Raw genomic sequence first — 56,245 nt, 5'->3', positions numbered from 1 at the left:
CCCCCGCGCGGATCGATGAACTGGACGGCCAGCCGACGATCATCGTGGCGGGCGGTCCGCTGCACTTCCGCGATCGCCTCATCAAGCGGCTGTTCGACCTGATCGTCGCTACGGTCGCGACCATCCTGCTGTCGCCCATCCTGATCGGCGCGGCGCTGGCGGTGCGGTTGACCAGTCCCGGCCCGGCGCTGTTCCGTCAACCGCGTATCGGCAAGGACGCCCGGCCTTTCGCCATCTACAAATTTCGTTCGATGCGGACCGAGGCGAGCGACCACAAGGCTGCAACCCTGACCCGGCGCGACGACGTCCGGGTGACGAAGGTCGGCACCTTCCTGCGCAAGACCAGCATCGACGAATTGCCGCAGCTGTTCAACGTGTTGAAGGGCGACATGAGCATCGTCGGCCCGCGCCCCCACGCCGCCGCCGCCAAGGCAGGCGACAGCCTCTATTGGGAGGTGGATGCGCGCTATTGGGAACGGCATTGCATCAAGCCGGGCATGACCGGGCTGGCGCAGGTGCGTGGCCATCGCGGCTCTACCGATCATCATCAGGATCTCATCGATCGACTTCAGTCGGACCTGGAATATGTCAGCGACTGGTCGGTTTGGCGCGACCTACGGATCATATTCGCGACGTTGGGCGTACTGGTCCATCACAAGGCCTATTGAGCGGTGGCGACGAACCTGATCCTTGGCACCGTCCTACTGCTTTGCCTGATCGCGGTGGCGTGGCCGTTCCTGTTCTACCCGCTGCTCCTGCGCGCGCTGCCGACCGTGCCGGAAGCGCCGGTCGATGGCCCGCCTCCCACCGCCTCCCTGCTGTTCTGCGCCTATAATGAGGCGGGGGCGATGCCGGAGAAACTCGCCAATCTGGCGATGCTCAAACAGCGTCATCCGGCGCTTGAAATCCTCGCCTTCGATGATGGTTCGTCCGACGGCACCGGCGACCTGATTGCTGCGCAAGGCGATCTGGTGACGTTGCTGCGCGGGCCGGGGCGCAGCGGCAAGGCGTATGGCATGAAGCAACTGGCCGCCCGCGCGCGGGGCGAGGTACTGATCTTCACCGACGCCAATGTTCTGCTGGACGGCGAAGCGGTGGAGCGCCTGCTCGCCCGCTATGCCGACAGCGAAGTCGGCGGCGTGCTGGGGTCGCTATATTATATCGGCGCGGAAGACAGCGCGACCGCCTCGGTCGGCTCGCTCTACTGGCGGATCGAGGAGCGGTTGAAGGACGAGGAATCGCGCACCGGCAATGTGCTGGGCGCGGATGGCTCCATCTTCTCGATCCGGCGTAGCCTCTATCCCGATTTCCCCGACAGCGTGCTGGATGACCTGACCGTGTCGATGGCGGTGGTGTTCGCGGGCAAGCGCCTGGTCAAGGCGAAGGATGTGATCGCCCGCGAACGCCTAGTGACCGCACGCAAAGACGAATATCGGCGCAAGGTGCGGATCGCCGCGCGCGCCTGGCATACCCACGCCCATCTGCGCCCGCAGTTGCAGCGGATGGCGGCGGTCGACCGCTTCAAATATGCGTCGCGCAAGATCGTGCGCTGGTTCGGTGGGCTGTTCATCCTGGTCGGCGCGGTTGCGGCCGGCGCGCTGGCGATGCGGATGTCGCCGTCGCTGTATCTGGCGGGGGCGCTGTGTGTCGCGCTGCTGCTGTGGATCGGCGTGCGGGCGAAGAGCGGTCCCTTCGCCGCGCTGGTCGATGTGCTGATCGCCTATGCCGCGACCCTGCAAGGCGTGGCCAAGGCGATGACGGGGCGCACCGTCACCGTCTGGAACCCCGCCCAGTCTCGTTAAGCGGCGCGACGCTAGAGCGGTCGATCCGATTGCATCGGATCGACCGCTCTAGATTATTGGTTTTACGCGATTTCCGAGTCATCAGATGATTCCATCTGATTAGAAATCGCTCTAGCTCAACTCCGTTCATCCTGAGTAGCCATTGAGCGAAGTCGAAATGGCGTATCGAAGGATCGCGCTCAGCGTCTGATGCTTCGATACGGGTCTTCGACTTCGCTCAGACCCTACTCAGCACGAACGGATCTAGATCAGAGCGGCACAGAGCGCCGCGCTATTGCCCCTTCACATAGACCCGCTTGCCGCCGATCCAGGTTTCCAGCACCTGGGTCTGGCGGATGTCTGCGGGGCGCGCCGCCGAAATGTCGCGGTCGATCAGCAGGAAGTCGGCGCGCTGGCCGGGGACCAGGCTGCCGAATTTCTTGTCGGCGAAACCGGCATAGGCGGCCTGGCGCGTGAAACCGTCCAGCGCGGCGTCGAAGCCGATGCGCTGATCGGGTATCCAGCCGCCCGCCGGTTCGCTCTTGCCATCCTCGCGGCTCATGGCCACGGCGATGCCGGCGAAAGGGTTGGGGCTTTCCACCGGCACGTCGGAGCCGAAGGCGAGTGGCACCTTGTTGTCCAGCATGGCTTTCCACGCATAGGCACCGTTCAGCCGGGCTTCGCCCAGCCGCGCCGTCGCCATGCGCCAGTCCGACGCTTCATGGACCGGCTGCATCGACGCGATCGCGCCTAGCTGCCCGAAGCGCGGCAGGTCGCTGGGCGTCACGATCTGCGCATGTTCGACGCGCCAACGCCGGTCGCCCTTATAGGTGTCGTTCAGTTCCTCGATCGCGTTCAGTACTTCATGATTGGCCGCGTCGCCGATGGCATGGACGGCGACCTGGAAATTATCCATCGCCGCGCGGCTCATGAAATTGCGCAACTGCGTGTCGGGGATCATCGGCAGACCGCGCTGGCCCGGCGCATCGGCGTAATCGGCGCGCAGCCATGCCCCGCGCGATCCCAGCGCGCCGTCGAGCAGCAGCTTCACGCCGCCCATGCGGAGATGATCGTCATAGAGCCAGGGCGTCGGTTCCGGCCCGGCGATCAGCACCATATTGTCGATGCCATAGGCGTAGGACATGATCCGCACGCGCAGCGCGCCGCGATCGGCGGAGCGGCGAAACGCCTGCCAGTCGTCGATGCTGGTGCCCATGTCGGCAATGCCGGTGATGCCCACGGCCAGCAGCGCGCGCTGCGCCTTTTCCAGCGCGATGTCGCGGTCCTTGGGCGCGGGCGGCGGGGTGATTTTCTGGATCAGGTCCATCGCCTTGTCGACAAAGACGCCGGCCGGTTTGCCGCCCGCCATCTCGATCCGGCCGCCCATCGGCGCCTTGGTCGCGGGCGTAATGCCCGCCGCGCGGATCGCCGCGCTGTTGGCCCAGCCGGCATGGCCGTCGATCCGTTCCAGCCAGACCGGAATATCGCCGACCGCCGCGTCCAGTTCGGCGGCGGTGGGAAAACGGCCCAGGCCCCATTGTTCCTGGTTCCAGCCAGTGCCGATGATCCATTTGCGGCCCACATTGGCCTGCGCATAAGCACGAATCTTCGCCTGCGCTTCCGCCAGCGACCGCGTGTCCGACAGGTCGAGGGTGATGAGCGACAGGCCATAGCCCATCACATGCCCATGCGCATCGATCAGGCCGGGGATCAGCGTCTTGCCGCCGCCATCCAGCTTGAAACTGGGCGCTTTGGGGCGTTCGGGCCAGGGTTGGCCTTTTTTCGGCTTCTTGGGCTTATATTCCGGTTCCTGATAGCGGCCGGGCAGCAGCTTTTCGACCTTGCCGTCATCGTCGATCAGCAGCGCGCCAAAGCGCACCACCTTTCCGCTGGGGTCGAGCGCGATGCCGTTGACGTTATCGACCACGCCGCTGGCATAAGCGGGGAGGGGAAGAGCGAGAGCGGCGATGGCCGCAAGATATATCGCCTTCATGCGCGGGTAATCCGGCGCACCAGCGCGCTGGTGTCCTGACGGTTGCCGCCCAACGCCTGCACGTCGGCGTAGAATTGATCGACCATCGCCGTCACCGGAAGGGTCGCGCCGTTCGCGCGCGCCTCCTCCAACGCCAGGCCCAGATCCTTGCGCATCCAGTCAACCGCAAAGCCGAAGTCGAAACTGTCTTGCGCCATCGTCTTCCACCGATTGTCCATCTGCCAGCTTTGCGCCGCACCGCCCGAAATCGCCTCGAACACCATGTCCAGGTCGAGTTCGGCCGCCTGGGCGAAGCGCAGCGCTTCCGACAGGCCCTGCAACACGCCGCCGATGCAGATTTGGTTCACCATCTTGGTGGTCTGGCCCGCGCCTGCGCCGCCGACATGCACGATGCGCGCGGCATAGGCCTGCATCACCAGCTTCGCCGCCGCCACCGCCGGCTCGCTGCCGCCGCACATGATGGACAGCTTGCCGTTTTCGGCCCCCGCCTGACCACCCGACACCGGCGCATCGACGCTGTGGATGCCGCGACTCTCGCCCTCGACGAACAACTGCCGCGCGATCCGTGCCGACACGGTGGTATGGTCGATGAACAGGCTGCCTTCCTTCATCGAGCGGAAAGCGCCGTCGCGCCCCAGCGTGATTTGTGACAGATCATCGTCATTGCCGACGCAACTGATGACGATGTCCGCGTCCTCCGCGGCCTTGGCCGGGCTGATGGCGACAGCGCCGCCATAGGCTTCCGCCCAGCTCTTCGCCTTGCCGATGGAGCGATTGTAAACGGTGAGGCTGTGCCCCGCCTTGGCCAGGTGCCCTGCAACAGGGCCGCCCATGACGCCCAGGCCGATAAACGCGATATTAGCCATATGCCTCGTACAATTTATGCGTGCGCCCTGCCATAGGGCCAGTTTTGCGACAGTGCCAGTTTCTTAACCCGCAATTTTCGTTTAGGGGCCAGCCCATGAACACGCTCGCCAAGATCGAAAGCGCCCTGCCGCTGCCCGTCACCGTCGATGACATACTTGCCGCTCGCACCCGGATTGCCGGTTCGATCGTCAAGACGCCGACGCTGATCAGCCAGACGCTGTCGAATATGCTGGGCTGCAACGTCTATCTGAAGTTCGAAAACCTCCAGTTCACCGCCGCCTATAAGGAGCGCGGCGCCCTCAATCGCCTGATCCAGCTGGATGATGCGGCCAAGGCGAAGGGCGTGATCGCGGCGTCCGCGGGCAATCATGCCCAGGGCCTGGCCTATCATGGCAAGCGGCTGGGCGTGCCCGTCACCATCGTCATGCCCACGACCACGCCCACGGTGAAGGTGACCCAGACCAAGGGCCATGGCGCGACCGTGGTGCAATATGGCGAGAAATTCGACGACGCCTACGCCCATGCGCGGTTGCTGGAGGTGGAGCAGGGGCTGACTTTCGTCCACCCCTTTGACGAACCCGACATCATGGCTGGGCAGGGCACGGTCGCACTGGAAATGCTGGAGGATGCGCCACAGATCGACACGCTGATCATCCCGATCGGCGGCGGCGGCCTGTTTTCGGGCATGGCGACCGCGGCGCGGGCAATGAAGCCGGACATCCAGCTTTATGGCGTGCAGGCGGAGCTGTATCCGTCGATGTACGACTTCATCAAGGGCGCGGACTTGGCCTGTGATGGCGATACGCTGGCGGAGGGCATTGCCGTCAAGCAGCCCGGCGAACTGACCCGCCGCTTCGTGGAGCGGCTGGCCGACGATGTGCTGCTGGTGACCGAGCGGCGGCTCGAAGAGGCGCTCAGCCTGTTATTGCAGATCGAAAAGACCGTGGTGGAGGGCGCGGGCGCCGCAGGCCTCGCTGCGCTGCTGACCTATCGCGAGAAATTTGCGGGGCGCAATGTCGGGCTGGTGCTGACCGGCGGCAATATCGACACGCGCCTGCTCGCCAATGTGCTGCTGCGCGACCTGGCCCGGTCTGGTCGTTTGGCGCGCTTGCGGATCATCCTGCAAGACCGTCCCGGCGCGCTGTTCCATGTCGCCCGCATCTTCGATCAGGAAGCGGTCAACATCCTCGAACTGGCGCATCAGCGCATCTTCACCAACCTGCCGGCCAAGGGGCTGAGCCTGGACGTTGAGTGCGAAACGCGCGATCGCGCGCACCTGCAACGCCTGATCGCGGCGCTGGGCGAGGCCGGTTATGAGGTCGCGCCGATCGAGGTGGCGTGACGGCGGGAAGAGGCCGCAATTTTTCGTGGTAAACGCCCTTTTCAGAGCGGCAAGGTGGCGGCATAGTCAAAAACATGACTGACGTCCGCCGCCGCCATGAAAGGAAGCCTGGAGCGTGACTGCCGCCTTCCGTTTCCCTCGTTTCTTCGTCACCAATCCCAGCCCTTGCCCTTATCTGCCGGGCAAGAGCGAGCGGAAGGTGTTCACCGAGCTGAACGGGGACAATGCGACGGAGCTGAACGACGCGCTGGGCCGAATCGGCTTTCGCCGCAGCCAGAATGTCGCTTACCGGCCAAGCTGCGCGGATTGCTCCGCTTGCGTATCGGTGCGCGTCTGCGCCCATGAATTTCAGCCCAATGCGACTCAGCGCAAGCTGATCCGTCGTAACAGCGACCTACAGGTCACCGCCTGCAAGCCCTGGTCCACCGAGGAGCAGTTCGCGCTGCTCCAGCGCTATCTGGTCGATCGTCATCCCGGCGGCGGCATGACCGAGATGGACGAGATGGACTTCTCCGACATGGTTGAGCAGACGCCGGTCGACAGCTATATCATCGAATATCGCGAACCGAGCGTCGATGGCCGCCCCGGCAAGCTGATCGGTGCCTGCCTGACCGACCGACAGGGTGACGGCCTGTCGATGATCTACAGCTTCTTCGACACGCAGCTGGAGCATCGGCCGGGCCTGGGCAATTATATCATTCTGGATCACATCACGCGCGCGGCAAGCGCCGGGCTGCCCTATGTCTATCTCGGCTATTGGGTCGATGGGTCGCAGCGGATGCAATATAAGATCCGCTATCGCCCGCTGGAAAAACTCAGCCGAAGCGGCTGGGTGCGTTTTGACCCGCATGAGCAGGCGCAGGCCATTCGTGGCGCGCAGCAGCGTGACGAGCCGCCGCTGCCTGTCGAACTGGTGGGCATGTTCCGCAAATAAGCGGTAAGATCGGCTGAAATTCGATAAAGTCGATAATGGTTGGGATATCGCCCGGCTTTAGCGAATTTGTTTAATCTTCTGCGCTAAATTGTTGCGATGCGCGGGAAGAGCACCATCGCATCGGGGTCGGCTTGTGGACCGTTTCGCTGATCGCCGGTTTCATGACGCCTGGTTGATACCTGGCGACGACAGGCTCGCGCACGGATCATTCCTGCAGCGCAATGACCTTTTGTTTTCGCCGGTTTTCGATCGGGTTTCGCCGCCGCTGCTGCGCTGGGTGGCCGATCATCGCGGGCGGTTGATGGCGGTCGAGCGGGAGAGCAGCCGCTTTCTTCCCCGATTCGCGGCGGACCCGACCGGCCTTGGCTGGCGCGCGTTGCTGGCGGCAAAAGACCGGCGTACCCTGCTGGACGCGGCCCGCGCCAGCGAACGGCCCCAGCCACTGACCCTGCCATTACGCTGTACGGATGGGCAGGATCGCTGGTGCATGATCCGCATGATGCGGGTGCCGCTGCCCGGACGGCAGGCGCAATGGTATGGCACGGTCGAGGATGTGCATGAACGGCATGATCGCGATTCGCGTGCGCTGGCCGCAGCGCTGGCCGAAAGTCGCGAACATTATCGGTCCTCGGTCGAACTCAGCCCGCAGGTGCCATGGACGGCCGGGCCGGATGGCGACATTCAGGAAGTGGGGCCGCGCTGGTTCGATCTGACGGGGATGGCGCCGCATCGCGCGCTGGGCACCGGCTGGCTGGGTGCGTTGCACCCCGACGACATGGAACGAGTGGTGGCGATCTGGCGCGGTCATTTGGCCAGTGGCGCGCCGGTCGATGTCGATTATCGCATCCGCCTGCGCTGCGGGGACTATCGCTGGATGCGCGCACGCGCATCGGCGCGCCGCGATGCCCGAGGATCGGTGCTACGCTGGTACGGGACGTTGGAAGACGTCCATGCCGAACGCATGGCGCAAAATGCGTTGAGCGACAGCGAGGAACGATTCCGCCTAGCCGTGCAGTCAGCGCGTCTTGGCATATGGGATTTTGATTGCGTCACCGGCATTCGCACCTGGTCTGATGAATTTCGCAGCATGCTGGGGCTGGATGAAGATCACCCCGCAACCACCGACATCGCGCTGAGACTGGTCCACCCGGACGATCGCGAACGGCTGCGGGTGATGCTGGACGCCGTCGCGGCCGGCGCGGTTCCGCCGCATTTCGAATCGACGTTGCGCGTCCACCGCGCCGATAATGGCGCGCTCCGCTGGTTTCGCAGCACGGGTTGGACGACGCGATCGGCCGCCGGGCGGGCGTTGCGCATCGTCGTCACCTTCCGGGATATAACCGAAGAGCATGACGCCGAAGAGCGTATCCGCTGGGCCGCCACCCATGATCCGATGACCCGTCTGCCCAACCGGGCGCTGTGGCAGGCGACGCTGGAGGAAATGGCGGCGCGAGCGCAGGTTGATGGCAAGAATTTTGGTCTGCTGCTGTTCGATATCGATGACCTCAAGCGCACCAACGACTCGATGGGGCATGATGCGGGCGACGCATTATTGTGCGCCTTTGCCGAGCGATTGGCGTCGGTTGCGCCGCCCGATGCCGTGCTGGGCCGGTTGGGCGGCGATGAATTTGGCCTCGCTGCGGCGTCATTGAGCGATAGCGCGGCGTTGGAGCGGTTCAGCGCTGCCTTGATCGACAATATGCGCATGCCCCATGTCCACCAGGGGCGTTCGCTCGATTGCGGCGTCAGCATTGGCGGGGCGGTGCTCGGCGAACATGCCGAGCGGGCCGACGATCTGCTCAAGGCGGCCGACCTGGCGCTTTATGCGTCGAAGGGGGCAGGGCGCGGGCGGCTGACGCTCTTCCAGTCGAGCCTGCGATCCGAGGCGCAGCAGCGCGGCTCGATGATCCGCATGGCGCGACAGGTGGTCGCCGATCGCCTTGCCACACCCTATTATCAGCCGCGTATCGATATGCGCAGCGGGCATGTGCTCGGCTATGAGGCGTTGCTGCGCTGGCATCATCCACGCATGGGCGTGCAACTGCCTGGCACCATCGCCGCGGCCTTCGACCATGCCGAGATTGCGGTGGCCCTGACCGGGCAGATGCTCGACGCCGTGCTGGGCGACGTCCAGCGCTGGCTACAGGCCGGGTTCGATCCGGGGCGGGTCGCGATCAACGCATCGGCGGCCGATTTCGCCAGCGGCGATTTCGCCAATCGGGTGCTGGGCCTGTTGGACCAGTCCGCCATCCCCACCGCCCATTTCGAGATCGAAGTGACCGAAAGCGTGTTTCTGGGCCGTGGTGCAGGACAGGTCGCCCATGCCTTGCGGCAATTCGCGGACGCGGGCGTCAGGGTGGCGCTCGATGATTTCGGCACCGGCTTCGCCTCACTCACCCATTTGAAGCAATATCCGGTCGATGTGCTGAAGATCGATCGTAGCTTCGTCAGCAATATCGAACAGGATGCAGGCGATGCGGCGATTGTCGACGCCATCGTCAAACTGGGCGGCAGTTTCGGCATGGAGGTGGTCGCCGAAGGGGTCGAAACAGCGTCCCAAGTCGATTTTCTGCTCAACCAGGGCTGCGTCGTGGGGCAAGGTTTCCATCTTGGCCGGCCGCAACCGGTCGATATGTTCAGCCCCCCGCAGTTCGGCGGACATAAGTAGGGGCCGGGCCTGCGCGGCCCGGCCCCGGTCCGGCGTCGTGACTCGCCGGACGAACGCTTATTTGCAGCGGCAGCTGCGCACGGCCCTGCGGCGTACCGGCTGGCGCACCCGTTCGGTGACATAGCTGGTCGTCGTGGTCGTCGTCGTGACGGCAGGGTTGATCGTCACGGTGGTTACTACCGGCGCGGGATAATAATATCCGCCCGCAATATAGCCGCCGCCCTGCTGCACTATTGGACCCTGACCCGTCGACCAATGGGGCGCGCCGGCATAGGTCGGCGCATCATAATCTACGCCAGCGCCGCGCACTTCGCCCTCGAACCGACCATCATAGGAGCCGCTCACCTGCCGCCCGTCGTCAGTGGTCCAGGTGCCGGTCCAGCGGCCTTCATAGTCATTCTGGCCATAGTCATTCCGAACAGTGACGCTGTCGTCGGAATAGCCATAGCCATCGTCGTAGCCCACGCCCGGACGACGCGGCGGGGGCGGCGCGTTGCGGCGCGGCCCGTCTTCCGCCTTGTCGATCGCCAGGCCCGCGACGGCGCCAACGCCGGCGCCGATCAGCGTGCCTGCGGTGCGGTTGCCGCGTCCCGCGATGCGGTTACCCGCTACGCCGCCCACGACCGCGCCGATCGCAGCGCCGCCCACGCCATTGTCGCGGCGCGGTTCGTCATAATAGCCGTCATCATCGGGACCATAGCCGCCTTCGTAGCGACCCCAGTCGACACCGCTGCGATGGTCGTAGACACGGCCATAACGGTCGGTCATCACCGCATCGTCATAATAGCGCGACCAGCCATAGCCATAGGCCGGCGCAGGCAGGCCATAGGCACCGTAATTGCCGATATAATAGCTGGGGCTGACCCAATAACGCGGCAGGACATAGCCATAGGCGGGACGCTGATAGCCGCCCCAGCCGCCCGGCGCGCGCCAACCGGCAGACCAGCGGCCGTTATGACGCTGTCCCCAGCGATGGCCGCCCTTATTCCAGTTGCCGTTCCAGCCCCCGCCAGGACGCGGCATGTGCATGCCGGGACGGGGTCCGGTGTGCGGCATCGACCCGCCGGGGCGTGGCGCGTTCGCGCCGCCCGCGATCGCCGGCGTCGCTACGCCGGCCAGCGCAATGCTCGCCCCCAGAAGCCATAGGGTTGGAGTCCGCATGGTTAACACTCCCTGTTTTGCACGGCGCGCCAACCGGATGCGCAGCCTAAAATACTAACACGCGGTTTAGCATGCTGATCCGCCGCTATCCATGATCCAGGCCATCAAATCCTGTCCCGAAACGGGGCGGAAAGGGGCGCTGCTGCGCGGTGCCGTCAAGAAACAGGGTTAACCGATCAGGAAATGCGCGCCGCGATCCGCGCTGCCAGCGCCTCCAGCCCCTTGGCATCATCCGAGTCGAAGCGTGCGGGCAGCGGGCTGTCGAGATCGATCACGCCGATCAGCCGCCCATCATGCAGGACCGGAACCACGATTTCGGACGCGCTGGCCGCGTCGCAGGCGATGTGGCCGGGAAAGGCGTGGACATCCTCCACCAGCTGGGTTTCGCGGGTCGCCGCCGCCGCCCCGCATACGCCGCGGCCGACCGGGATGCGGATACAGGCGGGCTTGCCCTGGAAGGGGCCAAGGACCAGTTCATCCTCCACCATGCGGTAGAAGCCCGCCCAGTTGAGATCAGGCAGGAATTGCCAGAGCAGGGCCGACAGGTTGGCCATGTTGGCGATCGGGTCCGGCTCCGACGCGGTCAGCGCATCGGCGGCGGAAAGCAGGTCGGCATAGAGGGTGGGCTTGTCGGCGGCGCTGGCGGAAAAATCATACATGGTGCCGATATAGGCGTGCCGTTCGGTCGCGACCAGTCTGGATCAGGCCGCTCCGATGGCGCTGGACAAAAAGTGTTTGCACAACTGCGGGCCGGCGCGGCCATGGGCATGGCGCACCTGCACGATCAAGCCGGCGAGCAGCGATATCGGCGCGATCGGATTATAGGCCATGACCAGCAGGGGCGAAGCAAAAGCGAACCATGTCGCGATCCGCTCCCATCGCGCTAATTCCGCCCAACGGCCGTATAACAATATCGCAAAGCCCAGGCTGGCGACCGTTAGATCATAGTTGAAAATATAGGGCATCATGATGGCGGTCGCCGATGCGCTGATGAAGGCCAGTTGTTTGGGATGGGCGTTTCGCGCCTGCCACGCCAGCCCCATGGCAGCAGCCGCAAAGGCGCATTGCACACCGGTCGCCAGCATGATCGGGAACCCGCGAAGGGCGACATAAGCTGATGGCATCATGAAGAAATAGAATTTTTCGCCGCTTGCATTCATGATGCGCGCTTGCAGGGCGGATGTTTCGACCAGCCATTGACGCCACAGGTCGAATCCGAAGGCAAGCCCGCTCAGCACGGCTAGCGCACCGGCGACAGCAAGCGCGATCAGAATGGCTGGGAGAGTTCGCCGGTGGAGCAGGGTCAACGCGATAAACAGGCCAAGATGTGGTTTAACCGTGAGCAGGCCGGCGATGATCCCCGCCTTGCGCGGCGCGGGATCGATATGCCGGAAGAAGAGCAGCCATAAGCCGCCGATGATGAAGCCATAATGTCCCCACCATAGGTTGATGATGGCTGCGGGCGTAGCAATGGCGGCCGCCAGGGGAAGCTGCGCAGGCATGTAGCTACGCGCGGCCCAGAGGAAAAAGCCAGCGCCCGCCAAGGTCCATAGGATCAATGCCGGGAGATAGGGCAACGCGCCGAACGGGATGGCAAGGAACAGGCTTTGCGGCGGATAGGAGTAATTATAGGAATCGAGCGGACCGAATATCGCCGTCTGCCAGGACATATAGGCGGCATAGTCGTAGAGGCGGTCCAGCTGGCCGGTCAGGGCCAGTCGGCCGCCGCTCCAGACGTTGAGGAAATCCCGCCCAATGACGAGCCGCGATTCCGTCAGCCTGACCCCGTCCAGTTGCAGGATGTCGGACCCGATGATCACCACGCCCAGAAGGGTGGCGCTAAGCCATAACGCCCAATTCAGCGGTCTACGAAGGGATGAAGCTGGCGAATGCGTGGGCATGTCATCCTCTAAATCGGGCCTTTGACGGCAATGCGACTGATAAGGGACAAATATGGTTAATTGGTAAAGGCTTGACGATGCGCGCGCTTCGATAGTCTCAAGGAATTCGTCTGGCAGGCTGTGACGGGCCTATCAGTCCAGCTGAACCTTCCCACGGCCCTGCTTGATCGTGCCGCGCGCTTTCTTGGCGTCGGTGCGCCGCGCCTTGGCGGCCTTGCCCGGCTTGGTAGCGATGCGGCGGGCGTCGCGGACTAGCGCCTTGGCGATCATTTCGTTCAGCCGATCGCGCGCGTCCTGCCGGTTCGCCTCCTGCGTGCGAAAGCGGGACGCCTGGATGACGATCTCGTTGCCGGAGGTCAGGCGTGATCCGGCCAGTTCCTTCAGCTTGCGATAGGCGTAGGGGGGCAGGGCCAGCTTGAACAGGTCCACGCGCAACTGAACGCTCGTCGCCACCTTGTTGACATTCTGCCCGCCCGGCCCGCCGCCGGTGATGAAGCGCTCCTCCAGCGCGTCGCCGGGAATCTCAAAGTCCGGCATCGTCCAGCAAATCCTGGCCGAAGCCCGCTGCAGCGAAGGTCGCGGGCAGGGCGGCCGTGGCTTCCGCCGCAGGCTTGTCCCCGCGCGGCATGCTCAGGAAACGGCTGTGCAGCAGCATGGCGGTGTTTTGGGCGCCCTCTCCGTTGCCATAGACCGGATCGCCGACAATGCCGAAGCCAAGGCCGTGAAGCGCATGGACGCGGATCTGGTGGGTGCGCCCGGTCTGGGGGGAGAAGGCGATCAGCGATCGGCCATCCTGTTCCGCCACCTTGCGCCAATGAGTGATGGCGTTCTTCCCCGCCTTGGCCGGGATCATGCGCCAGCCCTCTTCAGCGGTGCTGACCTTCGAAAGCGCCAGTTCGATCGTGCCTTCATCCTCCGTGGGCACCCCTTCGATCACGGCGACATAGCGTTTGACCACCGTCCCCGCCTCAAATGCGGCGGCGAAGCGCTTGTGCGCCTTGGGATTGCGGGCCAGCAGCAGGCAGCCGCTGGTGTCTCGATCCAGCCGGTGAACCGGCAGCGGCCAGCGCTGGAAACCGAATGTCAGCGAGGCGAGATGATTTTCGAGCGCCATGGAGCCGTCACGCGGCGCATCCACCGGCAGGCCCGCGGGCTTGTCGAGGATGAGGGCTTCGCCATCGATGAACAGCACATGGTCGGTAAGCAGGGCCAAGGAAGAGAATCCGATCGGAACAAGAAGGGTAGGGGAATTGACGCGCGCGCGGCTTCCTATAGGCGGTGGAGGCGATGGAATACAGGGGGCATGATCGGCGTCAGGCGCAATTTCGGCTGGACTGGGTCGATGTCGCACGCGGATTGGGCATGTTGGCGGTGGTGGTCGGCCATGTCTGGACCCGCGGGCCGCTTCGCGACGCCCTGTATAGTTTCCATATGCCGCTCTTCTTCCTGCTGTCGGGGATGCTGTCGCGGCCCCATGATGTCGGCGCGTTCACGCGGCGGCAACTGGTCGGCCAGATGCGGCCCTATGTCCTCTTCCTGGCGTTGCTGATCCTGATCGACCAGATCATCGAGCCGCTGAAAGGCGGTCGGCCCATCTTTCACCAATGGCCGCAGGATCTTGCGCCGATCCTGCTGGGCGGCTTCTGGTTGCGCGGGCCTTATACCATCTTCTGGTTCGTGCCCTGCCTGATGATGGCGCGCATCCTGTTCAACGTCGCGCTCCGCCGCTGGCCCGATGTGCTGGACCGGCGCTGGGCCTTTCTCCTGCCTCCCGTTCTGGTTCTGGCCTACGCGCTGGGCTGGTGGACGCAGGCGTCGCCGCTGGGGCTGCTGAGCGTGCCGATGGCGTTCGTCCTGCTGTGGGTGGGGGCGGTCTGGCTGCGGGTGCGGTGGCGGGGCTGGATGGTCGCGCCGCTGGGGGCATTGGCCTTGGTCGGGCTGGCGGGCGTGGCGCCGACGCTTAACATGAAGGTCGCCGACTATGGCTGGCCGCTGCTTTCAATCGCCTCGGCCATCGCCACCGCGCTGCTGCTGTTCCGTCTCTCGGCCCTGGTCGTGCCCTTTGCCGGACCAGTCGCGGCGGTTGGGCGGGCGTCGCTGGTCATTATGTACTGCCATGTCGCCGTCATCCACTATCTCGCCCCCTATATGGGCAAGCTATGGCTGTTGCTGGCAGCGCTGCTGATCCCGTTCGCGATAGACCGGCTGATCCGTCTGTCGCCGACCGTCAGCCGCTGGCTGAATTAGCCGTCCTGAATCAAAGACATGCGATCGTCGGCACCCGCGCGGGCAACGATGGCGTAGGCGGCCTGGGCAATGAGTTGCGCCTGGGTCAGCGATGCCTTGTCCTCCGTCGATGCCTGCGCGGTGGCGACCGGATCGGCGACGGCGGCCGCTTGGGGGGAGGCGTAATAGCCCGCGTCGCTCAGCCGATCGGTCAGGGTCGCGTCGGGGGTGGGGGCGGCTGTCGCGGCGGTCACCTGGCGCGGGCCGGAGGATGGCGCGCTGTAGGTCAGGGGTTCAGATGCGGTCGGGGTCGCAACAACGGGCTGCGGCGTGGGCGTCGATGCGACGGGTTCGACCGGAGCCGGCGTTGGGGTTGGGGTTGGAACAGGTGTCGGAGTGGTGCTCGTCGCAGGCGGAATGACCGTCTGGACGACGGTGTCCAGCGTCTTCTTGATCTGTCCCCACGCCGAGCTTGCGCCCGTCGCATTGATGATGCCGACCATTAAATAATCTCCCGTCCCCTCCGTTCTTATCCGTCATGGGGCCTGCCATGCCGTCAACGAAAAGGGTTGGCACGGCGTTAAGCGTCAATGCTGACGCCGCCGCTTGCCGTGCTGCGCACGACGTAGACGGCGCAACCGTCGATTTCGTCGGAATTTTTCGTCGCGAAGCGCTGGACAGGAGGGCGCATCGCCCGCTAGCGGGCGGCCCCTATGTCAGTCATTGCCACAATCATGAACACGGCCACGGGCCAGCCCATCCAGAAAATGAAGTTTGAGCGTATGCCCAAGCCATGGGTGTCGCTGAATCTTGAAAATGGCGAATTGGTCACGGCGGACCGCGTCGTCGTCGGCAAGCCCGCGCCGGGCAAGTTCATCACGCCCGTTGAGGTCTGGGTGACGCCCAAGACGCCGGGATAGGCGGGCCGCCCGATCTCACGAAAAGGGGCTGGCGCATAGTCCCGATGCGCCAGCCCCTTACGGTGTAATTCAAGCCTTGATGCGACCCAAGGGCTCTTGCTACGCCGCCTCTACAGACGGCGTGAAAGGCGATCAGCCGTGCAGTTTGATCGCGGTTTCCGCGATGCGGCGGCCCTGGTAGCGGGCACCGTCCAGTTCCTCTTCGCTGGGCTGGCGGCTGCCGTCGCCATCGGCCAGCGTGGTCGCGCCATAGGGCGATCCGCCGCGTACCTTGTCCACGCCGCTTTGACCGGCAAATCCATAGTCCAGGCCCACGATGGTCATGCCGAAATGCAGCAGGTTGGTGATGATCGAAAAGAGCGTCACTTCCTGCCCACCATGCTGGCTGGCGGTCGAGGTGAAGGCACCGCCGACCTTGCCGTTCAATGCGCCGCGCGCCCACAGGCCACCGGCCTGGTCAAGGAACGCCGCCATCTGGCTGGACATGCGGCCAAAGCGCGTGCCGGTGCCCACGATGATCGCGTCGTAATCGGCCAGTTCGGCGACGGTCGCGATCGGCGCGTCCTGGTCCAGCTTGAAATGGGCGTTCTTGGCGACTTCGAGCGGCGCGGTTTCGGGCACGCGGCGGATGTCGACCTGCGCCCCGGCGGCGGTGGCGCCTTCGGCCATGGCCTTCGCCATCGTCTCGATATGACCGTAGGAGGAATAATAGAGAACCAATACCTTAGCCATGATGTATCTCCTTGAAAGGGTGGGGAAAAGGGTGGCCGCCTGCATGAGGGGGATGCAGGCGACCCGGCCCGTCCGAGGGGGAGCGGACGGGCCGAAGGGGTCAGATGCTGTCCACAAGGACGATTTCGGCGTCCTCGATCGCGGTGATGGTGATCGGCGCGCCGCCCAGGATTGCCGCGCCGTCGCGGGCTTCGAAGGGCTGGCCGTCAATCTCGATCCGGCCCGTTGCGGGAACCAGATAAAGGTGGCGGCCCTCCGCGGCATCATAGGTCACGCTGTCGCCGGCCCGGACCGTGCCGCCCAGCAAGCGGGCATCGGCGCGGATGCGCAGCGCTTCCTTGTCATCGTCATAGCCGCTGGCCAAAACCACCAGCTTGCCGGAGCGATCGTCCTTCGGGAAAGGCTTCGCCCCCCAACTGGGCTGCCCGCCGCGGGTGCGGGGGATGACCCAGATCTGGAACAGGGTGGTGGTTTCATCCTCCAGATTATATTCGGCGTGGCGGATGCCGGTACCCGCCGACATGACCTGCACGTCGCCAGCTTCGGTGCGACCCTGGTTGCCGAGGCTGTCCTTATGCGTGATCGCGCCGGTGCGGACATAGGTGATGATTTCCATGTCGGCATGCGGATGCGGCGGGAAACCGGAGCGGGGGCCGATTTCGTCATCGTTCCACACCCTGATCGCGCCCCAGTGCATGCGGTCTTCGGCATGATAATCGGCGAAGGAAAAATGATGGCGCGCGTTCAGCCAGCCATGGTCGGCATGGCCGAGCGACGCGAACGGGCGGCGCTCTATGCGGCTCGTTGTGGTGGTGCTCATCTGCATGTGCCTTTCGTTGCGGAGGCGGAGGCTTCCGCTTGCTTTCCGACAATCTAGCTATCAGGATCGTTTCTTAAACCGGCAGCTTTGAAACGGATTGTTTCCCGATGCGACTACCTGATTTCGAGGCATGGGCCATGTTCGCCGCCGTGGTCGAACATCGCAGCTTCACCGATGCGGCCAAGGCGCTCAGCGTATCGAAGGCGACCGTGTCCAAGGCGGTGACGCGGCTGGAGGAGCATCTGGACACCAGCCTGTTCAACCGCACCAGCCGTCGCCTGGCGTTGACCGAGAGCGGCAAGCGGCTGGCCGACCATGCGCATCGGATTCTGGCGGAGGGGCAGGCGGCGGAGGAAGCCGCGCGCGATGAAACCGCGGAACTGTCCGGCGTGGTGCGGCTGGGCGCGCCGATGACCTTCGGCCTGCTCCGCGTCGCGCCGCTGGTGGCGCAATTCACCAAGGAACATCCCTTGGTCGATGTCGACCTGCATCTGTCCGATGCGCAGATCGACATCGTCGACATGGGGCTGGACGCGACCATCCGCATCGCCGACATGCCCGACAGTTCGCTGCGCGCGCGTCGGTTGGCGGACGTGACAATGCATGTCATTGCCTCGCCCGCCTATCTGGACGAACGGGGGCGGCCGCAACATCCCACCGACCTGGGCAGCCACGACTGCCTCTGCTACTCCAACGTCGCGGCGCCCGATGTGTGGCGCTTTTCCGGGCCGGGACAGCAAAATGTGGTGGTGCAGGTGCGCAGCCGCATCACCGTGAACAGCGGGGAGGCGATGCTGCCTGCGCTGCGCATGGGCGTGGGCATCGCGCGGCTGCCGGACTTCATCATCGGCGACGCGCTGGCGAAGGGCGAGGTGGAGGAAATATTGGTCGATTGGCGGCCGGCGCCCTTCGGCCTGCATCTCGTTACGCCGCCGTCGCGCCTGCGCCCGGCACGGGTCGAGGCGCTGCTGGACTATCTGACGAAGCATCACGGCTGTTAACCCGACGCGCAAGGCCCGGCCGAAAATTTCCCGTCATGGATTCATGGCGATGGGCGTTTGGACGCATATATGCGTCGTTTCGCAGGTGAATCCATATTGACTCCGGGCGCACCGTTTCGGCCTCAACCCTTTGTAAAGAGATTCGTTTTGGCGCGACTCGCGGATTCCTGCCGGTTAGCGAAAAATTAACCTTTGTCCTTCAGAAGTTTTTTGGTTAATGATTTGGAGCAGAAGCCGTTCTGGTGGGTGAACGGGACTGCGATCCATCGGCGGGATTGGCCGAAAGGTGACAACAAGGGGCTTCACATGCGCGTGCTGCTGATCGAGGACGAACCGACCACCGCCAAGGCGATCGAGCTTATGCTCACGACCGAAGGCTTCAATGTCTACACGACCGACCTGGGCGAAGAGGGCCTCGATCTGGGCAAGCTGTATGATTACGATATCATCTGCCTGGACCTGAACCTGCCCGATATGCATGGCTATGACGTGCTGAAAAAGTTGCGGGCGGCTAAGGTGCAGACCCCGGTGCTGATCCTGTCGGGCATTGCGGAGATGGACAGCAAGGTCCGTTCCTTCGGCTTCGGCGCCGACGATTATGTGACCAAGCCCTTCCATCGCGAAGAGCTGATCGCCCGCATCCATGCCGTTGTGCGCCGGTCAAAGGGGCATAGCCAGTCGGTCATCCGCACCGGCAAGCTGGCCGTCAACCTGGACGCCAAGACGGTGGAAGTGGACGGCAACCGCGTTCACCTGACGGGCAAGGAATATGCGATGCTGGAGCTGCTCTCGCTCCGCAAGGGCACGACGCTGACCAAGGAAATGTTCCTGAACCACCTGTATGGCGGCATGGACGAACCTGAACTCAAGATCATCGACGTGTTCATCTGCAAGCTGCGCAAGAAGCTGGCGCTGGCGTGCAGCGGCGACAATTATATCGAAACGGTGTGGGGCCGCGGCTATGTGCTGCGCGATCCTGATGAGATTGTCGAGGAGCAGGCCAAGGTCGCCTGATCCGATAAAGGTTAACGGGGGTGGAAAGGCCGGGGTTCGAAAGGACGCCGGCCTTTTCCGTGCCCGGCGCTGCTTGCAGGGCGATGTTCTCTTTTTGATCGCATTTTTATCGTTGCACCGTGGATCATCCTGCCGCTTGCGGTTAAGGCGGGGTCATGGATGACCTGTTTGCCGATCGATCCTTGAGTGAACAGACGCTGGGCCGGGCCGACATAGCGCCGCTGGCGAAAAAGGGCTTGCCGCATCACCTGATCGATTGCGACCTGGACGAGGCCGATCTATCGGGGCTGGACCTGTCGCGCTGGATCTTCGAACGCTGCCAGGTGCGCCGCACCGATTTCACCGGCGCGAAACTGGACGGGACGCGCTGGCAATCCTGTCGCGGCGGCTTCGTGCAATTGACCGGCGCGGACCTGCGCGAGGCGGAATTTCTTGCCTGCGATCTCAACAATGGCGTGCTGCGGCGGGCGAAGCTGTTCGGCGCCAAGTTAGAACGGTGCAAGCTGACCGGCGCGGACCTGTCCGAAGCGAGCGCGCTGGACGTGCAATTTGCCGAGACATTGCTGGTCAACGCGCGTCTGCCGGGCTTTTCCTTTCGCAAGCAGGTGCTGACCGCGGTCGATTTCAGCCAGGCGGATCTCGCCAAATGCGATTTTCGCGGCACGTTGTTCGATGGATGCAGCCTGCGCGACGCGGCGCTGGACGGGTGCCGCTTCGACGGCGCGGATTTGCGCGGCGCGGATATCGGCGGACTGCGACTGATCAATGCCGGGCTGTTTCGCGGCGCGACGATTTCGCGGGAGCAAGCGGGCCAACTGCTGGGCGAATTGGGCTTGAACGTGCGCTGAATCAGCAAAGTTGAACGGGCCAGCGGCCTTAAAGGCTGCCGGCCCGTTCGTCAGGCGGTGGGGCGTCGGGCGGCGGCGTGGAACTTGACCGCCGTCCATATCACGCCCCGTGCGGGGTCAATCGTCCGCCTGATCCGGTGTGGTGGTGGTGCTACGGCTCGCCGATCCCTGGCCGCTCGCCTGACCTGAAAGCTGGCCGCTGGCATCGATCGACGCGGCGTTGTCGATTGCGCCTGTCGCCTGGCCCGCTGCGTTGCCAGCCGCCGATCCCGCGCCGCTGGCCACGCCGGATGCGCGGTCGCGGGTCGCGTTTACCGCTGCGCCGGCCCGATCGCGGCTGTTGGCGACGGTCGTAGCGGCTCGATCACGCGCGGCGGTGGTGGTGTCGGTCGCCCGATCCCGCACGCTGCCGACGGCGTTGCGCGCGTCGCTGGTGCCGAGCGTATCGACCGCCAGGCCGCCGCTGGCCGATCCACCGGCCGAGCCCGATGCGCTGCCGCTGCGGCTCTTGCCTTTGCGGGTCGCCGATCCGGTCGCCGAGCCATCGGCGCGGCTGCGGCTTGATCCGCTGGCGCCGACGCGGCCATTGTCGAGATCGACGCTACGATCCAGGCTGCCTGCGCCATCAAGTGTGCCACCCAGCGAACCGCCGACCCCGCTGCCTGCGCCACCCAGGGCACCGCCCAGCGATCCGCCCAGGCCGCCGCCGCCCAGAAGCTGGGCCGAGGCAGGGGCCGCCGTCAAGGCGGCCAGGCAGGCGGTCGCGATCAGGAACTTGGTTTTCATCACTCGTCTCCTTCATGTGCATATCGATGCGATGAAAGGAGAACGGGAGCGGCGTCCGCTTTAATCCCTGCGGCCCAAGAAAAATAACAAGTTACTGAAAATCATTCATTATTTCTGCAATCCGCGCAGATGACCGGCGTCTTGCCTTTAGCAGGTGGGGTCGCTTCGGCGCGCAGCGCGGCGATCCCGCCGCGCATTAGCAACCGGCCCGCGACCAGCGGCGCGGCGAAGCTGGTGCCGCGCACCGCGCCCTTGCCGCCCTGCGTCGTCGCCGCCTGCATGTCCGCGCCGGGTGCAGCAAAATCGACATGAAGCGCCCGGCCCGCTTCGGGCAGGGGCCGGCCGCGCCCGTCGATCCCGGTGACGGCGATGACGCCTGGGTAGGAGGCGGGATAGGCGGGCGGAGCGGCCGGGCCGTCATTGCCGACTGCCGAGACCAGGGTTACGCCCTTGTCCCGCGCCAGTCGAACCGCGCCGTCGAGCAGCGGATTGGCCGGGCCGACCAGGCTGACGGTCACCACGCGCACGCCACGCGCCGCCATCCATCCCAGCGCGCGGACGATGGCGAAAGCGCCACCCCCTGCCGGATCGTCGCCATAAACGTCGGCGATCAGCAGCGCCGCGCCGGGCGCTCCGCCCTGCACCACCCCGTCGCCGCTGATGAGCGAGGCAACGGCGGTGCCATGGCCGCTGGCGCGCGGCGCGCCCTGCGCGAAGCCGCGCTGTTCGATCGGCCCGCTAAGCGCGGGATGCCGCGCCACGCCGCCGTCGATCAGCCCGGCGATGCGCCCATCGATCCGCCCCCCGCTCGCCAATGCGGTGGCGGCCAGTGGCAGCGCCGCACCGCTGGGGAAATAGAGATTGTCCGCGCTGGCCTGCGCGCGCGGGGCGATCCGGCGCACGTCGCGGATCGCCCTGGCCAGGCTGCGGCCCCTGGGCGGCGTCAGGCGGGCGACGGCTAGGTCGATGCCTTCCACGCTCTCGCCGTCCACGCCATAGCCGGCCGCGCGCAACGCATCGAGCGTGGCGTCGTCCGGGTCGGTGAGGAGAATGACGCCGCGCCGCGCCGGTTCGCGCCGGTCGTCCAGCTCGATCCGGTCGCCATGGCGGCGCAACAGGTCGGTGATCCGGGCGGCGCGCGCCGCGGCCAGCCGGTCGGCTAGGCGCGCGGGCGACAGCCGGTCAAGGTCGGCCGCATCGACCGCGCCGCCGACGCGATCCAGCACATCGGGCACCACCTGACCCACTGCGCCCAGCCCGCCGCCACCGGGCAGCAACTGCGCCTGGGTAGCGGATGGCGCGATCAGGATCATCCCCGCGATCATCCAGGGGCGCGTCAGTTTCATGTCCGTGTCACCGATCCTCTCACCTGCAAAATCAACCATTGCGAAAAAATGTCCATCGGCCTTCTGTCTGCGGGATGAAACGGATGGGCTGGCGCGTTTCATCCTTCGAACCAGTGACGGAGTGCTGATGTCGTTCGAACGCGACCTGCTGGCGATCCTGCCCCGGCTGCGGCGTTTTGCCGCCAGCCTGTCGCGGGACCGCGCCGATGGCGACGACCTGTGCCAGGCGGCGCTGGAGCGTGGCTTGAAGGCGCGCGACCAGTGGCAGCCAGGCACCCGTCTGGACAGCTGGATGTATCGGATCATGCGCAACCTGTGGATCGACGAGGCCCGCGCCCGCCAGCGCGCGGCCCATACCTTCGCCCCCGAAGAGGCGGGCGCGCATGTCGGCCATGCAGGCGACCGTGATGTGGAGGCGCATATGATGCTGTCTGACGTCGATCGGGCGATGCAGGCCTTGCCGCAGGAGCAGCGCGAGGCGATCGCGCTCGTGCTGGTAGAGGGGCTGTCCTACAAGGAAGCCGCGGCGGTGCTAGGCGTGCCGATGGGCACATTGACCTCGCGGCTGGTGCGCGGGCGCGGCGCATTGTTGGAACTGATGGGAGAGGCGGCATGACGGACATAGACGAAGCCATGCTGATCGCGCTGGTCGATGGCGAACTGGACGAGGTAAACCGGCGTCGGGTGGAACGGGCCGTGGCCGCCGATCCGGCCCTGGCCGCGCGGCTGACGCAGCATCGCTCGCTGCGCGCTCGGCTGGCGGGCCATTATGCACCGGTGGCGCAGGAGCCGGTGCCCGACCGCTTGCGCGCGGTACTGGAGGAAAGCGCGACGGTGACGCCGCTGGTGCGAACAGCGCCCCGCTGGCGAAACTGGGCGATGGGCGGCGCGATTGCGGCCAGCCTGGTGCTGGGGCTGGGCCTCGGCCGCCTGTCGGGCACGGAGCCGGGATCGATCGGGACGCGGGACGGCGTGATGGTGGCGCAGGGCGCGCTCGCGACCGCGCTCGATGGCCAGTTGGCGTCAACGCAGGCCGACGGACCGATCCGCATCGGCCTCACCTTCCAGCGCAAGGGCGGCGGATGGTGCCGCAGCTTCGATGGCGCCATCGCGGGCGTCGCCTGCCACGAGGGCGAAGGCTGGCAGGTGCAGCAGGCTTTGCCAGGGGCAGGCCAAAACACCGCCTATCGCCAGGCGTCCTCCGCCGACGCGCGCGTCATGGCGACAGTGGACGCGCTGATCGACGGCGCGCTGGCAGATGCCGACCGAGAGAAGGCGGCGCAGGCAAAGGGGTGGCGATAACATTGCGGCGTGCTCCCGCACAGTCGCGAGCACGCCGCAATGTTACCTACGCATGCGCCACCGCATGACCCGCGCAGCAGGCCGCACGGCTGCTTTCGACATATTCGGCGTCATGCCACCAATAATGTTGATGGACGTCCGCCAGCATCGGCAGCATCTTGCTCGCCGCCGCCTGCGGTTTGGCGTTGACGAAGGGCGCCATCAGCGCTTCGGGCGTATGGACGACGCCGTTCGCGATCACCTGTTTCACGTTGGCGACGGCGGCGACGTCTTTCAGTGGATCGCCTTCGACCAGGATCAGGTCGGCCAGCATCCCGCGCTCGATCCGACCGACTGGCTCGCCCAGAAACTCGCCGCTCCAGCGGGTCGTCATCAACAGCGCCTCATAGGGGGAGATGCCGAACTTCACCATGCCGCGCATGTTGAGGTGCAGGCTGATCGCGGTGAGGTCGATCGGCGCGTCGGTGCCGGAAAAGGGATGCCATCCCGCCGCCAGCGTCATCTTGATCTGCGCAACCTGCCGTTCCAGCGACGCGAGCATCGGCTTGCCGCCGTCGCCCGCCATCGCCTTCACCCGCGCGAGCAGCTTGTCATATTCCCATTGCGGATAGAGCGTCGTGATGCGCGGATCGCGCGTAAAGCCGTCGTCCAGCCCCAACAGGGACGTAGCCGCAAACAGGGTCGGTGTGCGCCCCGCCTTGGCTGCCGCGAACAGGTCGTTGACGTCATGATAGCCGCCGCCCAGCGAGGTGATGGTGCGCGAATAGCCATAGCGGTTGGTCGCGCCGGTATGCTCCATGCAATCCATGCCGCTGTGCAGGGCGGGATAATGATAATGGGACGACAGGTGCATCCCCATCTTGTGAGAGGCGTCGACCACCTCCTTCTGCGTGTCGTGGCGCAGACGGACATAGGTTTTGACCATGTCATAATCGAGCGCCTGGGCGCGCTCCAGTTCCAGCGCCATCTGCCCCTTTTCAGTCACGGGGCGCATGAAATTATAGAAGATGCGCCCGCCGTCGATCGCCTCACCGGTAGCATAGTGGCGCGCGGCGATGCGCTTGCCGCTCTGGATCGCCTCCCGGTCCTCGACCATATGATAGGCGGGGCAACCGGGCGATCGGGTCGCGGTGATCCCCATCGTCAGCCAAAGCCGGCCCATCCGGTCGCCATAGCCATAACCCGCCATCTGCCGGTGGGTATGCATGTCGATCAGGCCCGGCATCAGGGTAAGGTCGGGCGCATCGATAATCTTGGCGTTGGCGTCGGATGCACCCGCGCCGCGCGGCGTGACGGCGCTGATGACATTGCCGTCCAGCACGACATCGACTTGCGTCTTATAATCGGCGGAGAGGGCGTCCCAGACCTTGCCAGCCCGTATGATGGTGCGACCCGCAGGCTTGGCATTGGCCCAACTGAGCCGACAGGGCACGGTCTGCGCCGCGTCGCCGTTGGCGGCTACGATGCGCAGCTTGCCGTTGCTGAGATAGAGCAATTTGCTGCCATCGCCGCTCCAGCTTGGCGCGTCGGTGACTTCGGTGCTGATCTGCTTGGGCGCGGCGGTAAAGCTGCCGTCCGGCGCGACCGGCGCGACCCAGAGCGTGCTGGCGAAGACGAACGCCATACTTTTGCCGTCGGGCGACCAGATCGGGCCATCATGCCCGCGGGTGCCAAGCGACTTGCCCTCGAACACTGGGCGGTAAGTGCCCTTGCCGGTAGCCAGATCGACGGTCAGTATCTGGCTGGCACCTTCGCGATAGCGGCCGGTGACGGGCTTGAAGGCGGCATAGGCGATGGTCTTGCCATCGGGACCGAAGCTGGGACGGCCCGGCTCCCAGAGCGCATCGAACCGCTTGGTGACGGTGCCGGTCGCGACATCGACCGTGTGCAGTGCGCCGTCCTGGTCGAGGAATGCGATCATCTTGCCGTCCTGCGACCAACTGCCCCAGGCGACCGCCTTGTCGGGGATGTTGGTGAGCTGGCGCTCCTTGCCTGTGACGACGTCATGCAGCCACAGGTCGAGCGTGCCGCCGCGGTCGGACGAATAAGCGATGGTCTTGCCATCGGGCGACCAGGCGGGATCGCATTTATGGAAGCCGTCGCCGACGATCCTTTTGGGCGCACCGCCGACTACCATGACATAAAGGTCGTTGAGCGCGGCGAACACGATGCTCCTGCCATCGGGCGAGAGCATGGGCGCAGCGATGCCGACCACCGGCTTTGGCGCGGTGGAGGTGAAGTCGCGGGTCTTCTTGCGATAGCTGGGCGTGGTGACCGGGACTTGCGTCTGGAAGGGGATGACGCTCGCCTTGCCAGCCTTCAGACTGCGCAGCTTGCCATCGGACCCATAAAGGATCGCGCCGTCCTTGGCGAAGGCGGGGCGGAAGGGATAGAGATCCTCGCCCACCACCGCATCCTTGCCGTCCATGACCAGCGTCATCGATCCGGGCTGGACGCGGGTATAGGCGATGGCACCATTGGGCGCGAAGGCGGGGGCCATGATGGCCGACGGGTTGAACCGGTCTGCCGATGGCGTGACGGACGCCACCTCCGTCACCGCCCCGCTGGCGATATCGACCGCGACCAGCTTCGTTCCGCCCGCGACATAGGCGACGCGCTTGCCGTCGGGCGACCAGGCCGGTTCGCTGTCGTTGGTCGTGCCCTTCGACAAAGGCGTGACCTGGCCGCTGGCAACGTCGAGCAGGTAGATCGCGTAGCGGCCGTCCGCCCGGTCGCTGGAAAAGGCGATCGTCTTGCCATCGGGCGACCAGCGCGGTTCGCGATCGTCCAGCAGGCCGTCCGTGTGCTGGCGCAGCTCGCCACCGTCCGCCGCGATCGACCAGATGTGGAAATGGCCGGTGCGATAGGATTGGAAGGCGATGCGGCTTCCGTCGGGCGACCAGTCGGGCTGGGCCAGATCGTCGAAGTCGCCGGTGAGCCGCTTCAACGGCCCGCCCCCGACCGGCAGGGTCCACAATATGCCCAGCAGGTCGAAGGCTATGCGCTTGCCATCGGGCGACAGCGCCAGGGCGACGTTGGTACAGTCTTCGACCGTCACCATCGTCTCCTTGCCGGCGGCGGGGGCGCCGGGGCTTTGCGTCCCCCCCGATTGCGCTATCGACCCTGCGCTGCCCGCCGCGAGCAAACCGATCCCGCCCGTCGCAATCGCCTCGCGCCGGTTCAATCCTGCTGTCTTCGTCATATTAGAACTCCAGGTTGAACCGGCCATAATAGAAGCCGCCGCTGATGCCATAGGGGGCGTAGCCATTGTAAAGGCTGCCGGCGAGCTGGTTCACCGGCTTGAGCTTATTAGGATAGGTGTTGAGCAGATTGTTCGCGCCGATGGACAGCTTGACGCCCTTGGCCAGCTTGTGGCCGAGTTCAAGATCGAGGATCGTCTTGGGCTTCAGCTCCTCGTCGGCAAAGCCCGACGTGCAGGTCGCCGACACTGCCGAGCAGGACATCCAGTCGGCGGTATGCAGCACCGGCAACGCCGCGCGCTGCGTGACCTTGCCAAAGCGGGTAGCGCGCAGATTGGCGTTGAATGCGCCGGTTTCCCAGAGGAAGTTGGCGATGAACTTGTTGCGCGGCGTACCTTCGCTGAGGTCCCCTTGGCGGTCGCGCGCGACGAAGGAGACGCCGCTGCCACCCGTTGGCGGGGGATCGATATGGGTGAAGATGGTCTTGTTGAAATTGGCCGACAGCGAACTGGTCAGATTGCCAAGGCCGCCCAGATTGGCGCGATGGGTGGCGACGATATCCAGGCCGCGGGTCCGCGTGTCCGCTGCGTTGGAGAAGATGAGCGCGCCGAAATTGCCGGCATAGCCATTGGCGTTCAGGATATTGACGACGGCTGCGCCCGACAGGGTGCCGCTGAGCAATATGCGGTCCTTCACCTTGATCTGGTAGGCGTCGACGGTGAGGTTGAAGTTGGGCAGGGGCGTCAGCACCAGACCCGCCGAGAAACTGGTCGATTTTTCGGGCTTGAGCGCCACGGCGCCGAGCGCCTGCGCCGCGGCGCTATCGACCGGCAGCGCGACCACCGGGCGCAACTGACTGACCCCGTCGATGACCACGCCGATCGTGCTGGACGAATTATAATGCTGCTGCTGGAGCGTGGGCGCGCGGAAGCCGGTGCTGGCCGTGCCACGGATGGCGATGCCCCTGACGGGTTCGATGCGCAGCGACGCCTTGCCCGTATCGGTGGTGCCGAAGTCGGAATAATCCTCATGCCGCCCGGCCAGACCGAATTCGACGCCTTCGATGATCTTGCCTTCGATATTGGCGTAGGCGCTCCAATTGTCGCGGCTCCAGCTGCCCGATCCTTCGGGCGTGAAGCCGATGACCCCCTGCGATCCGATGCCGCTGGCAAAGGTGCCGCCACGCCAGCCGCCAGCCGGGAAGATATAGCCGCCATTGATGTAGGACACCGGATCGCCGGGGCTGATGACGAACTTGTTCTTCTTATATTCGCCACCCACCGCGACCGAGAGCGGCCCCGCCAGGCCGATGTCGAATTCCTTGCTGAGGTCCAGGTTGCTGACCCATTCGTCGGAGCGCAGCTTGCCGAGGTAGAAACGGGTCGGGCTTGCCGGTCCAAGCGAGGGATTGAGCGAGGTGGTCTGAGAATATTTGACCTCATCCTGCCCGTAGCTGGTGCTGAGGTCGAAATGGACGCCGCCGCCCACTTCGCCGCGGAGGCCGCCTGCGACCTGAAAATCCTCGTCATAAACGTGGATGCGCGGGATATAGCCTTCAGGATAGATTTCCAGAATATTATTGGCAGCCTGCGGCGTGCGATAGGTCAGCCAACCGGCGGCATGACGCTTGGAATAGGTGCCGAAACTGTAGAGTTCGAGGCTGTCGCCCACCGGCATCATCGCATCATAGCCCAGATTGCCGCCGATCACCTGTGGCTGGCCATATTTGGCGCGGATGCGATTGGGATTGGCGTTGCGCGGGTCGCCGGTCGGATAAAATTGCCCGGTGATCGGGCTGCTCTTCGTGATCGTATTGTCCTGAAGCACGCCATCGGCCGACAGGTGGATGTAACCACCGTCCTGACCCAGGGCGAAGCCCTTGTCGACCTGCCAGCGCCCCTGCCAGCCGCCATTGTCGGCCGTGCTGCCCAGGGTCAGCGCCGCGCCACCCGATGTGTCGTTCTTCAGGATAATATTGACGACGCCCGCGATCGCATCCGATCCATATTGCGCCGACGCGCCATCGCGCAGCACTTCGATTCGCTGGATCGCGTTACCGGCGATCAGGTCCAGGTCCGGCGGCGACTGGCCGTTCTGGACCGATCCGTTGATGAACAGCGTCGCAGTATTGTGGCGACGCTTGCCGTTCACCAGCACCAGCAACTGGTCGCCGCCCAGCCCGCGCAGCGACAGGGTGCGCACCGCCCAGCTGGCGCCCGCGCCATTGTTGGACACGTTGATCGAGGGGACCAGCGTGCCGAGCAGATCGCGCACCGACTGTTTGCCGCTCGTTTCCAGATCCTTCGCGCCCAACACGTCGATCGGTGCCAGGCTTTCGGCGACGGTGCGGTTGGTCGTGCGCGTGCCGGTGACGATGATCGGCGTCGCATCCTCGATCGGTTCGGGGGCGGGGGCCATCGCCATGGCCTGCGCGCCGGTGCCCGGCAGGCTGGCCTGCGCATATTGCAGCGCCAGTGGATTACGGCGCGCGGCGCTGCGATTGGCGGGGGCGGCCAGTGCGATCACGCCTGCGCCCGCTGGGGTGGATGTCAATTCGGTGCCGGCCAGCAACCGGGCCAGCGCATCCTGGGTCGACAGCCAGCCCTGGATGCGGCGGCTACGGATCGCGGCGACCTCGTCATAAGGGAAGAGAATGCGCACGCCCGATTGGGCTGACAATTCGCGTAGCGCGCTGCTGAGCGGCTGGACATGGATGTCGAATTTGTGGCGCTGGATCAGCGTGGCATCCGGCGTAGCGGCCGCCAGGATTTGCGTAGGCGAGACGAGGCAGATGGCGAGGGCTATCCCCGCCACGGCATGGCGAATATGCATTGTCTGTTCCCCTGAATGTAGCGGCATTCCCTGCCGTTCCACCCCCTTCCAACGAAGGATGACGGCTGCACCGCTATCGAATTTTCACAAAATGTGACGTCCGTCCAATATTGTCGCCTGGACAGCACAGGTCATGGCCCGGTCTGGAGTGTCCAGCGGCTTGTCCCTTCCAGCCCCAGCGCGGTCAGGCGGCCGGACAGAAAGGCGCCCGTGTCGATGCCGATCCGGCCGGCCTGTTCGTCCACATCCTCGCTGATGCTGTGGCCATGGACGATCATGCTGGGATGACGGCCGCGATGCGCCAGAAATTCCTGCCTGATCCAGCGCAGGTCAGCCGGCATCTGATCGTCGATCGGCACGCCAGGGCGGATGCCGGCATGGACGAACAGATAGTCGCCGATCGCGATACTGTCGGGCAGGGCATCCAAAAAATCGACATGGGCGCGCGGCACATGGCTTTCCATCCAGTCTGCCAGTTCGGCATCGGTCATGACGCGGAACAGGGCAGGGTCCAGGCCATAGCTGGCCAGGGTCGCCTCGCCCTCCATGCGCCGGAACAGGGGCAGGGCGCGCAGGTCGCCGCGCGCGGCGAGGATAAAGGCTTCCTCATGATTGCCCTTGAGGCAGCGGACATCGCCGCCCGACCCCGTCAGCGCCATCACCGTTTCCACCACAGCGCGGGATTGCGGGCCGCGATCCACCAGGTCGCCCAGCAGGATCAGACTGATCGGCTTGCGCAGACGGTCCTTGTCGTCCTGCGCGATCATCGTCAGCAGCGCGTCGAGCAGGTCGGCGCAGCCATGCACGTCACCGATCGCATAGACGCGCCGGTCGCCGATATCGGGCGGCGGCGTGCCGCGCTTTGCCCTGCGCCAAAAGTTCATGGCGTGGAGTGTCGCATCACAGGCGGGGCAATGTCACGCCCTGCTGGCCCATATATTTGCCCGCGCGGTCGGCATAGCTGACCTCGCACGGTTCGTTGCCCTGGAGGAACAGGAACTGGCAGGCGCCTTCATTGGCATAGATTTTCGCGGGCAGCGGTGTGGTGTTGGAAAATTCCAGCGTCACATGCCCCTCCCAGCCCGGTTCGAGCGGCGTGACGTTCACGATGATGCCGCACCGCGCATAGGTCGATTTGCCCAGGCAAATGACCAGCACGTCGCGCGGCACGCGGAAATATTCGACCGTGCGGGCCAGCGCAAAGCTGTTGGGCGGGATAATGCAGCAGTCGGTCTGGCGATCGACGAAATTCTTGGGGTCGAAATCCTTCGGGTCGACGATCGTGCTGTCGACATTGGTGAAGATCTTGAACTCGTCCGCCACCCGCGCGTCATAGCCATAGGAGGACAGGCCATAGCTGATGCAGCCTTCGCGCCGCTGGCTCTCCACAAACGGCTCGATCATGTTGGTCGCCAATGCCTGTTCGCGAATCCATTTGTCGGAAAGAATGGCCATATCGTGTCAGCTCTTTTTCGTAGGGCCGATGCCAAGGTCCGCCGGACCGAAAGCATGGGGGAGGAGGTCTGCGACCGTGAGGTCGAGGATGCGGTCGCCGCTGGGCGTGGCGCAGTAGATGGCGAGCGTGCGGCCCGCCATCTGTTCGGCCTCGTTCATGATCTGGCGGCACCGGCCGCAGGGGGTGACGAGCGCCTCTTCCCCTCCATCCATCGCGCCGCCGACCACGGCGATTTCCGTTACGTCAGCGAAACGACCCTGCGCGTTGACGGTGGCCAGCGCGACCGTTTCGGCGCAGAGCGAAAGGCCGTAGCTCGCATTTTCGAAGTTGCAGCCGGTGACGATGCTGCCATCGGTCAGCCGCACCGCCGCGCCCACGGCAAAGCGGCTATAGGGCGCATGAGCATGGGCCATCGCATTCCGCGCAGCCTCGATCAACTGTCCAACTCGCTGTTCATCGTGCATCAGGGCGCCACCACATTCCACCGGACCGGACCATCGACGCCGTCGATATGTCGCATGTCGCTGGCTGTCCACATCACCCATGGTTTGGTCGCATAGTCTGGCGGGAAGAAATTACCGTCCAGCCACAAAGTCCGGTTGATGCCGGACCCTATGTCATAGGCCTTGTCGAAATCCTCGGTCACGTTGAGCAGGACCGTCTTGCCGGCATGACCCTCGATCAGGTTCACCAGCGTATTGAGTTCCGACAATAGCAGGTCGCGGTTTGGCCGCGCCGTGCAGGCGGGGGAGAAGGCAAGGCGGATGACCGGCGGCAGCGCGGCATTGTCGCGCGGCACGGTGGTCATATAGCGGGTCGCCTGGTCCATCGCGAGGCGGCAGGGCGTGAACTCCAGCAGCGCGCCATAGCGTAGCCCGGCGATACGCGCGGCGCGCCAGTTGGCGGCAAAGCCGGGGTCGCGCCGGTCGGCCGCATCGGCGGCGCGGATATAGGCGAAGTCCGCGCCCTGCGCCGCCAGCGTGCCCCAATCGACAGGACCATTGTCGGCGCTGATGCTAACCCCTTGAACGGGATATTGGTCGCGACTGGGTGCCCAGGCGCGGGCATAAAGCCATAGCCCCAGCGCCAGCGCCGCGACCACCGCCAGCCCCGCACCGATGCGGACCAGCAGGCCCCCCAAAGTCACAACCCTGATCGTCCTACCCCTTGATATGCAGCACGCAGATCAGCGTGAACAGCCGGCGCGCGGTATCGAAATCGACTTCGATCTTGCCCTCCAGCCGCTCCTTCAGCATCTCCGCTGCGTCATTGTGGATGGCGCGCCGGGCCATGTCCACCGTCTCGATCTGCTGCGGGGATGCGTTGCTGATCGCCTGATAATAGCTGTCGCAAATGGCGAAATATTCGCGGATCGGGCGGCGGAACCGGCCCAGGCCCAGGATGATCGCCTCCAGCGGCGTATCGTCCTTCCGGTTGATCTCTATCACCAGCCGTCCGTCCTCGACCCGCAGCACGACCTTGTAGGGGCCGGCATAGCCATCGGCATGAACCCGCTGCGGCGCGAAGTGATTATCCTCCAGCAGGTCGAAGATCGCGATGCGCCGTTCCTGCTCCACGTCGGCGTTGCGCCACAGGATCGTGCGCTGGTCCAGCTGGATGTCTATGATGCGCGGATCGGCCATGGTGAAGCGGATAGTCAGTGCGGCGGCGCGCGGCGAAAAGCAAGCGCGACTTATCCACAGATGGTTTCCGCCTTGGCCCTTGCGCCGTGCGCGCGCGCAGAGGAAAGAGAGGCCATGGTCGAACTGCTGAAAATCAATCCCGCCGAAAATGCCGGCAACGAATTGCCGCGCAATGTGGAGGCCGAAGCCGCTCTGCTGGGCGCGATCATGATCGACAACCGCATTGCCGAGGATGTGCAGCTCAAGATCAAGGCTGAACATTTTTTCGAACCGCTGCACGGCCGCATCTACGACGCGATCATGCGCCTGCTGGACAAGGACATGATCGCCAATCCGGTGACGCTCAAGCCCATGCTGGACATGGACCCGGCCTTGAAGGAGCTGGGCGGGGCGGGCTATCTGGCGCAACTGACCGGCAATGGCGCGGCGCTGATCGGCGCGCGCGATTTCGCGACCCAGATCTATGACCTGGCGCTGCTGCGGGAACTAGTCGCTGTCGGCCGCGAACTGGTTGAAAATGCGCTGGATACTAGCGAGTCGGTCAACCCGCGCGAGCAGATCGAGGCGGCCGAAGTCGCACTCTACAAAGTGTCGGAGGGCGAGGGTGAGGGCGGTTCGGTCAAGAGCTTCCTCATGGCCTCCACCGCGGCGGTGCAGGTGGCGGAACGCGCGCTCAACAGCGGCGGCCATGTGTCAGGGATCACCACCGGCATCAACAGCCTGAACGCCAAGATCGGTGGTCTGCACAATTCCGATTTGATGATCCTGGCCGGGCGACCGGGCATGGGCAAGACCTCTTTGGCGACCAACATCGCGTACAACGCCGCGTCCCGCTGGCTGCGCGACAATGCCGACGGTATTCCGGCCGAAAAGAATATGGGGGCCAAGACCGCCTTCTTCAGCCTCGAAATGTCGGCGGACCAGCTCGCCACCCGCGTATTGGCCGAACAGTCGGGCATCAGCGGTGAAGCGCTGCGCATGGGCAAGATCAGCCGGGCGGACTTCCAGAACCTGTCGCGCGCCGCACGGGAGTTGCAGGAATTGCCGCTGTTCATTGATGACACGCCGGGCCTGACCATCGCCGCGCTGCGTACCCGCGCGCGGCGTTTGAAGCGTCGCCACGATATCGGCTTCATAGTCGTCGATTATCTCCAACTGCTCCAGGGCACTGGCCGCGGCAACGAAAATCGCGTCAACGAAATTTCGGAAATTTCGCGTGGTTTGAAGACGTTGGCGAAGGAATTGCATGTCCCGGTGCTGGCGCTCTCGCAGCTCAGCCGTGCGGTCGAACAGCGTGAGGACAAGCGCCCGCAACTGTCCGACTTGCGTGAATCCGGCTCGATCGAGCAGGACGCGGACATGGTGTGGTTCGTGTTCCGCGAGGATTACTACGAAGCCGCCAAGGAGCCCAAGCCCGACGACGAGGCGGCTTATGCGACATGGAAAGAAAATATGGAGCGGATCTACGGCCTCGCCGAAGTGATTATCGCCAAGCAGCGCCACGGCTCCACCGGCCGCATCCGCATGAAGTTCGATGCGAAGATCACGCGATTCTCGGACGTTGCGGACGATAGTTATCAGGATTTGGATTACGAATCCCGCTAACTAGGTCCGTTCGCTTCGAGCGAAGTCGAGAAGCGAACGACACCGCGCTTCCCGTTTCTCACCTTCGCTCGAAACAAACGGAATATGCTATCCCCTCGCCCGCGCGGCGACCCGTTTCTCCAGCATCGACAGTGGCATCGCGCCTTCCTCAAGGATGGCGTGGAACTGCTTGAGATCGAACGCCTTACCCTGCGTTGCCTGGGCATCGGCGCGGGCCTTGGTCCAGACGCCATGACCGACCTTGTAGCTGGTCGCCTGGCCCGGCTGGGTGCAATAGCGCTCGACCTCCCGCTGGCAACGCGGGCGGGCGAAGCCAGTCTTCTCCACCATATAATCGGTTGCCTGCTTCACATCCCATTTCTTCGCATGGATACCGGTATCGACCACCAACCGCGCCGCGCGGAACAGGAAAGACTGGAGATAACCGGCGCGATCGAGCGGCGTCGCATAACCGCCCAGTTCGTCCGCCAACTGCTCGGCATAGAGCGCCCAACCCTCGCTATAGGCGCTCATGAACGCGGTCTTGCGCAGCATCGGGATATCGCCCGCCGTCTGCGCGGTCGAGATCTGGAGATGATGGCCCGGCACGCCTTCATGATAGGTCAGTGCCGGCAGGCCATATTTCGGCCAGTCGCCGACGTCTTTCAGGTTGATGAAATAAATGGCAGGGCGCGACCCGTCGAGCGCGGCGCGGTTATAATAGCCGTTGGACGCGCCATCCTGAATCTCAACCGGCACCGCGCGAATTTCCAGCGCGGTGTCAGGAATGGTGGTGAAGGCCTTGGGAAGTTTGGCTTTCATCGCGTCGACATCGCGGTTGAGCTGGGCCAGCAGCGCCAAACGCCCCTCGGCGCTATCGGCATAAAGCTGCGACGGTTCGGCATTCAGCGCGGCCAGCCGCTCGCCGATCATGCCCTTGGCATAGCCCGCACCCTTCAGAATGGCGTCGAGCTGCGCGCTGATATCGGCCACTTGTTCCCGCCCCATGGCGTGGATCTGGTCGGCGGACAGGTCGGTCGTGGTCGCGCTCTTGAGCGCAGCGGCGTAGATTTCGTCACCGCGCGGGGTGCGCCACACGCCGTCGCCGGCCGCGGTCTTGTTCTTCAAAGCCTCGATCGCGGCGATCTGATCGTCCAGTGCGGGATAGATGGATTTTTCCACCACCGCTGCCGCCTGCGCGTGCCAGTCGCCCACAATGCCCTTGGCCGCGGCGCGCTTGACCAGCGACTGCACCATGGAACTGTCAGCGGCCGGTTGCGCGCGCAATTTCTTCATCTGACCCAGCGTCAGGTCCAGCGACCAGCCCGGTGCCAGATAGCCGCGCGCCGCCTCGTCCCGCTGGAGCGCCGTGTCAGTGCGCAGGTTGCGGGCGAAGGCGTCCAGCCGCGCGACATAGGCATCGCCATCGGAGGCTGCGTTGATGGTGTGGGCGGTGTTGAGGAAATCGGGCGTCGAGAAATAACTGCCGCCCTGCTGGAATATCCGATAGGGGCGCACCGCGCTGTTGAAGCCGAATTTGGCCGGGGCGACGGTCTGCTGGTCCAGCGCATAGAGGATGACGTCAAGGTTGAGCCGCTGCGCATCGGACAGGCTGGCGGTCTTATAGCTGTCCAGTTCCTTGATCGCGGCCTGGGTAGCGGCCAGCTTTTTCAGCATCGCCGACTTGCTATTGTCGTCGAGCTGGCTCTTGGCCCCCGCACGCGCGCCCTTGTCGAGGCCCAGGCTCGTGACGAAGCTGGGTGACAGGTCCAGTTGCCGCTCGAAAATGGCGGAGAAGGCGGCGGAGAGGCGCGCGTCGTCGCTACCCTGCGCCAGAGCGCGCGGGGCAGCGGCGGCGAGCGCGACGGCACCAGTGGAAAACAGGAAAGCGCGACGGTCCATGGGTTACTCCCTTATCTCTCGATAAAGGAGACTCTTAAGCCGGCGAGGCGATCCGTCCAGAGGCTTGTAACAATGTTGCGTGGGGTTCGCCGGGCGCAGGCAGCGTATTGGCGGCGGGCGTCAAGAGATGCGCTTCGAGCAGGTCGAGGATATGGCTGTCCTCCTGCGCATCGAATTTGCGCGCGAACAGGTCGGGGCTGAGCGTCAGTCGCAGCGCGTCGCGGGTGACGAAGGTGCGGGGGCGCAGCTTGATGTCGCCATCAGGAATCCAGTCGATCGTGCGCAGGTCGTCATTGACCACCTTGCCGCCGGGAAAGGCGTTCATCATCAGCGTCTGGAAAAAGCCTTCATCGGCGATGAGCGTCCGGCGATAAAATTGCTTGAAGCGCCGCGCGGCAGGATTGTGACAGGCAAAGGCGCAAAATTCGCGCGTGACCGCCTTCCATTGCGTACCGATATAGGGGGTGATCCCGCTCATCGCACGGCGTCGCACGCCGGTCCGCACGATGCGGTTGAAGGCTTCGACGAAATAATGGCTGAGGCGATTCATCGTGTCGGGGCGGACAGCCTGCTGGGGGACGTTGCGGATGAACTCCGTGCCGTCATGGCTGGCCAGGTAGTCGGCGATATAGGCCTGCGATTTTAGCGGAAAATCCTGGCCGCTCAGGTTGATGAAATAGCGCCAGTCCGCATTCATCTCCAACAGCTTGGCCATGCCGCGCAATTCAGCGTCGACCAGACTGTAGCCGCCCCACAGCATCTTGCGCGAAGGCAACATGGCGACATTGATATAGGGGTTGAGGAAGGCGGCGATATCGGCCGTCATATCTGGCCCTGACCGCTGATCGACATGGATCAGATATTGGTTGCCCGGCACATAGATGGCCTGGAACATGCGCTTGAATTGCTCGGGAAAGCGATGGACGAGGATGAGATAGGCGATCATGCAGGGCGTACTCCATCGGACGCGCATCGGGTCGATCGACCGATGCGGTGCAGGTGTTTCCAGCCTTTTGGAAAATCATCGAACCCAGGTTCGACCGACATAAGGGTTCAGGTCGAAGCGAGGCCGCCCCGGTCCTATGCCGTTATAGGCATATGGGGATGGCGCGCGACGATTGTTAGGGGGCAAAATGCGGCGGAGGGAGAGTACGCCATCATGCAAGGCGCACGCTCCCGACCTATGTTTGGACGGGGTCGATCAGAAGACCGGCTGGTTGGCCGGATCTTCGGGATCGATAACCGGGATCGGAGTGACCGGCGAATGGATGCCGCATTCCACCTTGTCCCAGCCGCGCCAGCGGCCCGCGCGCGGGTCTTCGCCCGGCATCACCTTGGACGTGCAGGGTTCGCAGCCGATCGACAGATAGCCCTGCGCTTCCAGCGGATGGCGGGGCAGATTCTCGGCCTCGAAATAGGCCTCCAACTCGGCCTTGTTCCAGTCGCCCAGCGGGTTGAGCTTCAGGCGGCAGTCCTCTACCTCGAACCGGGGCAGGTTCTGGCGCGTGACAGATTGGAACGCCTTGCGGCCCGAAATCCAGGCGTCCAGGCCGTCCTTGGCGCGCTTCATCGGCTCGACCTTGCGGATTTCGCAGCAGCCGTCGGGGTCGTAGGACCAGCGCAGCCCCGTCTCATCCTTCTTTGCGATGACGTCTGCGATCGGCGCGACCGTGCGGCTGTCGGTAAAGCCCATCCGCTTGATGAGCGTGTCGCGATAGTTGAGCGTCTCGGCGAACATTTTGAGCGTATCGACAAAGATCACCGGGACGGTCGGGTCAGCCTTCGCCACCAGATCGAGCAGCACCGCGCTTTCCGTGCCGAAGGAAGAAACGACGGCGACGTTGCCGGCAAGCCCTTCTGCAAACACGGTCTTGAGCATGGTGATCGTGTCGACGCCCTCGAACCGCGCGTTGAGCGCGTCGGCCTGTGCCTGGGTAAAGGCGGGGCGGGCGTCGATCAGGTCGATCTGACGGGCAGGTTCAGCCATTGGTCGTCTCCGGGTGCCGTTTCGCCCAAACCGGGGTACGGCCATCGATCGCCTTTTGATAGACGTCGGCATAGCGATTGAGCGCGCGATCGACGGCGTCGTCGTCCAGCGGCTTGGCGGGATGGAAACTGTCGAAACCGCAGCGGCGCATGGCGACGATCTGGTCGACCAGCACGTCGCCCACCGCGCGCAATTCACCCTGATAGCCCGATTCCCGCAGGATACGTGCCGCGGAATAGCCGCGCCCGTCGCCATAAGCCGGGAAATTCACCTCAACCAGCGACAGCCGATCAAGATGCGGCAGCAATTCACGCGCATCCTCACCCGCCTCGATCCGAACGGCGGTCGAGTTGGTCTGGCCGGTGAAGGCTTCGACCGTGACGGAGGGTTCCTGCGTGGCTTCTCCATCGCGGAAGGACAGGAACTCAACCATAGATAGCCTCCTTGAAGGGCTTCATGCCGAGACGGCGATAGGTGTCGAGGAAGCGTTCTCCGCTCTCCCGCTCTGCCAGATAGAGGTCGGTGACCTTTTCGATCGCGTCGACCACGCCGTCCTCCGAGAAACCGGGGCCGGTGATCTGGCCCAGCGACGTATCCTCCGCGCCCGATCCGCCTAGCGATAACTGGAAATTCTCCACCCCGCGCCGGTCGACGCCCAATATGCCGATATGGCCGGCATGATGATGGCCGCAGGCATTGATGCAGCCCGAAATCTTGACCTTCAGTTCGCCCAGTTCCGCCTGACGCTCCGCTGCGGCGAACCGCTGCGCGATCTTTTGCGCCAGCGGGATCGAGCGGGCGTTGGCGAGCGCGCAATAGTCCAGGCCGGGGCAGGCGATGATATCAGTGATGAGGTCGAGATTGGCCTCGGCCAGCCCGGCCTCTTCCAGCTTTTGCCAGATGGCGTAGAGGTCCGCCTTCTTCACATGGGGCAGGACCAGATTCTGCGCATGGGTGACGCGCAGTTCGTCGAGCGAATATTGCTCGGCCAGTGTCGCGACCAGTTCGATCTGCTCTGCCGACGCGTCACCGGGGATGCCGGTCAGCGGCTTCAGGCTGATATTGACGATCGCATAGCCGGGCACCTTGTGCGCGGCGACCTGACGATCGACCCACAAAGCGAAAGCCGGGTCGGCGCGGTCGATATCTTCGGACAGGCCGGTGTCGTAGGCGGGCGGCGCGAAGAAGGCGCGGATGCGGTCCAGTTCCTCGACCGGCGGGTTGAGGCCAAGCGTCCGCATATGCGCAAACTCTTCCTCGACTTGGCGCTTATATTCTTCGACGCCGATCTCATGAACCAGGATCTTGATCCGCGCCTTATACTTGTTGTCGCGGCGGCCATAGCGGTTGTACACGCGCAGGCAGGCCTCCAGATAAGAAATAATCTCATCTTCGGGCATGAAGTCATTGATAAGCGGCGCAACCATCGGCGTGCGCCCCATGCCACCACCGGCATAGACTTCCGCGCCGATCTTGCCGTCGCGCTCGACCAGCTTTAGGCCGATATCGTGCAGCTTCATCGCGGCGCGATCATCGTCGCCGGCGATCACGCAAATCTTGAACTTGCGCGGCAGATAGGTGAATTCGGGGTGGAAGCTGGACCATTGGCGCAGCAATTCGGCCCAGGGGCGGGGGTCCGCCACCTCGTCGGCGGAAACGCCGGCATATTGGTCGGAACTGATGTTGCGGATGCAATTGCCGCTGGTCTGGATCGCGTGCATTTCGACGGTCGCCAGTTCGGCCAGGATGTCGGGCGCATCGGCCAGCTTGATCCAGTTATATTGCAGGTTCTGGCGCGTGGTGAAATGGCCATAGCCCTTGTCATACTTGGCCGCGATCTCGCCCAGCTTGCGCATCTGCTTGCCGCTCAGTGTGCCATAGGGGATGGCGACGCGCAGCATATAGGCATGGAGTTGCAGATAGAGGCCGTTCATAAGCCGCAATGGCTTGAACTGGTCCTCAGTCAGTGCGCCAGTCAGGCGGCGTTGTACCTGGTCACGAAATTCCTCGACGCGGGCGTCGACGATGGACTGGTCGTAGCTGTCGTAGCGATACATGGTTCAGATCACCCAGTTGCCGGCATCGGCGTCGTTCGGTTTCAGCATCAGGTCGGGACGCACGGTGGGACCCAGCGCGCGGATGCGGTCCTTGATATGGGCCGGGCGCACGCCATCGTCAGAGACGGTCGCGTCGATGACATAGGCGCCGACCACGCGCAGCGCGGCTTCCTCGGTCCGGGCAAGGTCGTCGCCGCGTTCGCCCACATCGGCGCTGTCGCCGACCTGGCGCGACCAGCCGTCGCCTGCCCACCAGATGACGTCGCCGCTCACAAGATCGTTGCCGGTCAATATCTTCACGAACGCATCTCCGAAATAATCTCCCCTTTGGCGGTCCAGTCCGCCAGCACATCTTGCGCCAGCGCATTGGCCGCCACGTCGCCGACCACGATCAGGGCCGGGCTGACCACATTCTCGCGCGCCACCATGTCGCCCAGATCGGCAAGCAAGGTGCGCAGCGTCCGCATATCGGTGCGCGTGCCATTTTCCAGCACCGCGACCGGGATCGCAGGGGACACACCGTCAGCCATCAGTTTGTCGGCGATGGCGTTGGCCGTGGCCACGCCCATGTAAATGACGAGCGTGCGCCCCTGGCCCGCCAGGCCCGACCAATCCTGGTCGGTCAGCCCCTTGCACTGACCTGCGACGAAGCTGACCGCGCTCGACGCATCGCGATGGGTGAGCGGCAATTGCGCCATAGCCGCGCTGCCGATCGCGGCGCTGATGCCCGGCACGACTTCGACCGGCACGCCAGCGGCGCGGCAGGCATCGACTTCCTCGCCGCCGCGGCCGAAGATGAACGGATCGCCACCCTTCAGGCGCACGACGTTGCGGCCTTCGCGCGCCAGGTCCACCAACAGGGCGTTGATCGCCTCCTGCGGCATGGAATGGCGGCTGCGCTGCTTGGCGACGGAAATCAGATCGGCATGGGGGGAAGCGAGCGCCAGTATCGCGTCCGACACCAGTCCGTCATGTACGATAACGTCTGCTTGCGCGATCAGGCGCGCTGCCTTGATGGTCAACAGATCCGGGTCGCCCGGTCCCGCGCCCACCAACTGGACTGTCGAAGTTGCTTTGTCAGCCATGTTGGCCAGATGGCGAAAGCGCCGCCAAAGTTCAATTCAGAATGGGTATGGCGGGGACTAGGAAATGTTTTGGGGAAATATTTGGCCGCTCAATCGCCCATGACGCTGACGTCAATGTCCTTGAGGCCGACGCCGATCGAGGCGCGGGGCGTTTCGATTTCCGCCGACACCACCGGATAGGCGCAATAATCCGCGGCATAATAGGCGCTGGGGCGGTGGTTGCCCGATATGCCGGTGCCGCCGAACGGCGCGGAGGAGGACGCGCCATTGGTCGGCCGGTTCCAGTTGACCACGCCGGCGCGGATATTGGCCCAGAACTGATTATATTGTTCCGGCGACCCGCCGATCAGCGATGCGGAAAGGCCATAGCGGGTGTTGTTGGCCTCCGCGATCGCGTCGCCGAAGTCGGCCACACGGATAACCTGCAATAGCGGGCCGAACAGTTCGACATCGGGCCGCTCCTTCATCGCGGTGACGTCTATGATCGCGGGGCTAAGGAACGGCAAGCCCTTGTGCGGCCGGACCATATGCTTGATCGGTCGGCCGCCATTGCTCATCAGATAGAGGAAGCTTTCGGTCAGTCCGTCGGCGGTCGGATTGTCGATCACCGGCCCCATATAGGGGGTGGGATCGGCATGAGGATGATCGACGATCAGCCGGTCGGCCAGCTTCTTGACCTCCGCGATCAGCCGGTCGGCGATGCTGTCGCGCACGATCAGGCGGCTGGCGGCGGTGCAGCGCTGACCGCTGCTCATGAAAGCCGACTGTACCACCAGTGTCGCGGCGGCGTTGATTTCGGGCGTGTCCCAGACGATGATCGGGTTGTTGCCGCCCATTTCCAGCGCCAATATCTTGGACGGCTGCGCAGCATATTGGCGGTTGATCGCGATGCCGGTCTGGGCCGATCCGGTGAAGAGGATGCCGCCGACATCGGGATGGGCGCCGAGCGCCTTGCCCGCGTCCGGGCCGCCGAGCAACAGCCGGATCGCATCCACGGGCACGCCTGCCTCATGATAGAGCCTGACCATCATCTCGCCCACCGCAGGCGTCTTTTCCGACGGCTTGAACACCACCGCGTTGCCCGCCAGCAGCGCGGGGATGATATGGCCGTTGGGCAAATGCGCGGGGAAATTATAGGGGCCAAGCACCGCCATGACGCCGTGGGGCTTATGCCGCACCGACTGGCGCGCGCCCAAGGCCGCTTCCAGTCGACGCTGTCCGGTGCATTCGGAATAGGCGGCGACGCTGACGTCGACCTTGCCCATTACCGCCTGAACTTCATTGCGCGCGTCCCACAATGGCTTGCCGGTTTCGCGCGCGATCAGGTCCGCCAGCGCGTCTTCCTGCCGCCGCACTACATTGACGAAGCGGCGCAGCGTTTCGATGCGATAGGCGATGGGCTGCGCCGCCCATTTCGGCCAGGCGGCGCGGGCGCGGGCGACCTCCGCATCGACGTCGCCCGTCTCGCCCTGCCAGAGCAGAGCGCCGGTGGCGGGTTCATGGGATGTAAGCGGCGCGACCATTTGGCAAATGCTATGGCGGAAATTGGTTAAGGAAAGAAGAGGGGTGCGCGCTCGACTTGTCGTACTTATGCGATGGGGCCGGGCGGTGTGCCATGCGCTTCCCCCATCCGCCGGATCGCCGCGACTTTGGCGTGCAGCGGTGCCCAGTCGTCATCCTGGTCAATAGCGGTCCATATGGCCTCAACCTCCTCGATATGCATGGAGCAGGGCGCCTCGTCCGACCAATAGGGATGGTCCTTTGCGCCGGCCACGGCGCTAAAGCCCGTGATCGCCTCGCGAAACGGTGCCCAGACGGCATCGCCATAGTGTGCGCCATCCCGCGGTACGCCGCCGCGCCAGTCGTGGAAGAAACGATCGATCGGCGTGCTGGTCGTTATCATGCCGCGCACGGCCGCCTCGATCATCGCGCCCGGCTCTGCGCCCTCGACGCCCAGCCGCCAGCAGAAGCGCCGTTGCATGGCCTCGCCATAGAGCGCCGGGAACCGCTCCAGTTGCTCGATCAGCGCCGGTGCCTCCACCAGCGGACGGAGCGACACCGCCAGTTGCGCGACATCCCAATGGATCGCCTCGGCCTGCCGTCCGAAGGCATAAAGCCCCTGATGGTCGAAATAGGCGGCAGTGAAATTGGTGTCCCACAGCGGGGTGAAGCGCCAAGGTCCATAGTCGAAACTCTCGCCGGTGACGTTGATATTGTCGCTGTTGAGCACGCCATGGACGAAGCCTGCCACCATATAGCTGGCGGCGAGGTCGGCGGTGCGTTCGACCACCCGACCCAGCAGTTGCGCCGGCGGATTATCGCCCGGCGTCTCGCCATAAAGGCGGGTGAGAGCATAGTCGGTCAGCTTCGCCAGCAGCGCCTTGTCGTCGTGAAAGGCTGCGCGCTGGAACGATCCGATGCGGATATGCGAATGGCTCAGCCGCACCATCGCCGCGCCGCGGGTGGGGGATGGTTCGTCGTTGCGCTCCAGTGCTTCGCCCGTCTCGATGATGGAAAAAGTCTTGGACGTGGTGACGCCCAACGCTTCCAGCATCTCGGTCGCCAAAATCTCGCGCACCCCGCCCTTCAGCGTCAGGCGGCCATCGCCCGATCGGCTATGGGGCGTGCGGCCCGTTCCCTTGGTGCCCAGGTCGAGCAGGCGGCCCGCGTCGTCGCGCAGCTGCGCGAACACGAAACCGCGGCCGTCGCCGATATCGGGATTATAATGGCGGAACTGATGGCCATGATAGCGCAGCGCCAGCGGCCGGGGCAGGCTGCCCTCTAACGGTGCAAAACGACCGAAATGCGCGATCCACTCCGCGTCGCTCAAGCCGTCCAGCCCCACCGAGGCGGCGGCCCGGTCGTTGCGGTAGCGCAGGATCGTCTGCGGAAAGTCCGCCGCCGCGACCGGATCGGCGATGTCGGGCATCAGCGTGTCGATTTCGGTGGCGGGGCGATAAATGGCGGCTTGCGGCGTCTGGTTCATAAGGCGATATGGGGGAAGGTCACCAGAAGGATCAAGCTTGAGCGGCTATAGCGATGGATATTGGTGGTCACCCGACGGGCTGCGGCTCCATTATCGGGACTATGCCAGGAACGGGGGCGCGGGCGATGATGGCCGCCCGCCGTTGCTCTGCCTGCCGGGGCTGACCCGCAATGCCCGCGATTTCGAACCGCTGGCCGGACGGCTGGCCGGCGAGTGGCGGCTGATCTGCCCGGACATGCGCGGCCGCGCCGAAAGCGCCTATGCCAAGGACGCGATGACCTATGTCCCGCTGACCTATTTGCAGGATATCAGCCGGTTGCTGGCCGACTTGGCCATCACCCGCTTCGTTGCGGTCGGCACATCGCTGGGCGGCGTTATCACCATGTTGATCGCTGCCACGCACAAGGAATGGCTGGCCGGCGCGCTGCTTAACGATGTCGGGCCGGTGCTGGACGAAGGTGGGCTGGCGCGCATCCGATCCTATGTCGGCGTGGGCCAGTCGCATCCGACGTGGGTTCATGCCGCCCGCGCGCTGGCTGACGCCAATGGCGACGTCTATCCTGGCTATGATCTGGAACAATGGCTGGCCATGGCCAAGCGCCTCTATCGCCTGAACAGCGGCGGGCGCGTCGTGCTCGATTATGACATGAAGATCGCCGAACCGATCCGCGCCATGGGCAGCGAGGCGGGCGTCGACATGTGGCCTGTCATGCAGGCGTTCCAGGGCGTCCCTACCCTGTTGCTGCGCGGCGAGCGATCCGACCTGCTGTCCGCCGCCACGGCGCAGCGCATGGCGGAGGGAATCGGCGACAGCGTCGAACTGACGACGGTGCCGGGCGTCGGCCATGCTCCGGCGCTGGACGAGCCGGAAAGCGTCGCCGCGATCGACCGGTTGCTGGACCGCGTCCTGCATGGTTGAGCGGCCGCATATTCTCCACGTCCATGGCAGCTTCACCCTGGGCGGCAAGGAAGCGCGCGCCGTGCGGCTTATGAACATCTGGGGCGACAAGGCGCGGCACAGCATCGTCAGCGCCGACCCCGCGGCCATGGGCGCGCGGAACGCAATCGATCCGGGTATCGACGTCGACTTTCCCGATGGACCGTCTTTCGCGGGCAAGCCGGGGGTGGCCCGCTACAAGGTCATCACCGCCTTCCTCAAGGGGTTCGACCTGGTCCTGACCTATAATTGGGGATCGATGGACGCGGTCATGGCCCATCGGTTGGCGGGGGCTTCGGCCGGCCTTCCGCCGCTCATCCATCATGAGGACGGGTTCAACGCCGATGAAACCGATGGGTTGAAAATCAAACGCAACCTCTTCCGTCGCCTCGGGCTGCAACGCGCGCATGGCATGGTGGTGCCGTCGGTGCGGCTGGAAACCATTGCGCGGTCGGTATGGAAGCAGCCGTTGGGCAAGGTTCACCTGATTCGCAACGGCATCGACGTCGCCCGCTATGCCGCTCCGCCATCGGCGGATGCCATTCCCGGCCTCGTCCGCACGCCGGGCAAGCTGCTGGTCGGCACGCTGGCGGGGTTGCGGCCGGTCAAGAATATCCCGCGCCTCGTCCGCGCCGTCGCGGCGCACAAGGACCGGCTGCAACTGGTGGTGGTGGGCGAGGGGCCGGAGCGCGACGCGATCCTGGCGCAGGCCGCCGCGCTTGGGCTGGACGATATCCATATGGCCGGGTTCATGGACCGCCCCTGGCGCTTCGTCGGCCTGTTCGACATTTTCGCTTTGTCCTCCGACAGCGAGCAATTCCCGATTTCGCTGGTGGAGGCGATGGCGGCCGGCGTCCCGGCGGCGTCCATGGATGTCGGCGACGTCGCGAATATGGTCGCGCCGGAAAACCGGCCTTTTGTCGTGGCCGATGAGGAGGGGCTAGCGGCCGCGCTGGGGACGCTGGCGGGCGACGATGACCTGCGCGCCCGGCTCGGTGCCGCCAACCGTGCACGCGCCACGCGCGACTATGCCGAAAACGACATGGTAAACGCTTATGCACGCCTTTATGGGGAGGCACTGGCCAGCCCCATGGTTTTGCGCTAGGGCGCGCCAAATTCGTCATAGACAGCCAAAGCTGCTATAGGGTCGCTTTTTACCCGGCCGAGGGGCCGGGCCGTTTGTGCAGGAGATGTCGTTGTTCAAGGGGTTGAAGCCTATCGTCTATGGCGGCCGAGAGGTCTGGCCACTGGTCGAAGGTGGCAAGGGCGTTGCCGTGTCCAACCATGCCAGTTCGGGCGCCTGGGCGGCCGCAGGCGGCATCGGCACGGTATCGGCGGTCAATGCCGACAGCTATGACAGTTTCGGTAACGTCATCCCCCAAATCTACCATGGCCGCACCCGCCGCGATCGCCATGAGGAACTGGTCGCCTACGCTATCGATGGCGCGGTCGAGCAGGTGAAGCGCGCCTATGAGATCGCCGGGGGCAAGGGCGCGATCAACATCAACGTGCTGTGGGAAATGGGCGGCGCGCAGCGTATCCTGCACGGCGTTCTGGAAAAGACCAAGGGCATGGTGGCGGGCGTCACTTGCGGCGCGGGCATGCCTTATAAGTTGTCGGAGATCGCGGCCTCCTACAATGTCAGCTACCTGCCCATCGTATCCTCCGGTCGCGCGTTCCGCGCGCTGTGGAAACGCGCCTATTCCAAGGCGTCCGAATGGCTGGCGGCGGTGGTCTATGAAGACCCCTGGCTGGCGGGCGGCCATAACGGCCTGTCCAATGCCGAAGATCCCAAGGTGCCCCAGGACCCCTATCCCCGCGTCAAGGCGCTGCGCGACACGATGCGCGAAGGCGGCATTTCGGACGATGTGCCGATCGTGATGGCGGGCGGCGTCTGGGCGCTCAAGGACTGGAACGACTGGATCGACAACCCCGAACTGGGGGCGATCATGTTCCAGTTCGGCACCCGCCCGCTGCTGACGCAGGAAAGCCCGATCCCCCAGGGATGGAAGGACCGGCTGACCCAGCTCAATCCCGGCGATGTCCTGCTCCATAAATTTTCCCCGACCGGCTTTTATAGCTCGGCGGTACGCAATCCCTTCCTGCGTCAGCTTGAGGCGCGGTCGGAACGGCAGATACCGTTCAGCACCGAACAGGCGGGCGACCATACCCACCAGCTTGACGTGGGCGTGAAGGGCAAGAATTTCTGGGTCACGCTGGGCGACCTCAATCGTGCTCGCGAATGGGTGGGGCAGGGCTTCACCGCCGCGCTCAAGACGCCGGACAATACGCTGGTATTCGTGGGCGAGGAGGAAAAGGGCGTCATCCGCAAGGATCAGACGGATTGCATGGGGTGCCTCAGCCAATGTTCCTTCTCCAGCTGGATGGACAGCGAGACCAACTCGACCGGCCGCCTTGCCGACCCGCGCAGCTTCTGCATCCAGAAGGCGTTGCAGGAAGCGGTGCATGGCGGCGACCTCGATCAGAATTTGATCTTCGCGGGCCATGGCGCATATAAGTTCAAGCAGGACCCCTTCTACTCCAACGGGTTTGTGCCGACCGTGAAGCAACTGGTCGATCGCATCCTGACGGGCGATTGATGGTGACGGATATTCCGGGCTTGGCTGTGCTGCGTTATGACACGCCGCATTTCGATATCGTGCAGCCGGGGCAGTTCGTGCTCTGCGCTGTATCCGGCGCGCGAATCGATCTGGAAGACCTGAAATATTGGAGCGCCGAGTTTCAGGAAGCCTATCGCGGGCCGGAGGAAGCGACTCGGTCCTTCCTCCAGCATCGTGGCTCGGATTTCCGTTAAATAACGGCCGTTAAAGTAACGTCTGGCCGCCTGTAAGAAGGGGTGGGTTGACTGAAATCGCTTTCAAGAGGCGCTGAACGTCGGTTCAGCGGTTCAATAAGGCGATTGGTCGCAACTTTGCTATTCCGATGTGGTGAAAACTGATGTAATCTTCCCTTCGAAGCGACGTAGAGCGCTGCATGTGGAAGGATGTTTTTCTGATGTCTCGTATCGACGTCTTTGGTGATCGTATTTGCATCGTGTCGAGCCTGCTGATCGTGGGCTGGTTCTTGTACAGCACGATCTTTTGATCCCGGCGGCGGGATTTCCCGCCTGACCGCGGCTTGGCTGGCGGTCACTCGTCCGAATTGATCGCCCTTATCACGTTGTTGGGTGCCAACGCATGGCATCCATGCGTCCTTTGATCCCGCATATTTGGAGATGCTGATGTTCAGCCACATCATGGTGGGCGCTAACGATATGGAGGCGTCCAAGGCATTCTATGACGCCACATTCGGCGCGCTCGGCGCGAAGCCTGGCTTTTTCGACGACATGGGCCGTGCCATTTATATGCATGACGATGCCCTGTTCCTGGTCACCAAGCCGATCGATGGTGCATCGGCCTGTCACGCCAATGGCGGGACCATCGGTTTCACCATGGCCTCGCCCGAACAGGCGGACGCCTGGCATGCGGCAGGCGTAGCGGCAGGCGGCGCAACCTGTGAAGATCCGCCCGGCGTGCGCGAAGGCGGCTTCGGTAAGCTCTATCTCGCCTATCTGCGCGATCCGGCCGGCAATAAGCTATGCGGGCTGCACCGGATCGGTTGATCCGGCATAAGCTGCGATGGCCAAGCAGGACTGGCCACACCCCAAGCAAAGCTATTTCGACTTTCTCAACCAGATCGATAGATAGAGTCGCGAGCGTCATGCTCCGCGGCTTTTGAAGGATGTCAGCTTGCTCCGCGTCACCAACGGCTAAAGCGCACGGTGCCGAAGCGACGACGCCAGGTTTCGTGTTCCCTTGCTTTGAGGAGAAGACGATGACTCGCAAAACCACACGCCCCCGCCAGCCCCATCGCGTCCAGCCTGACAGCCATGTCTATCTGCCCCATTCGTCTTGGTCCCGCGTCGAGCGCAAATCCGTAGCTGGCGGGGCGATTGCGCCCGATGAATTCTGGGCGCGGCTGGGGCTTTGAACCCAGGCCCGCGCCATTTGGCCATCCCGCCAACGGCGCGGGCGAGCGTCTTAGCTGCCCAAACCGTTGACTGGCACCGCCGTCACACCGTCGGCTTCGAAACTGGCGATGGGATAGGCGCAATAGTCGGCGGCATAATAGGCGCTGGGACGATGATTGCCTGACGCGCCGAGGCCGCCAAAGGGCATGTTGCCCGCCGCGCCCGTGGTCGGCCGGTTGCGGTTGACCACGCCGGCGCGGCTTTCCTCGACAACCCGCTGCCATAGCGACTCGTCCTGCGAGATGAGGCCAGCGGACAGGCCGAAGCTGGTCGCGTTGGCGGCGGCGATCGCGGCGTCGAAATCAGGGACACGAATGACCGACAGCACCGGTGCGAAAATCTCCGCATCGGGCGCGTCTACGCCGGTCAGGTCGAGCAGGGCGGGCGTGACGAAGGCGGCGCTGCGGCCCTGCGCCCCGTCGAAGGCGCGTATGACCCGCGCGCCGCGCGCGATCAGGTCGCTGACAGCGCGATGCGATGCCGCGGCGGCCTGATCCGACACCAGTGGTCCCATGAAGGCGTCGCCCGGTTCGTTCCAGGCGGCGATCGGGAGTTGTGCGGCGAGCACGGCGGTCGCTTCCACGATCGCGTCGCCGACCCTGCCTTCCGGCACAATCAGGCGGCGGGCGCAGGAACAACGCTGGCCGGTGGTGATAAAGGCGGAACTGACGATGATCGAGGCTGCGGCTTCCGGGCTGTCCCAGGCGATCAGCGGGTTATTGCCCCCCAGTTCCAGCGCCATGACGACATGGGGCCGGTCGACCAACGCCCGGCGCAGCGCAGCGCCTGCGCCCGCCGATCCGGTGAACAGCAGCCCGTCGATGTCGCCCGCGACCAGCGCTTCGCCGGTGGCGCGGCCGCCCTGGACCACGGTCAACAGCCCATCGGGCAGGCCCGCCGCCGCCCAGGCGTCGGCCATCGCTGCGCCGGTGGCCGGGGTGATCTCCGAGGGCTTGAACACAACCGCATTGCCCGCGATCAGGGCGGGGACGATATGGCCGTTGGGCAGGTGGCCGGGGAAATTATAGGGGCCAAGCACCGCCATCACGCCATGACCGCGATGGCGCAGCACGGCGCGGCCGAAGGGCATGTCGGCGGCGCGCTCGCCGGTGCGTTCGGCATGGGCCTTGATCGACACATCGACCTTGGCGATCATCGACCCGATTTCCGCGTCGCTTTCCCAAAGCAGTTTGCCCGTTTCGCGGGAAATGAGCTGCGCCAGCGCCGCGCGCCTTTCCCCCAACACCTGCGCATAGCGGTGGGCGATAGCGATGCGGTCGGCCACCGGCAGGGCGCGCCAGCCGGGCAGGGCGGCATGGGCGGTGGCGATGGCGCGGTGGCAATCATCGGCGCTCGCGACCGGGCCCTCCCAGACCAGTTCGCGTGACGCCGGATCGAAGGATTGCAGCATCAGGCTCACCGTGCAGGACTTTCTTGCGCGCCCGATTGCGCACTCGTCATGGCGAAGATGCCGGTGGCGTTACCGGTGTCGAAGGCAAGGTCGAGCCTGCCCGTCGCCGGGTCGATATCGCGGCTGATAAATTCGTAGAAGGAGCCGGGCACCTGCCGCAATTCCCCGTCGGCGAAAAGCCGTTCGACACTGTCGGCGCGGAAGGCGGTCTGACGGACGCGGCCCGTCGCGGAGACTTCCAGCTTTGCCTTCATCGGTCGATCCTCCGCTTTGAGCCGTTCGGCGAGGGCGGCGACATCGGCCACCCGATCGGTCGCATGGTTGAAGCCATTGCCCTCGGTCGCGATCCAGGCGGCCTCGTTGGACCGGGACAGAAGTAGCTGATAATCGGCGAAACCCGGCGCTTCATGCTGCCGGTCGAAGGCGGAGAGGATCACGGGCAGCGCGGCGATTGCGTCAACGAGTTGGACAGGTGAATCGCCTTCATAGCGCGCCAGCACGTCCTTCGCCTGATCGTTCAGCGGATCGCGCGACGTGCCGAAGACGCGCGCTGCGGCCTCGGCAAATTCCGCGTCGAACCGATCGACATGCAGTTCGGACAGGAAGAATTGCGGGATGGCTTCGGGGAAGTCGATATGGCGGTAGGCGCGGCCCGTCATCTTCAGCCGGTCGAGCGGATAGATGGCCGCCATTGCGTAACCCAGCGGCAGGAAGATGCGGGTGAAGGCGTCCTCGCCGCCTGGCAGCGCGCCGGTCGTGCCATTGGGGAAGCGGATGGAGCGCAGCGCGCCATGGTCGAACACCACCTTGCCGCCGCGCGCCAATGTGTCGGTGACATAGGCGTCGCCGCTCGGCACCCGGCGCAACAGGTCGGCAAACAGGGCGACGTTCAGCGCCATGGCGAAGGCCGCGCGCGACACGGTGTCGCCGCGCTGCGCCAGTAGGGCAGGATCGATCGCCAGCCTGTCCAGCGTCTGGCGGCCCGCCTCTTCGCCCAGGGTCGCAACGACCAATGTCTCTATGCTGCCTATATTCTCAATCGACATGAAATGCTCCGAGATGACAACGCCCTTATGCCAAGATAGGCAGGATATTCAAAATGGCGACCTGTCATCTGTTGATGCGAGTTTGGAATGAACGGATCACGCAAATATTTGCCGCCGATGCAGGCGCTGACCGCGTTCGAGGCGGCGGTGCGCCATGGCGGTTTTTCGCGGGCGGGCGAAGAAATCGGCCTGACGCAGAGTGCGGTCAGCCGGCAGATCGCGCAACTGGAGGATTGGTTGCAGACGCCCCTGTTCGACCGCATCGGGCGACGGGTGCGGCTGAACGAAGCGGGGCGGGCCTATGCCGATGATCTGTTACCCGCGCTCGACGCCCTTCGCCGCGCGACAGCCCGGGCCTCGGCGCGGCCGTCGCAGACCGCGCTGCGGGTCGCCACCCTGCCCAGCTTCGGGATGCGCTGGCTCGCGCCGCGCCTGCCGCAACTGACGGCGCGCCATCCCGATCTGGTGATCGACTTCGCCGCCCGCTCCCAACCCTTCGACTTCGGGCATGAAGAGTTCGATGCAGCTGTCCATTTCGGTGTCGCGGCGGATTGGCCCGGCGTCGCGATGGACTTTCTGTTCCGCGAAGAAGCGGTGCCGGTCTGCGCGCCGGCCTGGCTCGCCGCGCATCCGCTGCGCGAACCGGCGGACTTGTTGCGCGCACCGCTGCTCAGCCAGACGTCTCGGCGCGATGCCTGGGCGCGTTGGCTGACGGCGGCGGGGGTGGATGCGTCGGGGCTGGCGCCAGGGCCGGCCTATGAGCATTTCCTGATGCTGGCGCAGGCCTGCGCGGCTGGCGGCGGCGTGGCGCTGATCCCCAGTTTCCTGATCCAGCCGGAACTGGAGGCGGGCACGCTGGTCATCCCCTTCGCCCGGCCACTGTCGAGCGAGCAGGCCTATTATCTGGTCTATCCGACCGGCGCGTTGGGGGCGGGGCCGCTGAGCCAGTTTCGCGACTGGATGGTGGAGCAGGCGCGGGGGGCCTGAGGCCTCACATCTTCTTGGGCATGCAGTCCGCGCCGGCGGCTTTGATCGCGCCGCACAGTCGCGCGGCGTCGATGCTGCTGGCAAGCGGTCCGGCCTGGAGCCGGGTTACGGCACCGGCCTTCACCAGATAGGGTTGATAGGCGGACAGGCCGCTGACCTTGCGGCTGAGTTGGCTCCAGAGCGCGCGGGCGCGGCCTTCCTCGCCAAATGCGCCGAGCTGCACGCGCCAGCCGCCCGAAGCGGCGGGAGCGGGGGCCGTGGCGGCCGGCCGCGTAGGCGCAGGTGCTGGCTTGGGCTTGGCGACGGCAACCTGCTGGGGTGCGGGCCTGGGCGGCGCGGGCGCTGGTGTCGGCTGGCTGGGCGTGGAAGGCGGCAATTGCGTCGTGCGAACAGCCGACGGGTTGCTGCGCGGCGGTGGCGGAGCCGCTTGCGCCAGCGTCACGCTCTTGTCGCCCTTTTCCAGGCTGGCGGCCAGGGCCAGGCCCTGCTTGCGCTGGTCTTCAGGGATATATTTGTCCATCTGCTCCAGGCTGGTCGATGCCTGCGGCAGGCCGGATGCGGAGGCGCGTGTCATCAGCGCATAGGCGCGCACCCAATCCTTGGCCAGCGTGTCGCCGTTGAACAGGGCGGTGCCGACGATATATTGCGCGCGCGGTTCGCCGCGCATCGATGCGCGTTGCAGATAGGGCATGGCGTCGGTGCGGTCGCCATGCTGGAACAGCAACAGGCCCAGATTATCTTCAGCGCGCAAATGCCCCTGCACCGCTGCCTTGCGATACCAGTCTATGGCGGTGTTGAGGTCGGGCTGGACGCCGCGGCCCAGCTTATAGGCCTGGGCCAGGTTGAACTGTGCATCGGGATCGCCCGATTGCGCCAGCGGCCGCCACTCGGCGATCGCCTTGGCATAATCGCCCTGCTGCCAGGCGTCGACGCCGGTCTTTACGTCCGCCAGCGCGGGCAGGGCGACGCCCAACATCGCGACCAGCGCCGCCGTTCCCCAGATATGCTTCATGTGCACAGGCTCCAGTGCGAAAATCGTCATGGGCAACCGCATTGGCCAAACAAGGTTAAAGTCTTGTTAGCGCAACGCCAAGATGCTGGACAGTAGCTTAACCACGGCATCGCGGGGCCATCAAGTTTCGCGGGCAGTTAACCAAATTTTAGCGCCGCCTGTGGCAATCCGACCCGGAACTGGATTTTCGGGGGGTATGCGTGCGAATATTGGCAATGGCATCGCAAAAGGGCGGATCGGGCAAGACCACCTTGTCGGGCCATCTGGCCGTGCAGGCGCAACGTGCCGGTGCCGGCCCGGTCGTGCTGATCGACATCGATCCGCAAGGGTCGCTGTCCGATTGGTGGAACGAGCGCGAGGCGGAATTTCCCGCTTTCGCCCAGACCACGGTCGCGCGGCTCGCGGCCGACCTGGAAATCCTGCGCCAGCAGGGGTTCAAGCTGGCCGTCATCGATACGCCGCCTGCCATTACCATGGCGATCCAGAGCGTCATTTCGGTCGCCGAACTGATCGTCGTGCCGACCCGGCCCAGCCCGCATGACCTGCGCGCCGTTGGCGCTACGGTCGACCTGTGCGAACGCGCCGGCAAGCCGCTGATCTTCGTCGTCAACGCCGCGACGCCCAAGGCGCGCATCACGTCCGAAGCCGCCGTGGCCCTGTCGCAGCATGGTACGGTCGCGCCGGTGACGTTGCATCACCGCACCGATTTTGCCGCATCGATGATCGACGGCCGCACCGTGATGGAGGTCGATCCCAAAGGGCGCTCCGCCGGGGAGGTAGAGGCGCTCTGGTCCTATGTGTCGGACCGGCTGGAGAAAAATTTCCGCCGCACGGTCTTTTCCGTGCCCCAAGGCAGCGTCGGTACGATCGCCAGCCGTCCATCCAGCGGGGGCTTCGGCCGCCGCGTGATCGGCCAGTAAGGGGAGCCAGGACCATGGCAGAACCCAAGCCGCTCGCTTCGCTGACATCTGGCCTGCTCGCCCGCAAGGGCGCGGCCCAGCCTGCGATGCGTCGTCCGATGCTGGGCTTTGCCCGTCCGTCCGGCGTGGCGTTGCAACAGGATGACCTGGGGCAACAGGATGATCTGGGCTGGAACGACATGGGTTTCGATGTCGAGCCGGTGCATGAAGCCATGGAGGAACCGGCCGCGCCGATCGGCCTGACGCCGATGGCGCCGGTCGTTCCCGTCCCGCCGGTGGTGGCGGAGCGCAAGGTGCTGGCCAAGCGGCTGGCGGGCAAGGCGCCGGTTACCGCCGTCGCCCGCAATCGCAAGGCGGCCTTTACGCTGCGCCTCGATGCCGACCGACATCTCAAACTGCGGCTGGCCTGCGCGATTACGGGCCGGTCGGCCCAGCAGATCGTGACGCAGGCGCTGGACGATCTTCTTAATGACCTGCCGGAAATCGACCGGCTGACTCAGCAGCTGCCGCATATGCGCGACGGCCAGTGAATGAAGGGTGGGTAATTTTATGAAACGCACGACATTCGGAAAGGCGGCGCTGTCTTCTTTGCTCGTCGCCACGACCATGGTGGGTTGCACCGGCGCGGCCTTCCGCCCGTCGGCTTCGGCCGTCCAGCAGAAGGGCGATCCGGGCAAACTCGCCATCGCCGCCGAAAAGGCGCTGGCCGACCGGGACGGTGCCAAGGCGGTGGAAGCCGCCGAAGCTGCGGTGCAGATCGCCCCGCAAAACGCCACCTATCGCCATATTTTGGGCCGCGCCTATGTGCTGGCCGGCCGCTTCGCCTCGGCCGAAACGGCGCTGAGCGACGCGATGACACTGGGCAATAACGACGCCAGCACGATCGTCAGCCTGGCGCTGGTGCAGGTAGCGCAGGGCCGTGCCGACGCCGCGCGCAGCCTGCTGGTCGCCAATGCCGCTACAGTGCCGGCGGGCGACTATGGCCTGGCGATGGCGATGGCGGGCGATCCGTCCGAAGGCGTCCGTATTCTTTCCGAAGCCATTCATGACCAGTCCGCTACCGTGCGCACGCGCCAGAATCTCGCCTATGCCTATGCGCTGGCCGGTCGCTGGAAGGATGCGCGCATGATCGTGGGCATGGACATGGCGCCGCTGGCCGCGAACAAGCGTATTTCCGACTGGGCGCAGATCGCCGAGCCTTCTTTGGCGCCGATGCGCGTCGCCGCGCTGATGGGCGTGACGATCGATCAGGGCGATATCGGCCAGCCGGTCGCGCTGGCGCTGGCACCTGCCGCCGCTGCGCCGATCGAAATGGCGCAGGCCACGCCGGACATCGCGCCCGTGCAAGAAGCCCAGCCGGAAGCGCCGGTGCAAGTGGCGGAAGCCACGCCCGCGCCTGAGCCGGTCGTAGAGGCCGCGCCCGCACCTGTCATCAAGGCCGCCCGCGCGCCTGTGCGCGTCGCCGCCCGCGATTTCATCATTGAGGATCGCAACGCCAAGCCGGTTCAGCCCAAGAGCCGTGCCGCCA

At 64.7% G+C, this 56,245-nt stretch carries 55 protein-coding genes (2 of these 55 only partly in view); 23 read left to right on the top strand and 32 right to left on the bottom strand.

Annotated elements, in window-relative coordinates; genetic code table 11:
* Together HHL08_RS12260 and HHL08_RS12255 are read left to right on the top strand one after the other, a co-directional pair.
* Positions 1-668: the 3' portion of a sugar transferase gene (locus tag HHL08_RS12260; protein WP_169573452.1), read on the top strand. 682 nt of this gene lie to the left of the window's left edge; 668 of the gene's 1,350 nt are visible here — the last part of the coding sequence; its start codon lies off the left edge, out of view; its stop codon occupies positions 666-668.
* Positions 669-671: 3 nt separating this feature from the next.
* Positions 672-1,802, top strand: coding sequence for a glycosyltransferase (locus HHL08_RS12255; RefSeq protein ID WP_169573451.1), 1,131 nt, complete (start codon positions 672-674; stop codon positions 1,800-1,802).
* A 271-nt stretch (positions 1,803-2,073) separates the two neighbouring features.
* Here the strand turns inward: HHL08_RS12255 and HHL08_RS12250 are convergent, their stop codons facing one another.
* Positions 2,074-3,774 carry an amidohydrolase gene (locus HHL08_RS12250; protein WP_169573450.1) on the bottom strand — a complete coding sequence of 567 codons (1,701 nt, stop codon included), beginning with the start codon at positions 3,772-3,774 and terminating at the stop codon, positions 2,074-2,076.
* Entirely contained in the window at positions 3,771-4,640 is an 870-nt protein-coding gene (locus HHL08_RS12245; RefSeq protein WP_169573449.1) for an NAD(P)-dependent oxidoreductase, read from the bottom strand. The genes HHL08_RS12250 and HHL08_RS12245 overlap by 4 nt, the downstream gene beginning before the upstream one ends.
* Positions 4,641-4,735: 95 nt before the next feature.
* Here HHL08_RS12245 and HHL08_RS12240 point away from each other — a divergent pair, with 95 nt between their 5' ends.
* The 3 genes from HHL08_RS12240 to HHL08_RS12230 all read left to right on the top strand — a co-directional run bounded on the left by HHL08_RS12240 (position 4,736) and on the right by HHL08_RS12230 (position 9,585).
* Positions 4,736-5,983 (top strand): threonine ammonia-lyase, encoded by a 1,248-nt coding sequence (locus HHL08_RS12240; RefSeq protein ID WP_169573448.1) that lies wholly within the window; start codon positions 4,736-4,738, stop codon positions 5,981-5,983.
* 115 nt (positions 5,984-6,098) lie between these two features.
* Positions 6,099-6,917 carry an arginyltransferase gene (locus HHL08_RS12235; protein ID WP_169573447.1) on the top strand — a complete coding sequence of 273 codons (819 nt, stop codon included), beginning with the start codon at positions 6,099-6,101 and terminating at the stop codon, positions 6,915-6,917.
* A 133-nt stretch (positions 6,918-7,050) separates the two neighbouring features.
* Entirely contained in the window at positions 7,051-9,585 is a 2,535-nt protein-coding gene (locus HHL08_RS12230) for a sensor domain-containing protein (RefSeq protein ID WP_169573446.1), read from the top strand.
* A gap of 57 nt (positions 9,586-9,642) precedes the next feature.
* Here HHL08_RS12230 and HHL08_RS12225 read toward each other — a convergent pair whose 3' ends face one another.
* The 5 genes from HHL08_RS12225 to HHL08_RS12205 all read right to left on the bottom strand — a co-directional run bounded on the left by HHL08_RS12225 (position 9,643) and on the right by HHL08_RS12205 (position 13,860).
* Positions 9,643-10,746 (bottom strand): RcnB family protein, encoded by a 1,104-nt coding sequence (locus HHL08_RS12225; protein ID WP_169573445.1) that lies wholly within the window; start codon positions 10,744-10,746, stop codon positions 9,643-9,645.
* 176 nt (positions 10,747-10,922) lie between these two features.
* Positions 10,923-11,405, bottom strand: coding sequence for a GAF domain-containing protein (locus HHL08_RS12220; protein ID WP_169573444.1), 483 nt, complete (start codon positions 11,403-11,405; stop codon positions 10,923-10,925).
* A 42-nt stretch (positions 11,406-11,447) separates the two neighbouring features.
* Positions 11,448-12,647: a glycosyltransferase family 87 protein gene (locus tag HHL08_RS12215; RefSeq protein ID WP_169573443.1), complete on the bottom strand. Its 1,200-nt coding sequence runs from the start codon at positions 12,645-12,647 to the stop codon at positions 11,448-11,450.
* A gap of 132 nt (positions 12,648-12,779) precedes the next feature.
* On the bottom strand, positions 12,780-13,184 hold the full coding sequence (gene arfB / locus HHL08_RS12210) for an alternative ribosome rescue aminoacyl-tRNA hydrolase ArfB (RefSeq protein WP_169573442.1): 405 nt from the start codon (positions 13,182-13,184) through the stop codon (positions 12,780-12,782).
* Positions 13,171-13,860, bottom strand: a complete 690-nt coding sequence (locus tag HHL08_RS12205) for an RluA family pseudouridine synthase (RefSeq protein WP_169573441.1) — start codon at positions 13,858-13,860, stop codon at positions 13,171-13,173. Before HHL08_RS12205 ends, arfB begins: the two co-directional genes overlap by 14 nt.
* A 74-nt stretch (positions 13,861-13,934) precedes the next feature.
* Between HHL08_RS12205 and HHL08_RS12200 the strand changes: the two genes are divergently transcribed.
* Positions 13,935-14,894 carry an acyltransferase family protein gene (locus tag HHL08_RS12200; protein WP_169573481.1) on the top strand — a complete coding sequence of 320 codons (960 nt, stop codon included), beginning with the start codon at positions 13,935-13,937 and terminating at the stop codon, positions 14,892-14,894.
* On the opposite strand, the gene HHL08_RS12195 is transcribed toward HHL08_RS12200, so the two are convergent.
* The gene (locus HHL08_RS12195; protein WP_169573440.1) at positions 14,891-15,376 is read right to left on the bottom strand and encodes a hypothetical protein; all 486 of its coding nucleotides are present in this window, start codon (positions 15,374-15,376) and stop codon (positions 14,891-14,893) included. The two genes, HHL08_RS12200 and HHL08_RS12195, sit on opposite strands and share 4 nt — an antisense overlap.
* A 210-nt stretch (positions 15,377-15,586) precedes the next feature.
* On the opposite strand from HHL08_RS12195, the gene HHL08_RS12190 reads away from it, so the two are divergent.
* On the top strand, positions 15,587-15,793 hold the full coding sequence (locus HHL08_RS12190) for a hypothetical protein (protein WP_200928275.1): 207 nt from the start codon (positions 15,587-15,589) through the stop codon (positions 15,791-15,793).
* A gap of 132 nt (positions 15,794-15,925) precedes the next feature.
* Here the strand turns inward: HHL08_RS12190 and wrbA are convergent, their stop codons facing one another.
* Both wrbA and HHL08_RS12180 read right to left on the bottom strand, forming a co-directional pair.
* Positions 15,926-16,525 carry an NAD(P)H:quinone oxidoreductase gene (gene wrbA, locus HHL08_RS12185; RefSeq protein ID WP_169573439.1) on the bottom strand — a complete coding sequence of 200 codons (600 nt, stop codon included), beginning with the start codon at positions 16,523-16,525 and terminating at the stop codon, positions 15,926-15,928.
* Between the two features lie 100 nt (positions 16,526-16,625).
* Positions 16,626-17,345 carry a pirin family protein gene (locus HHL08_RS12180; protein WP_169573438.1) on the bottom strand — a complete coding sequence of 240 codons (720 nt, stop codon included), beginning with the start codon at positions 17,343-17,345 and terminating at the stop codon, positions 16,626-16,628.
* Positions 17,346-17,452: 107 nt separating this feature from the next.
* On the opposite strand from HHL08_RS12180, the gene HHL08_RS12175 reads away from it, so the two are divergent.
* From HHL08_RS12175 to HHL08_RS12165, 3 genes are all read left to right on the top strand, one after another.
* Positions 17,453-18,346 carry a LysR family transcriptional regulator gene (locus tag HHL08_RS12175; RefSeq protein ID WP_169573437.1) on the top strand — a complete coding sequence of 298 codons (894 nt, stop codon included), beginning with the start codon at positions 17,453-17,455 and terminating at the stop codon, positions 18,344-18,346.
* 306 nt (positions 18,347-18,652) lie between these two features.
* Positions 18,653-19,360 (top strand): response regulator transcription factor CtrA, encoded by a 708-nt coding sequence (gene ctrA, locus HHL08_RS12170; protein ID WP_169573436.1) that lies wholly within the window; start codon positions 18,653-18,655, stop codon positions 19,358-19,360.
* 155 nt (positions 19,361-19,515) lie between these two features.
* Positions 19,516-20,208, top strand: coding sequence for a pentapeptide repeat-containing protein (locus tag HHL08_RS12165; RefSeq protein ID WP_169573435.1), 693 nt, complete (start codon positions 19,516-19,518; stop codon positions 20,206-20,208).
* Positions 20,209-20,325: 117 nt separating this feature from the next.
* Here HHL08_RS12165 and HHL08_RS12160 read toward each other — a convergent pair whose 3' ends face one another.
* Both HHL08_RS12160 and HHL08_RS12155 read right to left on the bottom strand, forming a co-directional pair.
* The gene (locus HHL08_RS12160) at positions 20,326-20,994 is read right to left on the bottom strand and encodes a hypothetical protein (protein ID WP_169573434.1); all 669 of its coding nucleotides are present in this window, start codon (positions 20,992-20,994) and stop codon (positions 20,326-20,328) included.
* Positions 20,995-21,095: 101 nt separating this feature from the next.
* Positions 21,096-22,379 (bottom strand): S8 family serine peptidase, encoded by a 1,284-nt coding sequence (locus tag HHL08_RS12155; protein WP_169573433.1) that lies wholly within the window; start codon positions 22,377-22,379, stop codon positions 21,096-21,098.
* A gap of 88 nt (positions 22,380-22,467) precedes the next feature.
* Between HHL08_RS12155 and HHL08_RS12150 the strand changes: the two genes are divergently transcribed.
* The gene (locus HHL08_RS12150; protein WP_169573432.1) at positions 22,468-22,956 is read left to right on the top strand and encodes an RNA polymerase sigma factor; all 489 of its coding nucleotides are present in this window, start codon (positions 22,468-22,470) and stop codon (positions 22,954-22,956) included.
* Positions 22,953-23,642 carry an anti-sigma factor family protein gene (locus tag HHL08_RS12145; protein ID WP_169573431.1) on the top strand — a complete coding sequence of 230 codons (690 nt, stop codon included), beginning with the start codon at positions 22,953-22,955 and terminating at the stop codon, positions 23,640-23,642. The genes HHL08_RS12150 and HHL08_RS12145 overlap by 4 nt, the downstream gene beginning before the upstream one ends.
* Before the next feature lie 46 nt (positions 23,643-23,688).
* Here the strand turns inward: HHL08_RS12145 and HHL08_RS12140 are convergent, their stop codons facing one another.
* From HHL08_RS12140 to HHL08_RS12110, 7 genes are all read right to left on the bottom strand, one after another.
* Positions 23,689-26,844: an amidohydrolase family protein gene (locus HHL08_RS12140; RefSeq protein WP_169573430.1), complete on the bottom strand. Its 3,156-nt coding sequence runs from the start codon at positions 26,842-26,844 to the stop codon at positions 23,689-23,691.
* 1 nt (position 26,845) lies between these two features.
* Positions 26,846-29,674: a TonB-dependent receptor plug domain-containing protein gene (locus tag HHL08_RS12135; protein ID WP_169573429.1), complete on the bottom strand. Its 2,829-nt coding sequence runs from the start codon at positions 29,672-29,674 to the stop codon at positions 26,846-26,848.
* A gap of 131 nt (positions 29,675-29,805) precedes the next feature.
* Positions 29,806-30,558: a metallophosphoesterase family protein gene (locus tag HHL08_RS12130; protein WP_169573428.1), complete on the bottom strand. Its 753-nt coding sequence runs from the start codon at positions 30,556-30,558 to the stop codon at positions 29,806-29,808.
* A gap of 16 nt (positions 30,559-30,574) precedes the next feature.
* A complete protein-coding gene (dcd, locus tag HHL08_RS12125) occupies positions 30,575-31,129 on the bottom strand; it encodes a dCTP deaminase (RefSeq protein ID WP_169573427.1) in 555 nt (184 codons plus the stop codon).
* A gap of 6 nt (positions 31,130-31,135) precedes the next feature.
* A complete protein-coding gene (locus tag HHL08_RS12120) occupies positions 31,136-31,594 on the bottom strand; it encodes a cytidine deaminase (protein WP_169573426.1) in 459 nt (152 codons plus the stop codon).
* Positions 31,594-32,277, bottom strand: coding sequence for a GH25 family lysozyme (locus tag HHL08_RS12115; protein WP_408021775.1), 684 nt, complete (start codon positions 32,275-32,277; stop codon positions 31,594-31,596). Before HHL08_RS12115 ends, HHL08_RS12120 begins: the two co-directional genes overlap by 1 nt.
* 13 nt (positions 32,278-32,290) lie before the next feature.
* Positions 32,291-32,773 carry a UPF0262 family protein gene (locus HHL08_RS12110; protein WP_169573425.1) on the bottom strand — a complete coding sequence of 161 codons (483 nt, stop codon included), beginning with the start codon at positions 32,771-32,773 and terminating at the stop codon, positions 32,291-32,293.
* Between the two features lie 114 nt (positions 32,774-32,887).
* Between HHL08_RS12110 and HHL08_RS12105 the strand changes: the two genes are divergently transcribed.
* A complete protein-coding gene (locus tag HHL08_RS12105) occupies positions 32,888-34,378 on the top strand; it encodes a replicative DNA helicase (RefSeq protein ID WP_169573424.1) in 1,491 nt (496 codons plus the stop codon).
* A gap of 87 nt (positions 34,379-34,465) precedes the next feature.
* Here the strand turns inward: HHL08_RS12105 and HHL08_RS12100 are convergent, their stop codons facing one another.
* The 9 genes from HHL08_RS12100 to HHL08_RS12060 form a co-directional block, all read right to left on the bottom strand.
* Positions 34,466-36,259 (bottom strand): DUF885 domain-containing protein, encoded by a 1,794-nt coding sequence (locus HHL08_RS12100; protein WP_169573423.1) that lies wholly within the window; start codon positions 36,257-36,259, stop codon positions 34,466-34,468.
* A 34-nt stretch (positions 36,260-36,293) separates the two neighbouring features.
* Positions 36,294-37,205 (bottom strand): beta-1,6-N-acetylglucosaminyltransferase, encoded by a 912-nt coding sequence (locus HHL08_RS12095; RefSeq protein ID WP_169573422.1) that lies wholly within the window; start codon positions 37,203-37,205, stop codon positions 36,294-36,296.
* A gap of 255 nt (positions 37,206-37,460) precedes the next feature.
* The gene (locus HHL08_RS12090; RefSeq protein ID WP_169573421.1) at positions 37,461-38,246 is read right to left on the bottom strand and encodes a phosphoadenylyl-sulfate reductase; all 786 of its coding nucleotides are present in this window, start codon (positions 38,244-38,246) and stop codon (positions 37,461-37,463) included.
* Positions 38,239-38,679, bottom strand: coding sequence for a DUF934 domain-containing protein (locus HHL08_RS12085; protein WP_169573420.1), 441 nt, complete (start codon positions 38,677-38,679; stop codon positions 38,239-38,241). Before HHL08_RS12085 ends, HHL08_RS12090 begins: the two co-directional genes overlap by 8 nt.
* On the bottom strand, positions 38,672-40,303 hold the full coding sequence (locus HHL08_RS12080) for a nitrite/sulfite reductase (protein ID WP_169573419.1): 1,632 nt from the start codon (positions 40,301-40,303) through the stop codon (positions 38,672-38,674). Before HHL08_RS12080 ends, HHL08_RS12085 begins: the two co-directional genes overlap by 8 nt.
* 3 nt (positions 40,304-40,306) lie before the next feature.
* Positions 40,307-40,603, bottom strand: a complete 297-nt coding sequence (locus HHL08_RS12075) for a DUF2849 domain-containing protein (RefSeq protein WP_088184630.1) — start codon at positions 40,601-40,603, stop codon at positions 40,307-40,309.
* Entirely contained in the window at positions 40,600-41,388 is a 789-nt protein-coding gene (gene cobA, locus HHL08_RS12070; RefSeq protein WP_169573418.1) for a uroporphyrinogen-III C-methyltransferase, read from the bottom strand. Before cobA ends, HHL08_RS12075 begins: the two co-directional genes overlap by 4 nt.
* A gap of 89 nt (positions 41,389-41,477) precedes the next feature.
* The gene (astD, locus tag HHL08_RS12065; RefSeq protein WP_169573417.1) at positions 41,478-42,911 is read right to left on the bottom strand and encodes a succinylglutamate-semialdehyde dehydrogenase; all 1,434 of its coding nucleotides are present in this window, start codon (positions 42,909-42,911) and stop codon (positions 41,478-41,480) included.
* A gap of 65 nt (positions 42,912-42,976) precedes the next feature.
* Positions 42,977-44,374 (bottom strand): protein adenylyltransferase SelO family protein, encoded by a 1,398-nt coding sequence (locus HHL08_RS12060; protein WP_169573416.1) that lies wholly within the window; start codon positions 44,372-44,374, stop codon positions 42,977-42,979.
* Positions 44,375-44,411: 37 nt separating this feature from the next.
* Here HHL08_RS12060 and HHL08_RS12055 point away from each other — a divergent pair, with 37 nt between their 5' ends.
* From HHL08_RS12055 to HHL08_RS12040, 4 genes are all read left to right on the top strand, one after another.
* Positions 44,412-45,293 (top strand): alpha/beta fold hydrolase, encoded by an 882-nt coding sequence (locus HHL08_RS12055; protein ID WP_169573415.1) that lies wholly within the window; start codon positions 44,412-44,414, stop codon positions 45,291-45,293.
* Entirely contained in the window at positions 45,286-46,416 is a 1,131-nt protein-coding gene (locus tag HHL08_RS12050; protein WP_169573414.1) for a glycosyltransferase, read from the top strand. The genes HHL08_RS12055 and HHL08_RS12050 overlap by 8 nt, the downstream gene beginning before the upstream one ends.
* A 91-nt stretch (positions 46,417-46,507) precedes the next feature.
* On the top strand, positions 46,508-47,911 hold the full coding sequence (locus HHL08_RS12045; protein ID WP_169573413.1) for an NAD(P)H-dependent flavin oxidoreductase: 1,404 nt from the start codon (positions 46,508-46,510) through the stop codon (positions 47,909-47,911).
* Positions 47,911-48,126, top strand: coding sequence for a DUF2093 domain-containing protein (locus tag HHL08_RS12040; RefSeq protein WP_169573412.1), 216 nt, complete (start codon positions 47,911-47,913; stop codon positions 48,124-48,126). Before HHL08_RS12045 ends, HHL08_RS12040 begins: the two co-directional genes overlap by 1 nt.
* Here HHL08_RS12040 and HHL08_RS12035 read toward each other — a convergent pair.
* Entirely contained in the window at positions 48,123-48,569 is a 447-nt protein-coding gene (locus HHL08_RS12035; protein ID WP_169573215.1) for a hypothetical protein, read from the bottom strand. The genes HHL08_RS12040 and HHL08_RS12035 overlap by 4 nt on opposite strands.
* Between HHL08_RS12035 and HHL08_RS12030 the strand changes: the two genes are divergently transcribed.
* Both HHL08_RS12030 and HHL08_RS12025 read left to right on the top strand, forming a co-directional pair.
* Positions 48,553-48,933: a VOC family protein gene (locus tag HHL08_RS12030; RefSeq protein ID WP_169573411.1), complete on the top strand. Its 381-nt coding sequence runs from the start codon at positions 48,553-48,555 to the stop codon at positions 48,931-48,933. The two genes, HHL08_RS12035 and HHL08_RS12030, sit on opposite strands and share 17 nt — an antisense overlap.
* Positions 48,934-49,145: 212 nt before the next feature.
* Entirely contained in the window at positions 49,146-49,301 is a 156-nt protein-coding gene (locus HHL08_RS12025; protein WP_169573410.1) for a hypothetical protein, read from the top strand.
* A gap of 50 nt (positions 49,302-49,351) precedes the next feature.
* Here HHL08_RS12025 and astD (HHL08_RS12020) read toward each other — a convergent pair whose 3' ends face one another.
* On the bottom strand, positions 49,352-50,752 hold the full coding sequence (gene astD, locus HHL08_RS12020; protein ID WP_206377843.1) for a succinylglutamate-semialdehyde dehydrogenase: 1,401 nt from the start codon (positions 50,750-50,752) through the stop codon (positions 49,352-49,354).
* Between the two features lie 5 nt (positions 50,753-50,757).
* Positions 50,758-51,798, bottom strand: a complete 1,041-nt coding sequence (locus tag HHL08_RS12015; RefSeq protein ID WP_169573409.1) for a DUF1338 domain-containing protein — start codon at positions 51,796-51,798, stop codon at positions 50,758-50,760.
* An 87-nt stretch (positions 51,799-51,885) separates the two neighbouring features.
* Between HHL08_RS12015 and gcvA the strand changes: the two genes are divergently transcribed.
* Complete coding sequence (gene gcvA / locus HHL08_RS12010) at positions 51,886-52,785, top strand: transcriptional regulator GcvA (protein WP_169573408.1); 900 nt, start codon at positions 51,886-51,888, stop codon at positions 52,783-52,785.
* 4 nt (positions 52,786-52,789) lie between these two features.
* Here the strand turns inward: gcvA and HHL08_RS12005 are convergent, their stop codons facing one another.
* The gene (locus HHL08_RS12005; RefSeq protein WP_169573478.1) at positions 52,790-53,797 is read right to left on the bottom strand and encodes an SPOR domain-containing protein; all 1,008 of its coding nucleotides are present in this window, start codon (positions 53,795-53,797) and stop codon (positions 52,790-52,792) included.
* Between the two features lie 200 nt (positions 53,798-53,997).
* On the opposite strand from HHL08_RS12005, the gene HHL08_RS12000 reads away from it, so the two are divergent.
* The 3 genes in view from HHL08_RS12000 to HHL08_RS11990 are tightly spaced (at most 19 nt apart) and all read left to right on the top strand, a layout consistent with a single transcriptional unit that may run on beyond the window.
* The gene (locus HHL08_RS12000; RefSeq protein ID WP_169573407.1) at positions 53,998-54,717 is read left to right on the top strand and encodes an AAA family ATPase; all 720 of its coding nucleotides are present in this window, start codon (positions 53,998-54,000) and stop codon (positions 54,715-54,717) included.
* A gap of 14 nt (positions 54,718-54,731) precedes the next feature.
* Positions 54,732-55,247, top strand: a complete 516-nt coding sequence (locus HHL08_RS11995) for a hypothetical protein (RefSeq protein WP_169573406.1) — start codon at positions 54,732-54,734, stop codon at positions 55,245-55,247.
* A 19-nt stretch (positions 55,248-55,266) separates the two neighbouring features.
* Positions 55,267-56,245, top strand: the 5' portion of a protein-coding gene (locus HHL08_RS11990) for an SPOR domain-containing protein (protein ID WP_169573405.1). The gene runs 383 nt beyond the window's last position; 979 of the gene's 1,362 nt are visible here — the first part of the coding sequence; its start codon is at positions 55,267-55,269; its stop codon lies beyond the right edge, outside the window.

The sequence above is a fragment of the Sphingobium psychrophilum genome, from assembly GCF_012927105.1.
GTDB lineage: Bacteria > Pseudomonadota > Alphaproteobacteria > Sphingomonadales > Sphingomonadaceae > Sphingobium > Sphingobium psychrophilum.
The sequence above is the reverse complement of the archived record's forward strand: the minus strand, read 5'-3'. Positions and strand labels throughout refer to the sequence as shown.

Bases quoted from the DNA above. Each gene is read 5' to 3' on its own strand.
- HHL08_RS12250 (WP_169573450.1), bottom strand. From the start codon at position 3,774: ATGAAGGCGATATATCTTGCGGCCATCGCCGCTCTCGCTCTTCCCCTC.
- HHL08_RS12245 (WP_169573449.1), bottom strand. From the start codon at position 4,640: ATGGCTAATATCGCGTTTATCGGCCTGGGCGTCATGGGCGGCCCTGTT.
- HHL08_RS12240 (WP_169573448.1), top strand. From the start codon at position 4,736: ATGAACACGCTCGCCAAGATCGAAAGCGCCCTGCCGCTGCCCGTCACC.
- HHL08_RS12225 (WP_169573445.1), bottom strand. From the start codon at position 10,746: ATGCGGACTCCAACCCTATGGCTTCTGGGGGCGAGCATTGCGCTGGCC.
- HHL08_RS12220 (WP_169573444.1), bottom strand. From the start codon at position 11,405: ATGTATGATTTTTCCGCCAGCGCCGCCGACAAGCCCACCCTCTATGCC.
- HHL08_RS12215 (WP_169573443.1), bottom strand. From the start codon at position 12,647: ATGCCCACGCATTCGCCAGCTTCATCCCTTCGTAGACCGCTGAATTGG.
- arfB (WP_169573442.1), bottom strand. From the start codon at position 13,184: ATGCCGGACTTTGAGATTCCCGGCGACGCGCTGGAGGAGCGCTTCATC.
- HHL08_RS12200 (WP_169573481.1), top strand. From the start codon at position 13,935: ATGGAATACAGGGGGCATGATCGGCGTCAGGCGCAATTTCGGCTGGAC.
- HHL08_RS12195 (WP_169573440.1), bottom strand. From the start codon at position 15,376: ATGGTCGGCATCATCAATGCGACGGGCGCAAGCTCGGCGTGGGGACAG.
- HHL08_RS12190 (WP_200928275.1), top strand. From the start codon at position 15,587: ATGTCAGTCATTGCCACAATCATGAACACGGCCACGGGCCAGCCCATC.
- wrbA (WP_169573439.1), bottom strand. From the start codon at position 16,525: ATGGCTAAGGTATTGGTTCTCTATTATTCCTCCTACGGTCATATCGAG.
- HHL08_RS12180 (WP_169573438.1), bottom strand. From the start codon at position 17,345: ATGAGCACCACCACAACGAGCCGCATAGAGCGCCGCCCGTTCGCGTCG.
- HHL08_RS12175 (WP_169573437.1), top strand. From the start codon at position 17,453: ATGCGACTACCTGATTTCGAGGCATGGGCCATGTTCGCCGCCGTGGTC.
- ctrA (WP_169573436.1), top strand. From the start codon at position 18,653: ATGCGCGTGCTGCTGATCGAGGACGAACCGACCACCGCCAAGGCGATC.
- HHL08_RS12165 (WP_169573435.1), top strand. From the start codon at position 19,516: ATGGATGACCTGTTTGCCGATCGATCCTTGAGTGAACAGACGCTGGGC.
- HHL08_RS12160 (WP_169573434.1), bottom strand. From the start codon at position 20,994: ATGAAAACCAAGTTCCTGATCGCGACCGCCTGCCTGGCCGCCTTGACG.
- HHL08_RS12155 (WP_169573433.1), bottom strand. From the start codon at position 22,379: ATGGTTGATTTTGCAGGTGAGAGGATCGGTGACACGGACATGAAACTG.
- HHL08_RS12150 (WP_169573432.1), top strand. From the start codon at position 22,468: ATGTCGTTCGAACGCGACCTGCTGGCGATCCTGCCCCGGCTGCGGCGT.
- HHL08_RS12145 (WP_169573431.1), top strand. From the start codon at position 22,953: ATGACGGACATAGACGAAGCCATGCTGATCGCGCTGGTCGATGGCGAA.
- HHL08_RS12140 (WP_169573430.1), bottom strand. From the start codon at position 26,844: ATGACGAAGACAGCAGGATTGAACCGGCGCGAGGCGATTGCGACGGGC.
- HHL08_RS12135 (WP_169573429.1), bottom strand. From the start codon at position 29,674: ATGCATATTCGCCATGCCGTGGCGGGGATAGCCCTCGCCATCTGCCTC.
- HHL08_RS12130 (WP_169573428.1), bottom strand. From the start codon at position 30,558: ATGAACTTTTGGCGCAGGGCAAAGCGCGGCACGCCGCCGCCCGATATC.
- dcd (WP_169573427.1), bottom strand. From the start codon at position 31,129: ATGGCCATTCTTTCCGACAAATGGATTCGCGAACAGGCATTGGCGACC.
- HHL08_RS12120 (WP_169573426.1), bottom strand. From the start codon at position 31,594: ATGCACGATGAACAGCGAGTTGGACAGTTGATCGAGGCTGCGCGGAAT.
- HHL08_RS12110 (WP_169573425.1), bottom strand. From the start codon at position 32,773: ATGGCCGATCCGCGCATCATAGACATCCAGCTGGACCAGCGCACGATC.
- HHL08_RS12105 (WP_169573424.1), top strand. From the start codon at position 32,888: ATGGTCGAACTGCTGAAAATCAATCCCGCCGAAAATGCCGGCAACGAA.
- HHL08_RS12100 (WP_169573423.1), bottom strand. From the start codon at position 36,259: ATGGACCGTCGCGCTTTCCTGTTTTCCACTGGTGCCGTCGCGCTCGCC.
- HHL08_RS12095 (WP_169573422.1), bottom strand. From the start codon at position 37,205: ATGATCGCCTATCTCATCCTCGTCCATCGCTTTCCCGAGCAATTCAAG.
- HHL08_RS12090 (WP_169573421.1), bottom strand. From the start codon at position 38,246: ATGGCTGAACCTGCCCGTCAGATCGACCTGATCGACGCCCGCCCCGCC.
- HHL08_RS12085 (WP_169573420.1), bottom strand. From the start codon at position 38,679: ATGGTTGAGTTCCTGTCCTTCCGCGATGGAGAAGCCACGCAGGAACCC.
- HHL08_RS12080 (WP_169573419.1), bottom strand. From the start codon at position 40,303: ATGTATCGCTACGACAGCTACGACCAGTCCATCGTCGACGCCCGCGTC.
- cobA (WP_169573418.1), bottom strand. From the start codon at position 41,388: ATGGCTGACAAAGCAACTTCGACAGTCCAGTTGGTGGGCGCGGGACCG.
- astD (WP_169573417.1), bottom strand. From the start codon at position 42,911: ATGGTCGCGCCGCTTACATCCCATGAACCCGCCACCGGCGCTCTGCTC.
- HHL08_RS12060 (WP_169573416.1), bottom strand. From the start codon at position 44,374: ATGAACCAGACGCCGCAAGCCGCCATTTATCGCCCCGCCACCGAAATC.
- HHL08_RS12050 (WP_169573414.1), top strand. From the start codon at position 45,286: ATGGTTGAGCGGCCGCATATTCTCCACGTCCATGGCAGCTTCACCCTG.
- HHL08_RS12040 (WP_169573412.1), top strand. From the start codon at position 47,911: ATGGTGACGGATATTCCGGGCTTGGCTGTGCTGCGTTATGACACGCCG.
- HHL08_RS12030 (WP_169573411.1), top strand. From the start codon at position 48,553: ATGTTCAGCCACATCATGGTGGGCGCTAACGATATGGAGGCGTCCAAG.
- HHL08_RS12035 (WP_169573215.1), bottom strand. From the start codon at position 48,569: ATGATGTGGCTGAACATCAGCATCTCCAAATATGCGGGATCAAAGGAC.
- HHL08_RS12025 (WP_169573410.1), top strand. From the start codon at position 49,146: ATGACTCGCAAAACCACACGCCCCCGCCAGCCCCATCGCGTCCAGCCT.
- astD (WP_206377843.1), bottom strand. From the start codon at position 50,752: ATGCTGCAATCCTTCGATCCGGCGTCACGCGAACTGGTCTGGGAGGGC.
- HHL08_RS12015 (WP_169573409.1), bottom strand. From the start codon at position 51,798: ATGTCGATTGAGAATATAGGCAGCATAGAGACATTGGTCGTTGCGACC.
- gcvA (WP_169573408.1), top strand. From the start codon at position 51,886: ATGAACGGATCACGCAAATATTTGCCGCCGATGCAGGCGCTGACCGCG.
- HHL08_RS12005 (WP_169573478.1), bottom strand. From the start codon at position 53,797: ATGAAGCATATCTGGGGAACGGCGGCGCTGGTCGCGATGTTGGGCGTC.
- HHL08_RS11995 (WP_169573406.1), top strand. From the start codon at position 54,732: ATGGCAGAACCCAAGCCGCTCGCTTCGCTGACATCTGGCCTGCTCGCC.